This window comes from Rothia sp. HMSC036D11 (genome assembly GCF_001814205.1).
In the GTDB taxonomy this organism is placed as follows: domain Bacteria; phylum Actinomycetota; class Actinomycetes; order Actinomycetales; family Micrococcaceae; genus Rothia; species Rothia dentocariosa.
Genome location: NZ_KV815315.1, coordinates 236,488 through 294,158 on the forward strand (window position 1 = coordinate 236,488; position 57,671 = coordinate 294,158).

The window sequence follows — 57,671 nt, forward strand, 5'->3', positions numbered from 1 at the left end:
CGTCTCTATATACACATCTATTTTTATAGGCTCATATCAGCTTCGAAAGGCATGAGGAATTCGCTATGGGTGCATACCGTTTTCTCTTCACGGGTAAGTGGATAGGCTCTTTCGTGCTGTGCATTATTTTCTCGATAATCTGTGTTTATCTAGCTGGTTGGCAGATGAGCCGAAAAGAGGCTTTAGATTGGCGTAACTCACTAATCGTGCAGAATTATCACGCAACTCCCTATAGTTTCCAAGACCATCCTACAATTTTTCAAGACTTTGATTCGGGGTCGCAGTGGCACCCTGTATCCCTTCGTGGTCGGTATATCGCCGATCAACAGCTACTGGTACGCAACCGTCCTTATCAGGGACAAAATGGGTTCGAAGTATTGGTCCCTTTTCGTGCAGATACTGGTGAAATAGTCATTATCAATAGGGGTTGGATGTCGGCAAGTTCTTCAGATGCTTCACGTCCCAGCACCGAAGTCCCTGCGCCACCAGCAAATGATGTTATTGTTGTGGCGCGAGTCCACCAAGGAGAGAGCACTACAGGTAAGGATGCTCCCGAAGGCCAAGTCGCGTCTATCAACCTTCAGGAAATCGGCGAACGTACGCATTTACCTGTTGCCGCTGGGGCTTACGGTCTGCTGGACTCTGAAGAACCTACGCCTGTGCAACGGCCTGTACAGAAATCCGAACCTGAACTCGATAATGGACCTAATCTGTCCTATTCTATGCAATGGTATGCTTTTGCAGTTCTTATTTATGCTGTTTATGCCTGGAGTGCACGGCAAAAAGTTCGTAATGATGAATTAGATGCTCAGGTAGCCCAGGAGCTAGAACGCTATTATAGGCAGTTCTATGCCGAGGATGGCAGTTATATTGGGCATGAGGATGAAACCGTTGTGCTTCGCAAGATGGATATGATCGACGATATGCCTTCTCATATGAAATCTATTGTACGCCCCCGCCCTGCCAAGAAACACTCGCGTCTGACCGATGAAGAGGAAGAAGACGCTTTCCTGGACAGGTTAGAACGGCCGTAACCGCCAGGCTTTCCTGCAGGGATATGGAAGTAACCCACCATAAAAATCGAAACCTTTTTCGAATTTTCCCTGTATACTGGATCTAAGATCTCATATATAGTTTCGAAATAATACGAGGGGTTTCGTCACACATGATGGGTTATTCTCATACCGTCAGCGCTGCCGCTGGCTGGTTGGTTCTCTCAGAACTTGGTGTAATCCAAATCCCTAATACTCCTACCCTCATTGTTACAACCCTTGCCTGTGCTGGCGCAGGAGTATTACCAGATATCGACCACCATAATGGTTCTATCGCTCGTTCTATACCTCCTGTATCAGGTTGGATCGCCCGGATTGTAGGCCTTATCAGTGGAGGGCACCGAAAGGGAACGCACTCAATTTTAGGGATCATCGCGTTCTGGGCTATCGCATACTTTGGCAGTACACTCACTTACCAAAGTATTCCGTGGTTGTCCCTTGCTCTCGCCGCATTCTCAGGAGGTCTGGCTTTGCGGATTTTAGGAGCTCCAGGAGGTTGGATTGGGGCTTGCGCCCTAGGCTATGCTGCGTATACCACTCATTCTTTAGAGCTTCTTCCCTGGGCCATTTCAGTGGGCGCAACCTTACATGTTATAGGTGACGCACTGACCACCCGAGGTATTCTCCCGCTATATCCCATTACGGTTAAACCACTTGTTGCCTCTTCCCTCTGGAAGAAAAGCGGCTACATGGCACTCCCACTTTTAGGTGATGCAGGAAGCATCCGGGAAAAGGTCCTTATTCTCTGCCTAACCTGTTATATCGTTTGGTACACGGCAGCTCTTTTAGGTTTCTGCCCTTACCCACTCCATAACTTTATTATTTCTTGAGCATCAAACAAAGAATCTCCCGCTCCTAACCATATGGTTAGGAGCGGGAGATAAAACCTTTTTACCTCAGTCTTGCCAAGACTTAAGCGTCCTGGATGGGCCAGAAGACGTCAACCTCGACGTTCTCTTCACCGGAGGTGGGGTACTTTTCGTACTCAGTGTTATGCATAGGCTGTTCTCCTTTTACGATCAGATAGAATCTCTCTACCTGCGCTAATCCGGCTCGTCAGAGTCGAAAATCTGTGCTTTTGCATCCTCGCATTTGCGGGAACAACTCAAGTCTAACCCGCTCATGTATTGGTTTTCCAGCCAAAAACCCACAATGTAGGCAGATACACACTATATTTTTATAAAACCCACACAATATATCATTAAATCAAGTAAAGAGGGGGTCTCCTAGCCGGAAAATCCCACATAGCCAACATAATATGCGAAAGCTCTAAGGATATATTCAAAGTTTCATAGCACTTTCACTTATGCGCCAGTTTACATACACACCTATACCCACAAAGGTTAGGAGCATTCCCACGCGTTACATCACATACAGATGCCTAGGTAAACACCTTTTCCTTGTCCTAAGAGCAGATTGCGTCTAGGCAAGTGAGATAAGATCCTGATACTCCTTCGACCAGAGGTCTTCAACTGCGTCCGGAAGCAAAAGAACACGTTCGGGGTTTAGAGCCTCCACAGCTCCTTCGTCGTGGGATACCATAACGATAGCGCCTTTATAGGCTTTGAGCGCGTTCAGAATCTCTTTACGAGATGCAGGATCAAGGTTGTTAGTCGGTTCATCCAAGAGAAGTATATTGGCGCTCGAAGCGACCAAAGTTGCTAATGAAAGACGAGTTTTCTCCCCTCCGGAAAGTACACCTGCTGATTTCTCCACATCGTCACCAGAAAAAAGGAATGAACCGAGGATAGTGCGTACCCGCGTATCATCAAGATCCGGCGCGGCAGATTTCATATTTTCTAAAACAGTTCGCTCACCATCGAGAATCTCATGTTCCTGCGCGAAATACCCGATCTTAGCTCCATGCCCATAGACAACTTCGCCGGTGTCAGGAGCAGTGTTGCCAGCTAACATACGTAGCAAAGTAGTTTTACCAGCACCATTCAGCCCCAAGACGACAACACGAGAACCACGGTCAATAGCCAGATCAACATCGGTAAAAATTTCAAGTGAGCCGTAGGATTTTGAAAGACTTTGTGCAGACAGCGGGGTCTTACCGCACGGGGCAGGTTCAGGAAAGCGGATAGCAGCAACTTTATCTGTTTGGCGTTCGTCTTCCAGCCCCCGCATCATACGTTCAGCACGCTTTATCATCTGTTGAGCCGCCACGGCTTTAGTTGCCTTTGCCCGCATTTTATTAGCCTGTTCCATGAGTGCTTGAGCTTTCTTCTGAGCATTAGCACGCTCACGCTTACGACGATGTTCATCTTGCTCACGCTGGCTCAGATAGTTCTTCCACCCCATGTTGTACTGGTCAATCACGCAACGATTTGCATCAAGATAAAACACACGGTTAACTACCAGCTCCATGAGCTCAACATCGTGGCTAATAACCAGCAAACCACCCGAAAAATTTTTCAGGAACTCACGCAACCATAAAATGGAGTCCGCATCCAAATGGTTTGTTGGTTCATCAAGTAGCATCGTATCGGCAGCTGAAAACAAGATACGTGCTAACTCCACACGACGACGCTGCCCACCAGATAGAGTCTCAAGAGGTTGCGCGAGTACTCGTTCAGGCAGATCCAAGTTGGAGGTTATAACTGCGGCTTCAGATTCTGCGGCATAGCCACCGCCAGCAATAAACTCAGCCTCAAGACGATCATAGCGCCGCATACCCTTTGTACGTATGCTCTCATCTTCACTCGCCATATCTTCTTGAGCTTGGCGCATTTTCTTGGCTACTCCGTCAAGTCCGCGGGCTGAAAGAATACGATCACGCGCCAGTTGAGTCATATCATCGACTTTGGGGTCTTGAGGAAGGTATCCGATAGAGCCGGACCGGGTGACTGTACCTTCTGCTGGTAGAGCTAATCCCGCCAAGACTTTTGTCATAGTGGTTTTCCCGGCCCCATTACGCCCCACTAAACCGATCTTGTCCCCATTATCTACCCGAAAGGTTACATCTTCCATTAACAGACGGGCACCCGCGCGGAGCTCTAAATTCTGTACTGAAATCACAACATGTCCCTTCCGAGAATCAACAAAACAGTTAGTGAATGAGGAGTTTAACAACCCATCTATTCTACGTGAGTTACGCTAGAAGACGCTGACACCCGATAGTCTCCGTAAAACGTCATATATGTTACATATGCGTTTTCTATGGTAGGAAGGTATATAAGAATATATAAGACCCCAGCGGCGTCGAGGGCGGTACTACCCTCGATTTTGACACCGAACGTCATAATCAGCCACACACGACTTCATATTTTTAAGGATCAACTCTCGTGCCTAACTCTTATGCCCCAGATCAATCACCAGGGCGCAATATAGCTCTTATAGCAGTCTTCGCAGCATTTATCGCGGTTCTTAGTCCTCTGGCGCTACCAATCCCAGGTGTCCCGATTCCTTTAGCTCTTGGCCCTTTCGCTATCTACACCACCGCTCTAGTACTCGGTGGTTTTCGAGCTTTTATAGCAACTCTCCTCTACGTACTGTTAGGGTGTCTAGGGCTACCAATCTTTGCTAAAGGTGCTTCAGGGTTTGGTACGCTTGCGACGCCAACCGGTGGCTATCTTCTAGCCTATCCTCTGGGCGCGTTATTGGCTGGGACGCTAGCTTATACAGTAATCCGTAGAAAGCTCAATTCCTGGCTTACCGCTATCCTGTGCATCTTCTGCGCTATGGTAGGCTTCGTGGTAATTTCTGCAGGAGGTATCTTAGGGCTTATGACCAACGGACATATGGAATTTACCCATGCGTTTGTCATCGCGGCTTCATTTGCTCTTCCAGACCTTCTTAAATCTATCGTTGCGTCTATCGTGGCGTCTGCTGTGCATCGGGCATTTCCTGGGTTAGTGCGCTCAAAAGCTCGCAGGTAATTGAGGATGTTTTTTTCCAAGAAAAGTAGCGCCAAAATTGAGCGCGAAGCACCAACGATGCCGTCCGCTCCCCCGTCCCTTGAACTTGATGCAGTTACCGTGTCAGCTGAAAACGCTCACGGACAAACTCGAAATATTATCGACCATGTATCAGTCTCTTTAACCGCACCTAAAACTGCGGTTATTGGGCTTAACGGCATGGGAAAGTCAACCTTTTTAGGGCTTTTTAACGGTATTACTCGACCCTCCCAGGGAATCATAAAGGTATGTGGAGTAGATATCTCCGAATGTCCACAGATAACTCGTCGGTCTATAGGTATGCTCTTCGCTAACCCAGATGCGCAGCTTATCATGCCTACAGTTCTCGAAGATCTAGAGCTTAGCCTCCGTCGGCATAGCTCTCTCAACCGAACTCAACGCCTAGAGCAAGCACATAAGCTGCTTGCTCAACAAGGTCTCGACGACAAGGCTGATCAGAGCATTTTTTCTCTCTCCAGCGGAGAGAAACAACTTGTAGCCCTCACTGGGATTTTAGCGGTAGAACCACAAATCCTCTTACTTGATGAGCCTACGACTCTTCTTGATCTACGTAATCGAACACGGCTGATAAACCTTCTGAATAGTCTCAATCAGATGCTTATTATCAGTACCCACGACCTCGGCTTGGCGGAGACATGCGATGAAGCAGTCATTATCCATAATGGAGAGCTTATATACCATGGCGAAGCGCACGAAGCGGTTCAACAATACCGTTTATATTGTGAACAAGGCTTTCCCAACGAAAACCCCTCTGTATGATATACAACTCGGGTAGTCCAGGAAGGATATAACTGCGTGAATCGAACCGCTCATAGGTTGCATCATACGACGTTCCTCGGCAGTTTACTTATTGGAAGCTACGCTCCGGGGAATTCGCTGTTGCATCGCACGCCGCTTTGGGGCAAGAGCAGCCTCTGCGCTTGTTTACTGCTCGCGCTCGCGGTGACCGGTTGGGAAGTAGCACTATACGTTCTGTTCTTTTGTTTTATCTTGTCTTGGTCAGCTGGGATGCGCATCCGCACGCTCTTAAAAATCGTCTATACGCTGCGATGGCTTATAATTCTTTTAGGGCTTTATTATCTCTTTTGGGGTACGTGGCAAAATGCGGTAGACGTCATGTGCACTATGCTAGACGCCGTCCTAATCTCACGGATTCTTCTTACGACTACTCCGCTACCTCTTGTACTTGACGGAATCATCTGGTTACTCACACCACTTAAACTTCTAGGTATATCTCCTGAACGCGTGGGACTAATGCTTGCTCTGGTCATACGGTCTATCCCCGCCATTATGGATAGCTGGGGAGCTTTACAACATGCCGCTCACGCACGCGGTTTACCTAAGCGTTCCGCATGGAGGCTTCTTGTACCTCTTGTGGTACAAACAGTAGGGTATGCCCAAATAACTGGGGACGTTTTAACCGCACGGGGCTTGGAACTCTAAAAAGGAATTTTCTTTTACGGCACCAGAAACATCATTCCCGGCTAAGCAAAACTATTCCCACCATACGAACCACGAAGGCTTGTTATAAAGCCCTTTCACGACACATGAGAGATCCTCATAACTCGTGGGCTTTAGCGCTCGACTTATTATCCCCTGCTCTAAAGCAAGCACCTCGGCGTCGCGCAATGTTGTGATTGGCTCTGCAGTGTAAAACTCAAGATAGGTTGCTGCAATAACAGCTGGAATAGCATTATCCCGCTCATACCAATACTGCGCGAGTGCTAGCATGTCTTCCGCACTTGGGACGTCTTCCCACCCGCCAAACGGCAGATACGCAAAGACGTCTGATGGGGACGTTGTAGGGATTTCAAGCAAGATAATCTCAGCTGAATTATCCAGAGTCTCATCTTCGTTCATCAGGCTTGATACGAATGTCAGATGGGCAGGCGCACGTAGAGCAGGTGCAATGCCGCGAGGAACCGTTACCTGCGACGTTAAAAATCCTTCATAATAGTTCTCGAATAAAGTCGAGTCAGCCCGAGCCAATATTTTATGCACGAGAATTTCTAATGAATCCTTATCAAGGCGCTTTTGGTGTTCTGCCAATATATCTTGGGCGTAGGATGTAACGTACTCAGCACTAATATCCGCTGGCGGGTTTTTCGTGCGTGCCGATATATTGTTCTGAATAGTAGACAGAAGAAGATCGTCAAGTACGACCAGAACCGGGGTAAACCCGTAGGATCGCCCATCCGCCAAACGGTTAAGATACAAATGGTGAATATAACTGCTGGGAGCGCCAGGGGCTATCCGCAGATGCGGATAAGGATATAAAGAGGTGAACTTCTTATAGAGTTCCGCCATGGTGTCTCCGATGCTTGGTTCCCACCAGTTTACCTGAGTTTTCGGTTAGTTTCTGCCTCGTACAACAGATTTCTACGCTAGATTTGGGGCGAGTCCAAAGCATCCTAAGCAAGAGATATGATATACCCTCAAAGCATTTCAAAACTATCTGTTATTTGACATTCATATACTATGATTTTTATCTCTTTTAAAACAGAATAAGTTTCATAAATCGAATATAAGCATGTTACACATCACATGTGTTAGGGTGTCTCTATGCTTATCCTAGAAAACCTTCCCGCAGAACAAGCCCACGACTTTCTCTCTCGCTCTTGGGTCCCTCGGAATTTCCATATGTACTACTCTGCCAAAGAGATTTCACGGCAGTGTACAGAAGACTTCACGGCAGACATTACGGAACGTGCTTCCTCAGAGTTTGGTGCGGGGTATCGAGATCATATAAGTCCTCTTCTACAGAACCAATTCAACTACATACCTACGCAAGACACACAAGACTGGGCCAATAGATTCTTTTCGATAACGGATTCACATGCCACATACCAAGCGCTTACAGGAATTCGATACCGTGGGCAAGATCTGAATCGACCTTTTATAGATGTAATAGCTACGAATATTCCTTGTGCTACAGTCTATATCGCAGCTCTAAGCCAATCTTTGCTTCGCCACTATGAAAGCTTCCGTCCTATATGCACACGTTTCTTTGTGCCAGGTAAAGTAGATCGGCTTGTACGTGGCCTTGGTTCAGTCCCTGGTTCTCGTGCAACAACTATTGACATGCACATTGTCGCCGGGGCTCTAGGTGAGTTAGACAAACGCTTGTGGCCGAAGAATTATGATCGAGTAGAGCTCATCCCGCTTTCTCCTGCTGATGCTTCTGCTGCCAGTTACGAAACGCAGCGCATATATGAATCTATTGCAGTTAAGAACCCTCATTTTTTTGAGTGGGCCACTCCTCAGGGAGAAGAATCATTTGAAGATGCTATACGTCAAGGAACAGGTTGGCATATTACAGTGGATAACTCCTCGGCAGGATTTTTGACTCTAGATCGCAGAGGCGAACAAGGACTTAGAGGGTTTGGCGTCGAAGAGCTATGTCTAGATGCGCCTTTTCGCAGACGAGGGCTAGGGAATGCAGTTCTACGTCACGGTATTAAAAACCTCCTCAAATTACCTCAAGTAAATCCTCAAGATATACTATGGGGAACAATCCATGCCGACAACCTTCCCTCCTTGCGTAATGCTCAAGGGGTAGGGCGTACAGTAGTAGGAAGTTATATATGGGTTGGAGACCGGTCTTTTAACATGTGAAAATCTCACATGCATCCAGCTAGAAGCAAAGAAGCTCTGATGTATGACAAGCAGTAACGCAGCACAATGACGTACAGAGTACATTAGAAGTATCACGTTGATGAAGGAGACAACGATGAATTCATATTTCAAAGAAATGATCCGTCTCGCGGATAGTATCGCTGACAACGCCCACCTTGGACAGGTCGATAAAAACGGTTGGCCTTATATATCTCATCCGCGACGGGTTGCTTTTAAAGTGCGCGAAATTGCCCCTGAAGAGCTTCGCACAGAAGCACAGATCGTGGCGTTATTGCACGATACCGTAGAGGATACAGAAGTCACTCTCCCTTACCTTGCTCGGTACTTTTCAGCCCGCATTATTGATGCCGTTGATGCGCTCACCAAACGTCCGCATGAACCTCTGGAGTCATCTATGGCGAGAGTTCGCGCCAATGAAATTGCGCTGTGGGTCAAACGTGCTGACATTGCCGATAACACTGACCCGGAACGTGTTTCCCACCTTGACGAAGATACTCGCAAACGTCTGGCGAAGAAATACAGTAAATCACTCAGATTCTTAGGTGTAACCGAAAACATGTGAACGACTAGTTTTATATCAGGTGGAATTATAGGTAAAGGGTTGGGTGCCTGGAATGTTCCAGGCACCCAACCCTTTACAACATAAACAAACGTATGGCAACGCTAAATGTTGAAGCCGAGAGCGCGCATCATATCGCGGCCGTCCTCAGTAATGCGTTCGGGCCCCCACGGAGGCATCCATACCCAGTTCACGCGCCATTCAGCAACGACACTATCGAGATTTGCTTCCACCTGTTCCTCAATAACGTCCTGTAGCGGACATGCAGCTGTGGTAAGCGTTAGATCTAGGATCAGGACTCCATTATCATCCCAGCGCATGCCATAAAGCAGACCCAAATCAACGATATTTACCCCAAGTTCAGGGTCAATGACTTCCTTGAGGACTTCCTCAATTTCCTCTTGCGAGGGACGAGCTTGCACTGTCTCAGTCATGATGCACCTCTTACAAGTAGTTCGTACTGAGTAAGATTATTTCTTCCCAGTGTATGCTACATAGCCTTCTTCTTCTAGACGATCTGCAAGTTCAGGACCGCCCTGATCGACCATTTTGCCGTCTACAAAAACATGCACAAACTCGGGCTTAATATAACGCAGGATGCGGGTATAGTGCGTAATCAGCATAACACCCATATTATTTTCCTCGTGAGCACGGTTCACGCCGGAAGACACGACTTTAAGAGCATCAACGTCAAGGCCGGAGTCAGTTTCATCAAGAATACCGAACTTGGGCTTCAAAAGCTCCAGCTGCAGAATCTCATGACGTTTCTTCTCACCGCCGGAGAAACCTTCATTGACGTTACGAGCAACGAACGCAGGATCAATGTCCAGATGGTTCATAGCTTCTTTAACGTCTTTGGTCCAGGTTCGTAAGTTAGGTGCCTTACCGTCCACAGCAGTTTTAGCAGCACGCAGGAAGTTAGACATCGTGACACCGGGTATCTCGACTGGGTACTGCATGGCGAGGAACAGCCCAGCACGAGCACGCTCATCCACACTCATCTCGGTAATATCGTCACCATCAAGCAGTATCTGCCCGGAATCAATCTGGTATTTGGGGTGACCGGCAATAGTTGAGGCAAGAGTAGATTTACCGGAACCATTTGGACCCATAATAGCGTGGATTTCACCCGAGTTAATGGTTAAGTTCACGCCTTTGAGAATAGGCTTAGTTTTTTCATCATCAAGAATGACCGAGACGTGCAAATCCTTGATTTCAAGGGTAGACATTGTTTCTCCTAATAAGGCTTAGTTGTTGCTGAGAGCAAGCTCTGCTTCAAGGGCATCAGTAAGTTCTGTTTCAAGCTCTGGTACGCGAATCTGCTGGATAATCTCGTTTAAGAATCCGCGGACCACTAGACGACGTGCCTCAGCTTCCGGAATACCACGAGCCCGTAGGTACCATAGATGCTCATCATCTAGCTGACCGGTTGTTGATGCGTGACCGGCACCTTCAATACGTCCAGTCTCGATCTCCAAGTTCGGTACGGAATCAGCGCGCGGACCAATCTCCAAGAGGAGGTTACGGTTCAGCTCATAGGTGTCCGTACCTTCCGCATCTTTACCAATGAGGACGTCACCAACCCATACGGAGTGCGCTGCTTTGCCCTGCAATGCGCCTTTATAAGTCACTCGCGACTTGCAGTTGGGCACAGAATGATCCACAAACAAACGTGACTCGATGTGCTGGCCAGCATCCACAAAATAAAGACCGTACATCTCTGTCTCAGCGCCCGGTTCCGTGAATTTCGTTGAAGGGGTAACACGCACCATATCACCGCCCAATGAAACGCACACATGTTTGAAACGAGCATCGCGCCCTAGCTTGGCATACTGCGCAGAGGCGTGGATCGCATCATCATTCCATTGTTGAAGAGTAATAACGCTCAACTGTGCAGAATCTTGTATCAGGAATTCTATGTTCTGCGCCAGAACAGCCGATCCGGTATGCCGAATTACAACAACCGCTTTCGAGAATGGTTTAGCCTCGACCAGTATATGTTGAGCAGCAGCATCACAATGCTGTCCGTCAATATCTATTTCGATATGCTCAGTAAGCTCGGTTTCGGCGGGAATAGTCACCACAGTAGCTGTCTTAAAATGAGTCCATGCATTTGCAGCTACACGGTCTTCAGGAACACCTGCTGTACCAATGCGCTCATCTTCACGGGATACTTCTTCAAGGATAACTTCAGAAGGTGCTTGGATCTTCGGAGCTGGAGCTTGTGCCTGCAGAGTGTCAAGGTGAAGACCGCCCAAACGTTTCAGCGGGGTAAAACGCCAATCTTCCTCGCGTCCAGTAAGTGGCTCAAAGTCTGCAACGTTATATGAGGTTTTCCGTTCTGCGCGGGAAGCGTCAAGAACCTTCTGCACGTTATTAGGGTTTGAGCCTTGATGGTGTTCCTCGGTAGCACGCAGAATAGTATCATCATGGACATGCTCAGAGGCGAGCTTCTCGCCTTCCTGATCCATACCGGGAATAATTGGGCTGTGATATCCCAGGGTCTCTTCGTTAGTCGACATTAGCCCACAGATCCTTCCATCTGAAGTTCGATGAGGCGGTTAAGTTCAAGTGCGTATTCCATGGGCAGCTCACGAGCAATCGGTTCAACGAAGCCTCGCACAATCATAGCCATTGCTTCATCCTCGGCCAGCCCACGCTGCATGAGGTAAAAGAGCTGTTCTTCAGAAACGCGTGAAACCGTAGCTTCATGCCCCATCGTAACGTCATCTTCACGAACGTCGACATAGGGGTAGGTATCTGAACGCGACACAGTATCAACCAAGAGAGCATCACACACCACGGATGATTTCGAGTGCTTCGCACCTTCACGTACCTGCACTAGACCGCGGTATGCGCTACGTCCGCCGTTACGAGCCACGGACTTCGAAACAATCGTTGAAGAAGTATTCGGGGCAATATGCACCATCTTGGAACCAGTATCCTGATGCTGCCCTTCACCAGCAAACGCGATTGACAGAGTCTCGCCTTTGGCGTGTTCACCAACCATATATACTGCAGGATACTTCTGAGTAACCTTAGAGCCGATGTTACCATCAACCCATTCCATAGTGGCACCCTCATGCGCGACTGCTCGTTTAGTCACCAGGTTGTACACGTTGTTCGACCAGTTCTGAATGGTAGTGTAGCGAACACGGGCGTTCTTCTTAACAACGATCTCGACAACTGCTGAGTGCAGCGAGTCAGAGCGGTATACAGGCGCGGTGCAGCCCTCAATATAGTGAACATATGACCCTTCATCTGCGATGATCAAGGTACGCTCAAACTGCCCCATGTTCTCAGTATTAATGCGGAAATATGCCTGCAGGGGGATCTCAACATGTACCCCCGGCGGAACATACACAAATGATCCGCCAGACCACACCGCAGTATTAAGAGCGGAGAACTTGTTATCGCCGATAGGGATAATAGAGGCGAAGTATTCCTTAAATATTTCAGGATAATCGCGCAAACCGGTATCGGTATCAACAAAGATAACGCCTTGAGACTCCAAGTCTTCACGGATCTGGTGGTACACAACCTCAGACTCATACTGAGCGGCAACACCGGCGACCAATGAGTTACGTTCCGCTTCTGGAATACCCAAACGTTCATATGTCACGCGGATATCTTCAGGAAGCTCTTCCCAAGACTCAGCCTGACCTTCGGTAGAACGCACGAAGTATTTGATGTTATCGAAATCGATGTCAGAAAGATCTGCCCCCCAGGTTGGCATCGGCTTACGCTCGAAAAACTTCAATGCCTTCAGACGCATATCCAGCATCCACTGGGGTTCATTCTTCTTCGCAGAGATGTCACGCACTACGGCTTCGTCCAGACCACGCTTAGCGGACTGGCCCGCCTCGTCAGAGTCTGCCCAACCATACTCGTAATTGCCAATGCCCTCGAGTTCAGGGTTCAACTCCAGAATCTCTGAAATGACAGTGTCGTTGGCACTCTGCTCAACTTGCTCAGTCATTACGGCCTTTCTTAGATGGATTGAAATTTATCCGGCTCCGCAGATGCGGGCTCGGTAGTCTTTGGAATAACACACTCTAGGTTGGGGTAATTTCTACCGTGCCGAATTACCCCGCATGCTTTCTGATGTTTCCGGTTTTTCAGAATTCACACGTTCTGTTAAATGATTGAGCGGAACGTGAGTTGTGCATACGTGAGCCCCTCCAGCCATCGTTGATAGCCTACGTACGTCAACGCCCAGAAGATCAGAAATAATCCCAGTCTCTTGTTCGCAGAAAACCTGAAAATCTTCAGCCAGATCGCGTATTGGGCAATGCCCTTGGCAGAGCTGTATGCTAGCTAGCAATTTCCCCGGCGCGAGCCGACCGGCAGGTGGTTCTGTAATCTGCGCTGTTGTCACAAACCCATCACGACTCATGGCTTCAGCGAGAGCTTGGGCTCGCGCCGCAACATCCTCCCCTGCCGCTTCCACAACAGGGCGGTATCGTGCCTCCATTTCGGCTGCCCGTGCGGATGCAAAAGTTTCAAGTGCGCTCTCCCCAACGGTGTCACGCAACATTTCAAGAGCGTTGCGCGCAATCATCAAATAGTCATTTCCTAGACGTTCGTGACCTTGAGGTGCGATGACGTACCGTCGAGCTGGGCGCCCCGCACCTGCCCCATATTGTTTGAGAGAAGCAACTTCAATCATGTTTGCTTGTTCAAGCGCATCAAGGTGCCGACGCACAGCGGCGGGGGTCAAGCTTAAAAGTTCTCCCAAGCTTGCCGCAGACACGGGACCATGGTTCAGGACACCACGAAGAACCCGGTCACGGGTGCGTTCTTCAACTTCCGCTTTACGTGCGCCAGAGCTTGACTTCTTATGCGAGGAAGGCTGCTGTTGAAGCCCTCGATGAGATGTCTTGTTCACGGAATACACAACTAAAGTATGTCCTAATTACTTCAATCTTGGCTAGTAAGGTCTTCCTACTTGCACACACCACACCGTTTAGTCTCTTGCTTAGCTGCGGCAAGCCATAAGAACCGGTGAAAGATAATACGGCCTTTAGGCCTCTAGGTATTTTTGCTCTTCGGGCATTTCCATGAGGGTGCTAAGCGGTTCATATCCTCACTTTGACGTGATCTAACTCGCGTCATAAAGATGCTATCCCTAGAGGGAAACATAGAGATTACTCTCTGAGGGCTTAAGATAGAGAGGTGGCAGAAACTGAAGCTTATCAACACCAAGCAGCTACCGCATTAGACATTTCAGCAGCTCGCGGTACTAGCAGCGATCCTGCACTCAAGATTTCTCATCTCGTCAAAGAATTTAAGCCCTCTCGTTCTTTCCGCGAGAAACACCCTGAACGTCTTACCGCTCAGGGTATGCATCGCGCAGTTGCTGACATAAGTCTTCAAGTCTATCCCGGCGAGGTTGTTGTACTCTTGGGGGCTAACGGTGCAGGTAAGACTACAACTCTTGCATGTGCCCAGGGGCTTACTGAACCTACGTCCGGCACTATTCAGCTTCTTTCAGAAGACCCTCTTCTGGCATCCCCAGAGATGCGGGCCTCCGTCGGTATCATGCTTCAGGATGGGGGGCTTCCTAACGCCGTACGTCCCGTACCACTTCTTGAACATGTTGCTCAGATGTACGCCAATCCTTATCCTGTCGGTGAACTTGTTGATCGTTTAGGAATAGATACTTTTAACGGCACCAATATTCGACGCCTTTCTGGGGGACAAAAACAACGTGTCTCATTAGCAGCAGCCCTTCTTGGGCGTCCTTCAGTACTCTTTTTAGACGAACCATCAGCAGGACTTGATCCGCAGTCTCGCAATGTCGTCTTTGACATTATTCATGAGCAGCGTGAGGCTGGAGTCGCCATTATCTTAACAACCCATCTCATTGATGATGCGCAAAAGCTCGCGGATTATGTCTATATTATTGATGATGGTCAAACGGTGCGTGAAGGCACAGTCCCTGAACTTGTATCAGGAGACGGGATTGTACGTCTTCATTTCACGTTAGAAGCCCCTTCACCTACGCGTGACGACTTATTGCCTGTACATCTTCGTACGGATGTAGAGCTTATCGAGCATATGCCATACTCACTAGGCGGCTTAGGCGAATATGAGCTCCGTGGTCCCCTTACACCCGAACATCTTTCCGCTTTCACGACAGCCCTAGCACATCACTACCTTATGCCTAACTCTCTCACGATGGAGCCGAAGACTTTGGAAGACGTATTCTTGGACATTTCGGGACGTGATATTCGATGAACCCCACAAATGCAGAGCTGCCCACTGCCCCCGATAGTCAGCAGATGACAGAAGGTAACGAGTATCCGTATCCGCGCGCTGCTTCTAGTTTTCAGCGTATTCTAGCTCAAGGTAAATATGAGACTCTTGCCATGCTTAAAAATGGCGAACAGCTGATGCTCAATATTGCCTTCCCCGTGATGGCGCTTTTTGGACTTCGCTATACAAGCTTTCTGGATTCTTACGCTGATGCGTTGAATACGACCCGCATCAATGTTGCAGTGCCGGGGGTACTGGCTCTCTGTGTTGTCTCAACTGCACTTTCTGGTCAAGGGATTGCCACTGGTTTTGACCGCCGGTACGGTGTTCTTCGTTTTCTGTCTACCACTCCTCTAGGACGCAACGGGCTTATTATTGGCAAGGTGCTGGCAGTTATCACCGTTATCGCCATACAGTTCGTTATGGTCACCGTTGTTGGGGTCGGGCTTGGATGGCGTCCGGATATTTTTGCGATGTATCGCTCTTTTAGCACTTTATTACTCGGGGCAGCCGCGTTTACAGCCCTAGGCTTACTCGTTGCTGGGACGGTGAGGGCTGAGGCAACTTTGGCTATCGTGAATATCGCCTGGGTTGTTCTGGCCAGCGCTGGTGGGATCCTTATTCCAATGGATAATTTCCCTGAGCTGTACCGCATTATCATTCTGTGCCTGCCTTCAGGCGCTCTAGGTGAAGCGATTCGCGGTGATTATCTACAGGATATATTTTTACCCCTTCCCCATGCTGTGCTACTTGTCTGGACACTAGTGATTGGTTTTATTGCTTCACGTAAATTTAAATGGTCCGATTAGCGCTCTTAGGTTCAGGATTTCGGGACGAGCTCTGGAATCAATCAGCACCATCAACGATCATTCCTAACGCATACACGGTTTAAAAGGCTTTTCTTATGCTAGTTACCCTCAAAAATAAACTATCTCCCATCCAATACACCCCCTGGGTTTTGTATACAGCGGTGGGTACGGCTCTGAGCAATCTCTTACTCATCGTAACTGGTGCCGTTGTGCGCCTTACGGGATCAGGCCTTGGATGCGATACCTGGCCTCGGTGTACTGCAGAACAGTGGACAACTACCCCTGCCGACGGTATCCATGGGCTCGTTGAATTCGGTAACCGTATGCTCACTTTTGTACTCATGGTGATCACTATCCTTGCATTCTTAGCGATTCTCCGCATTGCGCTGCCTGATGTGCACCACGTCAAAGCAATCTTTCCAAAGCTTTTTACGGGATTACGAGCGCACGAATCAAAGTACAGTGATCTTTTCAATCTGACTTTACTGCTCCTGTGGGGTATTCCGCTACAGGCCGTTATTGGTGGCATTACTGTATGGCAGCGGCTTAATCCCTGGATGGTAACAGCCCATTACCTCGCCTCTGCCATCATGATTGGGCTAGCGGCAATCTTGGTAAACCGTGTGCGTCGCTATTTTAGGGCAGGTGTCTCTGAGCGCGAAGATATTACTAGGGAATTTCCTCCACAAAAAAGTGGTGTTATCCGCCTACTTGGTTGGATTGGTTTGGCGTTAGTTTCGTTCTTACTCTTTATGGGTACCGTAGTCACTGGGACTGGTCCGCATGCGGGTGATCCACGCACGCATCGCCACGAGTTCGACGCTATCGCAGTATCCCGTGCTCATGCATGGGCAGTGTGGGCGTTTCTTTTTCTGCTGGTTATCATGTTTGTGTTAGTGCGGAAGTACGACATGCCACGTGCTTTCTTATCATCTTTACTTGTACTGGCAGCAATCATGGTCTATCAGGGCGCGATTGGCTATATTCAGTACAACACGGGGCTTCCCCCTCTACTCGTTGAGGCACATATGCTGGGGTCGGGTATGTTTACCTGGGCATCACTATCGCTGATCGAAAGGCAGCTGACCCTATCTTCTCAGAAGGCCCGTGCCCTAGCTCAACAGCGGCTAGCAACTTCGTAGAGCTGAGTTATTCACACGGTAAACGCACAATGTCATATATGGGTTTATTGCTGGCATGCCTTGGTAGCTATTTAAGGTTAGGCGTACACTATTAAGGAGCATTCCTGCGCCTGCACGTCTTTGAGCCGAAGGTATGCCTATCTGTGAGTACCTCCTACCCCACAGATTGATACGCGCAGATTAGGCACACGCACACATGTCAAGGAGCCCATCATGAAGGGTTACACAATTCAGGAGGTTCCGTCCTCCACGCATGCGGCGTCAGAGGTGACTGTACCTACTCCGCGGGCAACAAGGGACATGACCTTGGGACGCAAAATAAAAGCGTATATTCACCTGACAAAGCCCCAAATCATTGAGCTTCTTCTAGTAACAACCGCTCCTACAATGATGTTTGCGGCACACGGTATGCCCAGTTTCTGGTTAGTCATAAATACGCTTCTTGGCGGAGCCATGGCGGCTGGCGCTTCCTGCGCTTTCAACTGTTATATCGATCGTGATATTGACCGAAAAATGAAGCGAACCGAAAAACGCCCCCTAGTTACCGGAGAGCTAACAGACCGAGAAGCACTCGTCTTCGCATGGGCACTTGCTGTTATCTCCGTCGTATATTTGTGGACTATGGTAAATCCCCTCTCTGGGCTTTTAGGGCTTGCCGCTATTTTGCTCTATGTAGTCTTCTACTCCATGTATTTAAAGAAGCGCACTACTCAGAATATTGTGTGGGGTGGGATTGCCGGGTGTATGCCTGTCCTAATTGCATGGGCAGCTGTTCGCAATACCATTGAATGGCCAGCTTTAATTCTCTTTACAGTAATTTTTCTCTGGACTCCTCCGCACTATTGGCCACTTTCTATGAAATACGCGGAGGATTATAAAGCAGCCGGTGTTCCTATGCTGGGTGCTATCGCTCCGGCTCAAGCGGTTTCCGTGCAAGTCGTACTCTACGGCTGGGCTATGGTTATCTGTTCGCTTCTACTGATCCCTATTGGAGGCGCGGGCTGGGTGTACGGCGTTAGCGCGGCTACCGCTGGTGCATGGTTCCTCTACCACTGCCACAAGCTCCATTATTTAGCTCTCCAGCAGGTAGCGACAAGCCGTACCGCTATGGTGGTATTTTTCGGGTCCATCACATACTTAACGATTCTTTTCATTGCATTGGCAATCGATCCTTTTGTTGGGCAGCCAATATTAGAATCTTTTATTTTCTAAGAGCATCCGTATCTTGAGGCGAGTAAAGCAGCTATCTCAAGATACGGGTGGTCTATTTTGAAGCTTATCTACGTGGAGCTTAGGCTACAGCATCCTATGTATGTAAGTTCAGCGTGAGGCATAAGTCGTCTAAATACCATGCGAACATACTATAAACGCTAGGATGGTGAACTATCCTTAAGAAGGTAGAATTTCACGATAGATTTATAGATGCTATATACATGATTGCTCGTTGAGAGTGCTCATGGAATACGCACCCTATCTTTTGAGTTATATCTGCTGCAGTCAGCGTTCACAGACTACTATTGTTTGTGTACTTCATGCATGACGTACCACCAAGCGAAGGGACAATACGTGACTAACCCTAACGAAAAGTTCGAATGGACTGAGGTAGACCAGCGTGCGGTTGATACTGCTCGTTTATTGGCAGCCGATGCGGTTGAGAAAGTAGGGTCAGGTCACCCCGGCACCGCCATGAGCCTTGCTCCTGTTGCCTATCTGCTCTTCCAAAAGGTCATGAACCAAGACCCCAACGATGACCGTTGGGAAGGTCGCGATCGTTTCATCCTCTCCCCCGGTCACACATCGCTGACTCTCTACACCCAATTATTTATGGGTGGGTATGGTCTTGAGATGGAGGATCTAGAATCTCTTCGCACATGGGATGCGCTCACTCCTGGACATCCCGAATATAAGCACACCAAGGGCGTAGAAATTACGACTGGTCCATTGGGTCAGGGGCTCGCTTCTGCCGTTGGTTTTGCATATGCTCAACGTTATATGCGTGGTCTTTTCGACCCCGAATCCCCGGTTGATGCTTCTCCCTTTGACCATTATGTGTACTGTATCGCCTCCGAAGGCGATGTTCAGGAAGGCGTAACGGCAGAAGCCAGTGCGCTTGCTGGGCACCAAGAATTGGGTAATCTCATCGTACTCTGGGATCGCAACCATATTTCTATTGAAGAAGACACTGACGTTGCATTCACCGAAGACGTGCCAGCTCGTTACCGGGCCTACGGCTGGGATGTTCAGCGCGTGGACTGGATCAAGACCGGAAACTACGTTGAAGATGTGCAGGAACTCTACAACGCTATTGAGCGCGCGAAAACGGTCACGGATAAGCCTTCATTCATTGAGGTGCGTACTATCATTGGTTACCCAGCACCCAACAAGCAAAATACTGGGTCCGTTCACGGCTCAAAGCTGGGGGCCGAAGAAATCGTTGAAACCAAAAAAGTTCTAGGATTTGACCCCGAAAAGAGCTTCTTCATTGAGGATGAGGTTCTGGCGCATACTCGTGAACTTCGTGAACGCGGGGCTGCTGCGCATAAGGTCTGGAATGAAAAATTTGAGGCATGGGCTCAGGCTAACCCCGAGCGGGCAAAGCTGTACAACCGCCTGGTGTCAGGCGAAATGCCAGTTGATTATAAGGCTGCTTTCCCTGTCTTTGAGCCGGGTACTTCACTAGCAACCCGCGCAGCATCCGGCAAAGTCATTAATGCTATTGCTGATACTTTCCCTGAGCTTTGGGGTGGATCTGCCGATCTAGCAGGTTCTAACCTCACCACTATCAACAACGCTGAATCATTCAACCCGGTTTCGCACAGTACGGAGGATTGGACCGGCAACCCCTACGGTCGTGTGTTGCACTTCGGTATTCGCGAGCAGGGGGCGGCCGCAATTGTGAACGGTATCGTACTATCTTCGCCAACCCGTGCTTTCTCTGGGACGTTCTTCGTATTCTCGGATTACCAGCGTCCTGCAGTCCGTCTTTCAGCTCTCATGGGTGTACCTGCACTGTATATCTGGACTCACGACTCCATTGGTGTTGGCGAAGACGGGCCCACCCACCAGCCGATCGAACATCTCAGCTCACTGCGCGCAATTCCTGGATTCGACGTTGTACGCCCAGCAGATGCGAACGAAACTGCAGTTGCTTGGCGCACCATTCTTGAGAAGAAAGACCGCCCTGCCGGTCTAGTACTTTCTCGCCAGAACCTACCGGTTTGGACTCGTGAGGATATTCATTCAGACACTGAAGGCGAAAAATTTGCTTCCGCAGAAGGTACTGCCCGCGGAGGTTACGTTATGGCTGACACCGAAGGAACTCCAGATGTCATCCTAATCGCAACTGGGTCCGAAGTTGAAATTGCCCTCGAAGCCCGCCACAAGCTCTCAGAAAAAGGCATTGCAGCCCGAGTCGTTTCAATGCCTTCCCGCGAATGGTTCAACGAGCAGTCAAACGAATACCGAGAATCAGTTCTGCCTTCCTCTGTTGCAGCACGCGTCTCAGTTGAAGCCGGTTTGGGCATGAGCTGGTACGATTTGCTCGGTTCTGCAGGACGTGCTGTCTCAATTGAGCACTTTGGGGCATCTGCCGATTCTAAGACTTTGTACCGTGAGTTTGGTATTACCCCTGAAGCCGTCGTAAATGCTGCTGAAGAATCTATCGCCGCAGCCAAATAGCCCCAGCTGGCAAGTTACAGTTTTTCGGTGAGTTTTGATGCGACTTGCATCTTGCATAGCTCACCCGTCCATATTGACTAATTTAGATTGAAGGTTTTATTTCATGAGTGATTCAACTCGAAAGCTCTCTGACGCTGGTGTCTCCATTTGGCTTGATGATCTTTCCCGCGACCGTCTTACCAGTGGCAGTCTTGCAGAGCTCATCAGCGCTAAGAACGTCGTGGGTGTCACTACCAACCCCACTATCTTTGCCGGTGCGCTTTCAAAAGGTGCTGCTTACGCTGAGCAGATGCGTCAGCTTGCCGCATCCGGCGCAGACGTTGAAGAAGCTGTCTTCGCAGCGACTACTGACGACGTACGTGCTGCTTGTGTCGTATTCGAACCCATATATTCTGCTTCTAAAGGTTACGACGGCAGGGTTTCTATTGAGGTTGATCCTCGCCTTGCCCGTGATGCCGAGGGAACCCAGAAAATGGCACGAGAACTCTACGAGCGTGTAGGCCGTGAGAATGTCATGATCAAGATTCCCGCAACCGTCGAAGGTTTGGAGCCTATTGCCAAGACTCTTGCAGCCGGAATCAGCGTTAATGTGACTCTCATTTTCTCACTAACACGTTATCGTGAAGTCATTAACGCTTACATGCTCGGCCTTGAAGAAGCACTCAAAAATGGTAAGGATCTCTCTAAGATCCATTCGGTCGCATCATTCTTCGTATCCCGCGTAGATAGCGAGGTAGATACCCGTCTGAATGAAATCGGTACTGAAGAGGCCTTAGCGCTTAAGGGTAAGGCCGGTCTGGCAAATGCTCGGCTGGCATATGAAGTTTTTGAAGAGATGTTCTCTTCTGAACGCTGGGCACGTTTGGCATCTCATGGTGCCAACGTTCAGCGCCCACTCTGGGCATCTACTGGAGTCAAAGATCCGGCGCTTCCAGATACTCTCTACGTTAGCGGTCTGGTCGCTAAACACACTGTCAACACCATGCCTGAAGCAACTCTGAATGCTGTCGCTGACCATGGTGAAATCACGGGAGATACTGTTACCGGTGAGTATACGAACTCCAACAAGATTCTGGACGATATCGAGCGTCTGGGTATCTCTTATGTAGAGGTTGTGGATAAGCTCGAAACCGAGGGCCTTGCAAAGTTTGACGTTTCGTGGGAAGAGCTTCTGGAGACCGTACGGAAAGCACTTAGTGAGTCACGTTAGTGACTAGTGAATAAATTTTTCGTTATACCCGTTCTCTAAAGTTCATAAGGCGAGTGCTGTCGCTATAAATAGCACAAAATTAGCTTCAGCACTCGCTGTCAGATATCTCTCGTTTGCCATTGAAACGGTAAGATGCAGGGATACGTGCCCCAGAGGTACATAAAGTATCGCAGGGTGAATGTGCACATTATCAGCAATCAAAGGAATCTATCTTGCATACCGGTCATGAGTCGAATCCGCTACGAGATTCGCGCGATCGACGTCTCACTCGTATTGCGGGTCCTTCCGCACTTGTGTTCTTCGGCGTCACGGGCGATCTTGCCCGCAAGAAACTACTCCCTGCGGTCTATGACCTAATGAATCGTGGTTTGTTGCCCCCAAGTTTTGGTCTTGTTGGGTATGGGCGCCGCGAGTGGGATAACGATGATTTTCGTAACTATGTGCGTAAGTCTGTGGAAGAAAATGCACGTACCCCTTTCCGTGAAGATGTCTGGAACCAATTTCAGAAGGGTATGCGGTTTGTTCGCGGTAATTTTGATGATGACGCAGCGTTCAAGCGTTTAAAGGAAACCTTGGAAGAGCTCGACAAACGTGGGGCTCAGGGCAACCATGCGTTCTATCTCTCTATTCCGCCAAAAGCTTTTGAGCAGGTACTTTCTAAACTTGCCGAGCACGGTTTAGCTTCTCGTGATGATGTGGCTGTTGACGACAGTCTCATGAATGGGTGGCGTCGTGTGGTGATCGAGAAACCATTTGGCCACGATTTGGAGTCGGCGCGCGAACTCAACGCAATCGTTGAGCGGGTTTTTCCGCCGGATTCGGTGTTCCGCATTGACCATTATCTGGGTAAAGAGACCGTTCAGAATATTCTAGCGATGCGTTTCTCAAACCAGATGTTTGAACCGGTTTGGAACGCAAATTATGTGGACCACGTGCAGATTACGATGGCTGAGGATATCGGCATTGGTTCTCGTGCTGGCTATTATGATGGTGTGGGTGCCGCACGCGATGTGATTCAAAACCATCTGCTTCAGCTGTTGGCTCTAACCGCCATGGAGGAACCCCTTAGTCTTGATTCTAAGCACCTTCGCGCTGAAAAGGCTAAGGTACTGGAAGCGGTACGTATTGATGATCTGGAAAATTCTTTCGCGCTCGGCCAGTATGCCCCCGGTTATCAAGGCGGCGAACATGTCAACGGGTTCTTTGATGAGAAAGATATTCCTGCGGACTCACGCACAGAAACTTTTGCGGCTCTTAAAGTCAATATTGACAACCGCCGCTGGGCAGGAACTCCGTTCTATCTGCGTGCGGGTAAACGGCTGGGTCGCCGAGTAACCGAGATTGCGCTTCTCTTCAAGAAATCTTCTGACCGTCTCTTTGGTAAGGAGAGTGAGGTTCCTGCGGGACAGAATGCGATCGTGATCCGTGTGCAACCTGATGAAGGTATGACGATCCGTCTTGCAGCTAAAGTTCCCGGTACTCAGATGGAGATCCGCGACGTCAATATGGATTTTGGGTATGGACACGCCTTCACCGAAGCATCTCCTGAGGCATATGAACGTTTGATTCTGGATGTGCTCTTAGGTGAGCCGCCGCTGTTCCCTCGCCACGAGGAGGTTGAACTTTCGTGGAAGATCTTGGATCCATTTGAGAAATATTGGGAAGAGAACAAGATTAAGCCTGAACCCTATGAATCCGGTTCGTGGGGTCCACGTTCGGCTCAGAAGATGCTTGAGCGTGATAACCGTGCCTGGAGGCGCCCGTGATTTCGCATCTGCAACACACGAATGTTTCTGCTATTTCAAAGGAACTTTCTGATCTTCTGGCTTCAAACGGCAGTCTTAGCAGCAGCCGTGTACTTACCTTGGTGGTACTAGCAGAAAAAGGACATTCTCGCGAGGCTATTAATGCGGCTATCCGCGCTTCGCACGAGCATCCGAGCCGGATCATTGTGCATATTGCGCATAATAGTGATGCGCCCGATCAGCTGGATGCTGAGATTCATGTGGGCGGTGAAGCTGGCGCTTCTGAACTTATTATTCTGCGCGGCTGGGGTAGTGCATCAACGCCGACAGAATCGTTGATTTCTGGCCTGCTTTTGCCGGATTCTCCTATTGTTGTGTGGTGGCCGCATTCCGTCCCTGAGAATCCGGGTGAGGATTCAATCGGTAGGATTGCACAGCGCCGTATTACAGATTCGGCACGCGCATATGATCCTATGGCTGTTCTTACGCATCTTTCTAAGGTTTATCAGGCTGGAGATAGCGATCTTGCCTGGACACGTTTGACGCTGTGGCGTACCCAACTGGCAGCTCTTTTGGAGCAGATGCCTGACTCCCCTGTTAAGCGTGTAGTGGTTTGGGGTTCTGAGAAGTCTCCTTCGGTTGTGCTCCTTGGCGCTTGGCTTGGCTGGAAACTCGAGGCTGAGGTTCATCTTGCAACTATCGGCGCAGCAGAACGGGGTCTTTACCGTGTAGCTATTGAGCGTGAAGATGGGCAAACGATAATGTTCCGCCCCGGCAAGAATATCGCTATTATTGAAACTCCCTATACACCTGATCAGCAGATTCCACTACCAGTTCGTACTCTGGCGGATTGTATTTCTGAGGAATTACGCCGACTTGACCCTGACACTATGTATGGGGAAGTTTTAAAGTCGGCATTTCCTACTCTGGAAATGCATCCTGCTCAGTGCGATGCTGAACCTTTCCTTGATACTTCTGAATTTCCCGAGGTTTTTGATGCCTAAGATCAACAATATTGGTGAGAGTACTCCAACTTTAATAACGCATCCTTCTCGGGAGGCGCTTGCCTCTGATGCCACTACGCGTATCTTAGATGTTATTGAGCATGTACTCACGGAACGTACCATGGCTCATGTCTCTCTTACAGGTGGCACGATGGGCATTGCTACCCTTCGTGCATGGGCTCAGTCTCCACGTGTTAAGGATATTGATTGGTCCCGCGTTCATTTCTGGTTCTCGGATGAACGCTTTGTTCCCGAGCGTGATCCGGATCGGAACGATGGACAAGCAATCGAGGCGCTTCTCGCAGATTTAGTAGATCTTGGTTTTCCGGTTGAAAACGCGCATCGTATGGGTCCTTCCGATGTCATGATTGATGTTGAAGCTGCTGCCGAGCACTATGCCTACGAAATGCGCAATTTTGCGGGCTCTGCCGAACCCGTGCGTGTTGAGATGCCTGAGGGGGCATCCGAGCTTCCATTAGCGGGAGGGCACGGGGGATCTGCTTCTCAGCAATCTGGAGGCGGCTGCGGATGCGGTGGTTGTGGATGCGGCGGCGGCTCGGATATATGGCCTGTCCCCATTTTTGATGTTACGCTCCTAGGGATGGGGCCTGATGGTCACATCGCTTCGCTGTTTCCCAATCGGCAGCAAGTCCTTCTGGGCACAGGTTTACCAGAGGATCCTGTGGACGGCGCTAAAGCTGTGACGGTAATGGTCAAGGATTCCCCTAAGCCACCTAGCGAACGTGTATCTGTCACGCTGCCGGTTATCAATAATTCGCGCCATATTTTCTTTTTGATTACCGGCGGTGATAAACAGGATGCGACAACCCGTCTTCTCAAGGGTGCACAGGTTCCTGCTGAGGGTATTACTGCCAATATGCTCCTAAAAACTCCAGCTATCGGGGCTCGCGGGCAGAAACAGACCCTGATTTTTGCGACGGAAGAATCGCTAGCTTAGGACTCACAAATTTTTCTAGTGGGGGTTACGGTCTTAGGATTATGACTCCCACTTTTATTTCGCGTCCTTAGTCATTCAGCATGTTGATAGTATTGAGGTGACTTGCTTCTTGCCGTGCCTTCTCCGCGAGCTCGGTCGGATACGGCTGCAGCTTTTCAAGCGCACGCAGATTTTTCGCCAGCACGGTTGAGCCTTTCATTTTAGGTCGCAGAACCTCAGGAATCTTGATACTCACCCCGTACTCCCCCGCTAATTGCGCTAAAAGCTGCACGAAGGAACCGCCACGATTAATATCGCTCACCGCTGGCAACATGTTCTCCAGCACCTGCACAATTCGCCACCCCGCCAACGGGCTAATGGATGCAGCGTCCTGTAAACAGCTAGCTGCCCGGGCCGGTTTAACCCATCCCCCTCGGAGCAGGTAGGTCAGTTCATCCGCAAGTAAAGAAGCATCGAGCATTCCGCGACCCGCAAGAGCAGCAATAGATTCGGCGGTGAGAGCCCTGTGCTCAGCTGCTGCTGCACCAGTTAGCCAGCCCAACACGGAATAGGCGGGTTCTTGCAGAACCTGATGTGTGTGGGTGATGGTATCCAGTATGGTCTCAAGCCCTTTCACATGTTTTTGGAACCCCGCTGTAGTGACGAACGGCATGCTCTGCGCCGCCAATGTATTGGGGTTATTCTGTAGAAGCCACGCATACCACTGCATGAGGGTGCGGTGGAAATCGTCGGTTGCCTGAGTACCACGGTGTATAAACTCTTCTGGAATGCCTGCTGTGTTCAGAGCTGCCTGTGCGAAAAGCATCTGTGCGGTCGGTAGTTCGTGATCTTCAATAAGCCACATCATCAGGCTGCCGTTGGGAGCCTCAGTATAGGCTTGGTCGTACATATTGTGAGGACGTGGGCGGTAAGTGAGAGGTTCAACATGGCGTGTCCAGGTGCTCTCTTCTGCGTAAGGTATAGGCACAAATACAAGGTTTTCTGGATGTTCTAAACAGTTAATCTGCTCTTGGCAGAGCCCCGCCGGTCCACGATAATTTGTGGTCGTTTTCTCTATACGAGGTTTTTGACGCCCCAGAGATCCAGTGTGTTCAACCTGGTAGGGCTGGATGGTTTCGCCAGTCTGGGGGTCAGTATGGAATTCATGCCGGTACCCGGTAAAACCTTGCGGCAGTTTTTTAAAAAGTTTTCGGTGCGGGGCAATTACCCGGTACGTCAGATAGTTGCCTAACGCATGAGTACCCGAGCGAATACCGGAATTCACGCATCGTTCAGCCAGAAAGTCCTGCTGGGCCGTATCAAGAGTAATGCGAGGATTATGCGCTAAATAATCAATGAGCTGCGGGAGCTGCGAACCGTCACCCGTGCCTTGGAGACAGGGAATAAGGTCATCCATAAACTCAGCATCATTTGTATAAATATGCATTCGTGGGGTTGAAACGTGCTGCTCTAAAAGTTGCGGCAGGTTCTCGGGAATCATGACGCTGCCCATTACTTGCTCCGCGTGAGACGGTGCGCTAGTTTTATCCGCCACGGCTTCAGCAGGGGACATGAGCGTTTGCGCTGCGGGCTGCAGATCAGGCGGGAGAGATTCTGCGGTTTCCCTCATCAAACCGCTTACATCTTGAGTATACTCTGGGTGCGTTTTAACAATAGCGCCAAGGAGTGTAATCTGCGCCCGGAGTATTTTCTTCTCGGTACGAAGCAGCACGGAATAAGAGGCATTAAGTAAATCATGAATCTGGGGTTCGGTCAGCTTTTCGACGCATGACATCAACATTTCTTGAGCCAATCCCACGGAGGTTGAGGGAACGGTGGTGAGCACTGAAGTGAGCAGATTGGTGTTACCAAGGTTCTCGTCTAGGGTGGGGTTCATCCCCCGATAGATGTAGTGGAAGATACTGGTATTCTTAGCGGAAAAGTCGCGGAGCATCGCCTTCAGACATTCAGTAAGCAGGCGGTCACGGAATCCGTCAAAATTCTCCTGCAGCGTGTGGAAGAGAGCGAGCGTGTCCGCGTTTTCACGCCCTGACCACTCTTTCCGAAGAAGCCCTTCATCTGTGAAACACGCCCACATTTCGTGTTCTAGCGTCTGAGGGTTGTTCTTGAAGAAAGAGATAACCTCTTCCCGGTTCTCGGATGAGCCAATGTACATGTCAGGAACGGTCGTCACGAACCCCCAGAGGTAGGAGCGCGTGGTATTGGTGAGTCCGCGTTCGTGAAGAAGCTGATGTATCTGCACCCAGAGCGTGGGCAAGTCGTAACCAAACCTGCCATAGCCACGCTCGTTAACGAACCCGGTTATCCAGGTGTTATCACGTTCGCTGAGTCCAAGCATCATGGCTTCTGTGCGTTGGCTAAGGTATTGTTCCGATTCAGCGGTTGAAAACTTCCAGTTCGCCTCACCGGGTAATCCCCGGCCGATGAGGTTTAAGAGCTCAACACCCACATGTTTGAAGGTTCCACCCAGTGCGGCCGCCGTGTAGACGCATATAAGCCGCTGCTCGGTCGTTCCTTCACGGCTGTAGCGGTCTATGAGCTTTTTAATGGAGAGTGTGCGTGCAAGGCTCTTACGTTCGTCCTCGGTGGCGCCGGTGAGAACTTCATGGTACTGCCAGAAGGTGGCGTCATCACGTTTCAGTAGCTCCCGCAGACGTGCGCGACGTTCCGTAAGACTAGGTTGCGGTATTTTTGGGGTCATAGCAGTCTCTCAGTTTCTGCACTTATGGTTGTGCGCAGCGGTGTTGGTCCAGCAGTTCTTGGGCTTGGTCTCGAGCCTGCTCCGCAAGCTCAGTCGGATGCGACTGCAGTTTACCGAGCGCCCGCAGGCTTTTGGCCAGCACGGTTGAGCCTTTCATTTTGGGCTGCAAAACCCCAGGAATCTCGATACTGACGCCGTACTCCCCCGCCAGATGTACCAAGAGTTGTACCAGCGCGCCGCCCCGGTTAACCTCGCCCACGACAGGCAGTATGCCCTCTAATACCTGCATAATCCGCCAGCCAGCCAAGGGGCTAATCGACGCAGCATCCCTAAATGTGTGCTCAATTCGTTGAGCCATCACGTGTTGCTGGTCCAACAGCCAATACAGTTCTTTGGCTAATAAAGTAGTATCGAACATGCCCCGATCCGCTAAGGAGGCGAGCGCCTCCGCAGCATTGGCGCGCACCTCGGTAGTTTTAGCGCTGGCACCAAGCCCGAGTGCGCTGTAGGAGGGGGCACCCAGTACTCGGTGCATATCACCTAGTATTCGTATGATGACATCAGCACCATAAGCATTATGGGCATGGATAGCTGCCACAAGAATAGGCATGGTCTGTGCGCTGAAAATATCTGGGTTGTTCTGCATGAGCCAGCCGTACCAGCCCATGATCGTGCGGTACGAAGGATAGTATTTTGATTCCACCATACGGTGCACGTACTCGATTTGCGTGCTGTTGGTGTTATACGCAGCAGCTTCAACGGAGAGCGCGGCAGCATCGGGCGTATCTGTTCCAACCCACAGCGGGAATTGCAGAGGGAAGCTGTGCTCCCGAGCAAGATATAGCGATTCCCAATACTGGGTGAGGACTGTACCCGTAGTGCGTTCAAGGGCTACTCGCTGGGGCGCAAAAGGCGCAGCCACTACGCTGGTTTCTGCGTCTTGACCCGCAAAAATCAGGGCGAACAACTGCTCCATCAGCAGCATGTGAGGCCCGCGCTCATTGAGACGAAGTTCTGTCCCTGTAGCTTTTACGTTAAAGGGACGAGGGTGATACTTCTTAGCCGTCTGTTCATCTACTATCACCGGGTCTCCGTGCTCATCGCTCAGGTAGAGACGTTCTTTATACCAGGTTGGGATGATCGGTATCCTAGCAATATCAGCATGTTGTATCTGTCCACTTTTGATGAGTGCCACAATGGCAAGGTATGGGATATTGGGACTGGAGAGAGTATAAATACCGAATGAGTCTTTTATGAGAAGGTTGCGAGCTTCCCAGAGAAGCTTCTGTTCTGCATCGTTTATTTCCAGATTCTCGGCATGTTCCAAGTACTCCAGGATGCGCGGAATATCGGTGCCATCGCCTCCATGGAAGGTTGCTGCCAAGCATTCCATTAGTTCCCGGTCCGTGGCGATAGATGGTCGAGGCGCCAAGCACCCTTGCAGTTCACGATCCTTCGGGGTGATATCCGGTACCGTAATGATCCCCGCTGCGTTCTGAGGTATGGGTGGCGGTGGCTCCTGCACCGAATCGTTGATGAGCTTCTGGGCCTTGTCTTGAAGGTCCAGGGGCATAGACTTGAAAGCATCCTGTACTGTCTGGCTTACTTGTTCAGTACATTCGGGGTGAACTTTAAGCAGTAGAGAAAGAAGCCGTATCTGAGCGCGCAGAATTTTCTTTTCGGTACGCGTCAGCACTGTTGCTGAAACCTCAATGAGCTCACGTGCTTGCGCATCGGAAAGCTCGTAAACTGTATGCTCCAGCAGATCTTGCGCCATGGCAATAGCTGGGCTATACGCCGTCCCCAGCACCGAAAGGTAGAGCGCAAAACGCTCCTTAATTTCTTGAGGTGTTGGCTGCAGAGCAACATGGGACCGATAAAAATGCCGCACGTGGTGGGCCGAGTAGTCGCGCAGGAGACCTTTGAGCGTTTCATCCAAGAACCTGGGGCGAATCTCTGGAAAAGTCTCGCACATGACCTGAGCAAGAGCCGAAAATGACGACGAACTTCGATATTCAGGCTGCAAGGTGGGATCCCACTTAGACTGTGCGAGTACCCCTTCAGCTGTGAAAGCATCCCAAAATTCTCGTTCCAGCAGCACAGGATCGTGACGGAAGAACTGCTCTATATTCTGATACTCTTCCGCAGACTTTTCCCTCACGTGTGGTACGGCATTCATCATCATGCAAAGATACCCTGGCGATAAGCTCGTCAGCGAATGTTCGCGCATAAGTTTATTGAGGTGTGTCCAGGAACGTATGGACCAATCGTCTGAACATTCTTTAACAAAATGCAGAACCCACTCATCGGATCGTTCTATTACCCCTTGAGTTAAGAATTCCCAGAGCTGCTCAGTAGCAGGCATAGGCGGCTCAGGAATAATATTAAAATTCTCATCTCGAAGAGGATGAAAAAGTTCACTTATGATCCTCATCGCACGCGGAGCCGAAGAGGTTAAAGCCCCTACTGCATATGCAGCCAGAGCTGCTTTCTCCCCTCGGGCTCTCGAAAGTTTCGTGGGTGATAGCGTCCTTGCCAACGACGCGCGTTCTTTCTCTGTCGCACCGCTAATCACTGTGTGATAGTCCTCAACGGTAGCATCGTTACGTTTCATGAGCTCCCGCAGGCGGGCGCGACGCTCTCCAAGGCTCGTGTGCTGCGAATAGTTCTTCTCGTCCATCATTACCTGTTTGTATATTTGGGTGTGTACGGAAAAATATGCTTCTTTACGGATGCAACCCGGTATCGGGCTAATTCAGCCCGCCGCGACGTTTAATACTTACCGCCAGTACATGTTTGCAGGGGCCTCGGGTGCCCCGGTATTTCACCCACCACGGGCAGGTACACCGGTATTCTTCGATTTTCTCGGCAGGGGTTACCGTGTAGAACGTATCCCGCGACTGTACGCGATAGGTGCCGTCTCCGTCATCCCACACCGCACCGGAGTCAATAAGTTTCTGGGCACTCACAAGCCGCGGATGCATAGCCTGCAGGGCATCCGCTTGCACGGGCAGCGGCCGGTGAAAGTACTCCCCCGCCTGCACATCAAAACCGACCTGCCCGGAGGATGCCAGTAACGCGAGGGCGTCGCGTACTTGCATCTCTTTCAGCCCGCTGCGTGCAGACATGACGGGCACTTCAATACGCGGTTCAAAGGAGAGAAGCACGCTGAGCATATCCGCATTTTCAGCAACTGACGGGTCAGAGAGTGCCTGCAGCACAGAGCCTTCCCCCGAGAATCCGCGTGATTTTTCGGGGCTCAACCCGATGCTCAGGCGCGCACCCGGCAAGTGGGCCACCCACACGCTCGCCACCGGGGCGTTACCTGAGGTGACCGGTTCGCTGTACGCTTCTAGGCGGGTTATGAAGTGGATGAGCGGCTCAAGCACCCGCAGCCGCTCCGGCCCAGCCACGCACACCGACCCGGCGGTGGCTCGGGTGGCCAGCCTCAGTGAACGCACCGCACGGGTTGCCCACATGACGCTTTTCGTGGCGGATTGGCGCGGCAGCCCCTGGATGAATGTGCGGGCTGCTGCCGCGTCCAGAGAATGGGTGGGTTTCATCAGGGATGAGAGCATCTGTGTTTCAGCGAACCCTTTGAGCCAGCGTACCGGCAGGGGTACTTTATCTTCCATAACTTCACCGTCTAGGGTGGTGGTCAGCAACCCTTCATTCCCCACATCCATGTGGAGAGGTTCGCCAGCCCGAAGAGAAACTAAAGCAGTGCGAAGCGGCGGATTCACGTCCACATTTGTCACGCCCACGGCACTGTGGGTGGCATCTAGGGCGGAGGAGTCTACGTCAAGTCGGGCATAGACACCGCAGCAGGCGCTAAAGGATTCAAACCGGAGTCCCTCGCGGGTGCTGGTCACTACCGGGTCGGCAGCCCGCAAAATGGCGGCGACCATGCCGGGTGGGGTGTAGTAGCGGGTGCGGGCCACACGCGCAACCACCAATAGCGACGCCGCGATCACATCGGGACGCTCCATGAATCCTGAGAAGAAGTAAGGGTGTGCCACCGCGCCTTCCGGTGTGCTGCCACCGCTAGTTGCTAAAGCAAGTCCAAGACTGCCGTCTTGTTCATGCAGTAAAGAAGGTTTTAGATATGTATAGGTTAGAGTCTGTGCCATGGCGATCCCTCCAGTGGTTGGATATGCTAGGTTTTCGCCTTATCACTACTATGCCTGAACCCCGAAAGTTTTGGCCTCTTTTCCGTCATCCTAGGGAAAATATTATCTACTTGTCTCTATATCAGACACTCGTCATGACTTGATCCTCCGTCATCTTATGCACCGACAATCTCCATAATTACTACAGTAGGACATGTAAGAAGCCCCGACGGATGTATCTGCCGGGGCTTCTTGGAAATATATAAAGTCTATATGACGAACTGTCCGTTAAAACGTAGTGCTAGGCCATAAAGCACCACGGCAATAACCCAAATAACGGTAACTGTAATGGTCAGACGGATTAGGTTCTTAGAAGCCATACCTGAAGAATTCAGTGAGCTGGTCATACCGCCACCAAACATATCGGACAAGCCACCACCCTGACCGCGGTTCAAGAGCACCAGAAGCACGGTGATAATGCTGGTAATCACGATGACTACCAAAAGCACATTCATAATGATGTCCACAGCGGGCCTTCCTAATAGGTCGATAATAAAGCCTGTCCCATGGCAGACTTTAATAACTATACGGTATAGAGACTCTGTGGTCATTCTCTAACACGTAATAACGCGTAGAGCGAAGGGCTAAATTACTGCCTAAACTGAGTGACACGCCGCTGATATTCGCTGGGGGTAAGCTGAAATGCATCCGGACGGTCTCGCAGTGCTCGCTCTGCATCCAATGGGTCTCCCTCGGTATCGTAGGCGTAAACATAACCGCCCTGAACAAGATAGTACGTAAATTGTTGGGCTATACCCCAGTAGTTGCCACCTTCGGCATAGAATCCCAGATCTACCCAATCGCGTAGTTTTACCTGAACGGGTACTTCTGGGGAGCTTGTGCGGTGATACAGCCAGTCCAGGAAGCTATCACGTTTATTTTCAAAATACACGATCTGCGGAGTCTCCGCGGTAGGTGCAGAGACTCGTCGGCTTCGAATAATGAGGACCACTATAGCCGCCAAAATACCTGCAACGGCAAGGGATACAATTGCAAACATAGTTAAAGTCTAACGGGTTGAATTTACAGGGTACAGGAACTTAGCTTATCGAGCAGCTACAGAGTCCGCTTACCCTATAGATAAAAGATCTTCCCAGAAGCCGGTTACCGGCTTCTGGGAAGATCTTTTATCTTATTACGATGCTAAAAATTTATGATTCTTTTTGGACCACTTTTGCCTCAGGTTTTTCTTCTGCTACCTGATCGTCTTCAGAGTCTTCAACCTCGTAAGGTTCATAAGACTTGAAGGGCTGTCCCTTTTCGGGATACCGTTTAGGCGAGATCGACAGACCCATCTGAACCTTCTCGTGATACACCTCAACTATTAGCGCCACCACGATTAACGCAACCACAACGGCGAAGGGTAACGCAATAATAATCAGCGTATTCCGCAGAGCGTCTAGCCCGCCAGCATACAGCAGCACGGTTGCAATACCCGCGACGATAACACCCCACACAACTTTCTTTCCGTTAGTGGGGATAAGACGCCCATCTTCGGAAAGCATTGAGAGCACATAAGTTGCTGAGTCTGCGGAGGTAATGAAGAAGGTAAAGATCAGGATGATTGCGATGATCGACATTAATATACCCAGCGGGTAGTGTTTGAACGTGCCGAACAGCAGTTGTTCATCCTCTAGTTTCGTCAGATTCTCTAGACCATTCTGCTGTACCGTATTAGCCATCGTACCGAAAGCGGAGAACCAGATGAAGCTTAAGACGGTAGGTATCAGAAGTACTACAGTAATAAACTCACGTATTGAACGGCCTTTGGAGATGCGGGCGATGAAGAGGCCAACGAAGGGCGACCAAGAGATCCACCATGACCAGTAGAAAATGGTCCAGGTATCAATCCAGGCGCGTTCGTCACCGTTAAATGCGGCGGTTCGGAAACTCATCTCGAAAAAGTTCTGCATGTATAGACCGATGGATTCCGACATATTGTCAAAAATTTTGACGGTAGGGCCAACCGCAATAGCAATCGCCAGAAGTGCGATAGCCAGAATCATATTAAGATTTGAAAGGATTTTAATACCTTTACCCAGCCCCGAAAGAGCTGAGAGCACAAAGAGAGCAGTGGTTACTACGATAATAACAGTGCGTACTTCCATGCTATTAGGAATGGCATTATCAGTGAGGTAGCTCAGCCCACCATTAATCTGAATAGCACCGAAACCAAGCGTGGTTGCCACACCAATAACGGTTGCCACCACAGTAACAATATCTATAATATATCCCAGCCAGCCATCGGTTTTTTTACCGAAAAGCGGCTTAAGTGTGACAGAAAGAAGATATTTCTCTTCCTTACGGAAACCGAAATATGCCAAAGCCAGAGCCACAATACCGTACACAGCCCAGGCGTGTATACCCCAGTGGAAGAACGTAAATTGGAAGGAATCCGCCATTGCTTGCTGTGACCCCGGCGCAGCATGCGGAGTTTTGTTAGCAAAGTGCGAAAGCGGCTCGGCAGCACCATAGAAAACTAGACCGATACCCATACCAGCCGAGAAAAGCATGGCAATCCACGAACCGGTGGAATACTCGGGCTTTGAGTCAGGCTCTCCAAGCTTAATTTGTCCCATGGGGCTTAAAACAAAAAACCCGCAGACCAATACTATAAGAGTTACAAGCAGGAGGTAAAACCAACCGAAGTCAGTTCCGACCAGCGCCCTCCAGTTTTTAGAAACTGTCTCGTAACCCGGAACAAAGCCCAGAGCCACTAATATTAATGAAATAATTAATGAACCAATAAAAACAGACGTATACTTGCGTGATTTCATATCTCACCCTCCTAAAACGCTTAGGCATAAGTGTAACAAATCTCGAAGACTTCACAAAACCACACATTTTAAATATATAAAAACCATTTGAATTATATTTAATTAAATTAGATTTAAATAAAATGCAACTAACTACATCAAACTAACTCAAATCCTTAATCATTTTGTTATATTTTAGATATTATTATAATAATTTTAGCCGCAAATATATGCCGAAAATCGCTATTTTCCACATTTTTACAGAAAAATTTTAGGTACCACATATTTTGTCCCAGGGCTGCGTTCTCTTACCCTAAGGCAACTTTATGAACATCTGGTAGCATCATCAGAACTTCCATCGTTAGGTCTTCTCCCGGAAATGTAGGGTCGATAACCTCATTCCAGAACCTTAAATGCTCCTTATCTACCCAGTGCTCTGACTCTTCAACGGGTTGTGCTCCCTGACCCTGTACGCTGTACCAGTACAAGTACATATGCCCATCACGAACCTCCGAAAAGATCGTTTCGACATACATTTTTTCGGGCACTAAGGTCTGCTCAACGGCATCCATATTCTGGCGAAGAAAACGCATCCATTCTACAGCTCGCTCTTCTTGACCTTTACGCACTCGGAATCTGGTGAGTTCAACCTGCATCAATATCAGCTTCTCTCTAAAGAAAGATGGAATGAGAATATTTCAGTACACATTTGTGACACTGTATAAAATAAGCAGGCGCCTAGCGCACGAATACACGTATGCTAGACGCCTTTAATACGAATTGCTGCTTAGCTAAGCATCAAAACGCGCAATTGCTGCAAACTCTTCAGCCTGAAGGGATGCACCGCCTACCAGCACACCATCCACGTCTTCCTTCCCCATAATAGAAGGGGCCGAAGAAGACTTAACCGATCCACCGTAGAGAATACGAACCTTCTGAGCAACGTCTGCGGAGTAGAGCTTTTCAAATTCAGCACGTATAGCCGCAGACATTTCCTGCGCATCATCGGCAGTTGCGACCTTACCAGTGCCAATTGCCCATACAGGTTCATACGCAACCACGAGAGTTTCTGCTTGCTTGGCGCTCACGCCTGCAATAGAACCGCGAAGCTGCTCAAGGGTAAAGTCCACATGAGTGCCAGCTTCACGAACTTCCAGGGCTTCACCAACGCATAGTACCGGAGTCAAATCATAGGTGTAAGCAGCCTGTACCTTAGCAGCACATAGTTCATTACTTTCGTGATGGTAAGTGCGACGCTCAGAGTGTCCTACGAGAACGTATTTCGCACCAAGTTTCTGCAAAAAAGCACCAGAGATCTCTCCGGTGTATGCACCGGATTCATGTACAGAAATATCCTGACCACCATATTCAATACTCAGTTTGTCGCCTTCAACGAGGGTCTGTACGGAGCGAATATCGGTAAAAGGAGGAAATACCGCTACTTCAGTCTTTGTAAAATCAAAATTCGAATCATCAAGAGTCCATGCTAGCTTCTGGACCAGCGTAACGGCTTCAGCATGGTTAAGATTCATCTTCCAGTTACCGGCGATCAGCGGTTTGCGCGACATATTTTCGCTCCAATCCCCCGAAAAATCAGGGTATAGATTCGGAAATTTCTATCTTCTATTTTAATGGTTTGATCACTCAAAAAACACTAAATACTCTAGGTTTTATCTGGATTTTTAGGCTAGTCAGGTCTACTCCGAAAAGCTACAGATCAAGTTTCCAGGCGTTTGCCATTTGTTCTGTCTCCTGCATGAAGAATTCCCGAGTATTTTCCGACATGTTCTGCAGTATTAGAGCATCAAGTTCTTCTTCGTCGTAATCTTGAAACATCTCACGATAGTCAGTGTACGCATAACGATGCGCCATCACGATCGCCTCATGAGCGCTGTGGGCGAGACTCCAAGCCTGTAGGGTATTTCCATTCTCAGCCAATGCTTCCTCATAACACATACGCGCATTGGTGTATATCGCATAGGTTGCCACCATAAGTGGAGCAAAATTGCCTAAAGCATAGATATCCCACTGAGTTAGTAGCATTGTGAGGTAGCGCCGGTACGGTTCAAGCAAATAGCGCAAAATTTCTGTAAAGACCTGTTCGGGAACATCCGAATGCACAAGATCCAGAAGGTAGAGTACAGTATCAGCATCGTCAGCAAGAGAGTAATCTTCCAATGCTCTTACCGATATAGACTCTAATCTAGCAAGATATTCGAGTATATGAACGTACTGTTCATCGTCTGAAGTTTCTCGCAAAATTCTCACCACTTGACGAAAAGCAGTAACAAAATCCACATGCAGCAGTTGGCTTTCCCTCACACAGTCTGCATAGTTTTCAAGGGCAAGTACAAGATCTGAGGCGCCTGATTCATACGCGAGTGCTAGGTTATAGAGACCCGTTTCAGGTTGTGACTCAGCCTTTTGTGCAAGGTGCTGGGCGCGTACTATCGCTTCTTGGGCGACACGCTGTCCTGTCTTCAGAATATTCTGGCGTTCTTCTACAGAAATAAGAAATGCGTCTGATGGAGCCATAACTACCGGGGAATCTATAACTGCTGGCATAATCTCTGGAATAATCTGCGCCGTATCTTGTGCACGTTCAGATAAGATACGTATCATCTTGTGTTTTTGCCTCAAGATATTAGTTGTAGTCCAGATATTATTCTGCAGACACCGGTAAGCAACCTTTACAATATCGCATGCAGCGTTATAACTCGGAAAATAATATTCGGCAAGTTCTGGATTTTGTGGGTTTATCTCCCACGCAGCGTTATAAGTGTAGTAGCTCAGGAGCGCTTGAGTGGTTTTTTGATGAAGCTCCGTCACGGTTTTCTCTAGATAACTAGGGAGCTCGTCCAAGTGATCTTCAAGGTCAGTTACTAGCGTCTGAATAAGATCCCTAGATTTTTGTGCTTGCAGCATGGTGATAGTCAGTTTGTGGTCCCGATCAGCTGCCGAGTTCTCCCAAAATTCTGACGGGTTATCAGCAGAGACACCATACAAATAATCCGGATGTTCTGAAGCTGATACGACTTTAGCTTCGCCCATCTTCCGAGGCTCTTTCAGATTTTGGGCGGATGCCTGTCTTTCTTGCCGCACTTCACGTTCATAGTCTGCGACTGTTGTAGCTTCGCGGGAACCAAAGTATTTAGAGAAAAATCCCATGGAATGCATCCTTGCGATGTGGGTTATGGCTATCTATCTATGAGCATATAGTAACGCACCCGGCACGTCCTTGAGGTTGAGAGCCGGGTGCGTTTTCCTAGCGGCAGCGCAATAAGAGTTATGCGCCTAGAGCGTCCAAACCGGGCAGGGTCTTACCCTCAATGTATTCGAGCGATGCACCGCCACCCGTAGAGATGTGTCCGAACTGTTCGTCAGCAAAGCCAAGGTTGCGCACAGCCGATGCAGAGTCGCCGCCACCGATGATGGAGAATGCATCAGACTCAACAATTGCCTCCGCAACGGCCTTCGTACCACCAGCAAAGGGAGCAATTTCAAAAACGCCTACCGGGCCGTTCCAGAAAATAGTCTTCGCATTCTTAATTTTTTCTGCGAAAAGCTCACGAGTCTTCGGTCCAATATCTAGACCTTCTGCTTCGGCACCAAGTTTACCGCCGGTGAGATCCTCGACGGGTCGAATCTCGGTGTTAGCCTCTGCCGAGAAGTCGTCTGCCCAGACAACATCAACAGCGGTCACGATTTCAGTTCCCTTCTTGGGGGCTTCTTCTAGGTACCGCTTTACAGTCTCAACCTGGTCTTTTTCAAGCAGAGAATTACCGACTTCGTAACCCTGCGCATAGGCGAAGGTATATCCCATGCCGCCACCGATAAGAATGGAGTCTGCTTTGCCAATCAGGTTGTCGATCACGGCGAGCTTATCAGAGACCTTCGCACCGCCCATGACGACAACAAAGGGGCGCTCAGGATTATTGAGAGCCTTTGAGAGAACATCGACTTCCTTCTTAACAAGGTCGCCAAGGTACGCGGGAAGACGCTTTGCCACATCGTAGACTGACGCATGCTTGCGGTGAACAGCACCGAATGCGTCATCCACATATGCGCCATTTTTACCGGTGAGAGCAACGAGCTCATCTGCAAATGCACCACGCTCTGCATCGTCCTTAGAAGTTTCACGAGCATCGTAACGCACGTTCTCAAGAACAAGGACTTCACCGTCTTTGAGATCCGCAGCCTTCGCCTTTGCGTCCTCGCCCACAAGATCTGTCGCTACCTTTACAGGAACGGATGCAAGCTCGGCAAGGCGTGCAGCTGCGGGAGCAATCGAATACTGGGGATCTACCTGACCCTTGGGGCGCCCAAGATGCGCGGTTACAATAACGCGAGCACCAGCTTTAGCCAATTTTTCAATAACAGGCAGGGATGCGCGCACACGACCGTCATCGGTTACCACGCCGTCTTTTAGGGGAACGTTAAGATCGGAACGAACCAGCACGTAACGCCCCGTTACGCCTTCATCAAGCAGCTCTGCAAGTGCCTTAGCCATGGGAAATTCCTCCTACATTAGTGGGGATGTGTGTATTTTCAATAATACAGAAGTCTGGTGGTCACACAGCCGTAAGTCTGCTGAAATGACCAAGTTTTAGCCTGGTGCGGCGCGGATGGTGGTTTAGGCAAGTTCTACCGATATTCCATACATACACGCCTCATTTTTTACTTCGTGGTACAAGAAAACCCCAACTCTACGGTAAAAACATGCTGTAGAATTGGGGTTCTCCTCGTCAGCTCGTAAAGTAGCTATCCTTGCGTAGATAGGCTTAGAGAGAAGCCACAACCTTGTTGGTGAACATTACCAAGCGGGATACATAACCATACTCGTTGTCGTACCAAGCGATAACCTTCACCTGGTCGCCAATAACCTTGGTTAGCGGCGCATCAAAGATAGTGGAGATTCCTTCACCTTCGATATCCTTCGAGACGATGGGATCCTCGCTGTACATGATGATACCCTTCATCGGACCCTCGGCTGCAGCCTTCAGAGCAGCATTAACTTCTTCCTTGGTCACCTCGCGGGATGCGGTGAAAGTAAGATCGGTAATGGAGCCGGTAATGGTGGGAACGCGAACTGCGAAACCGTCCAGTTTACCCTTGAGCTCGGGAAGTACGAGACCAACTGCTGCTGCTGCACCGGTGGAGGTGGGAACCATGTTCACTGCTGCTGCACGTGCACGGCGCAGGTCAGAGTGGGGAGCATCCTGCAGACGCTGGTCAGCGGTGTATGCGTGGATAGTGGTCATCAGACCCTTTTCAATGCCAAAGGAATCGTTGAGAACCTTTGCCAAAGGAGCCAGGCAGTTGGTGGTGCAGGATGCGTTGGAGACAATGTGATGGTTCTGCGGATCGTACTGATCGTCGTTCACACCCATCACGAAGGTACCGTCAATGTTCTTGCCGGGTGCAGAAATAATAACCTTCTTAGCGCCGGCATCAATGTGCGCCTGTGCTTTTGAACCTTCGGTGAAGAAACCGGTAGACTCAAGCACGACATCTACGCCGAGATCCTTCCAGGGAAGATCTGCAGGATTGCGCTCAGCAAGAATCTTAATCTCTTTGCCGTCAACAACCAATGCATCGTCCTTGACCTCTACGTCGGCCCCCAGGCGACCCATAATGGAGTCATACTTAAGCAGGTTGGCGAGAGTCTTCGGGTCGGTAAGATCGTTGATTGCTACGATCTCAAAGCCCTTAGCCTCGGCGCGTGCGGCGCGGAAGAAAGTGCGGCCGATACGACCAAAACCATTGATAGCTACGCGTACAGTCACTGGAGTATCTCCTTGTCAGTGCATTGAGTTTGACGGACTAGAGCCATTGTTCATGGGTCTCATGAGAGAGCCTCTAGAGTTTTTCGTCTCACGCTGGTTGCGTGTCCGCCGGTGTTGTTATAATCCTACCTTAGTTTATGTGTGTTTGGGTGTGTTTTTATCGGGTATTTTTGTGATTTACCTTACAAAAATGGCGAAAAACCCTTTGTTTTCTGTTGTTTTACGTTGAATTTAGCAGTTCTTTATGTTGGGATATGGTTCTGGCAACTCAAACGCAATCAATATCAAACTAATACAAAATACATATAAAGACTTTATAGTTAGAATCTTATCTTCCTTGAAAGAACACACGAGCCCACACGTCGCCACATCGAAGTAATGTTAGATTTTCCTTATTTAAAGATTTTTCACACAGCAGAGAGGCGGGGTTATCTCTACATCTCTACAGATAACCCTGCCTTTATACAGCAGCTACTTATGAAGATTTCGGGAGGTCGGTTCCAGGAATCCCCAATTCTTTCGCTCGTTTATCAGCCATGACCAGCAAACGACGAATACGTCCAGCGATCGCGTCCTTCGTCAGAGGAGGGTCTGCCATACGTCCCAGCTCGTCCAAAGAGGCTTGCTTATTCATGGCACGCAGTTCGCCCGCATAGCGCAGATGATCTGGAACATCGTCTCCCAGGATCTCCAAAGCACGTTCTACACGGGCACCCGCGGCCACAGCTGCCTGAGCAGAACGACGCAGGTTTGCATCATCAAAGTTTGCCAGACGGTTCGCAGTCGCCCGAACTTCCTTACGAGTACGTTGCTCGCGCCACGCCTTGAGGGCGTCCTGAGCCCCCATACGCTCCAAAAGCCGGGCTATAGTCTCGCCATCGCGGACCACAACACGATCCACTCCGCGAACCTCACGCGCTTTAGCAATAATTTCCAAACGCCGGGCCGCTCCCACAAGAGCAAGCGCTGCTTCCGGCCCTGGGCATGTAAATTCGATTGCTGATGAGCGACCAGGCTCTGTGAGCGATCCATGTGCCAAAAAAGCACCACGCATGACCGCTTCGGCGTCCTGAATGGAGCCATTGACAACAGCAGGCGGCAGCCCCCGCACCGGGCGCCCTCGCAAATCTAAAAGACCGGTTTGTCGAGCAAGTGCTTCTCCCCCGGCATCAACACGCACTATATAACGCCCGCCGCGGCGCAAACCGCCACCGCTGACGCTCGTTATCTCAGCCTCATGCCCGTATATTTCAGCAATAGTCTGCTGCATGCGTAACGCGGTCTGTTCGGAATCAACTTCTGCCTCAACAACAATCCGCCCAGAAACGATGTGCAAACCACCAGTAAAGCGCAGAATAGTCGAGATCTCCGCCTTACGTACTGATGCTTTGCTCGTTTCGTATCTGGCCAGCTCATCCTTAACGAGCGCGGTAAGAGCCATTGTTGTTCCTTCCCACCGTGAGGTTCGTATGATGTGATGTGCTGATAATGCACTCAGCTATGCTACATGCTCTACTTAGAGAAACGGTGTATCTTGAGGTGGCAGAAATAGAAAATAAATTCCACGCTTCTTACCTCTAAAACTTGAACGAAAATAGTTCGTGATACGCCGCTGCAAGTTTCAGAGGATTATGTACATTGTTTTCAGCTGATGCTCGTACGGGTGCCCACATCACACGCGCTCCCATAGACTCTGATTCTCGTTCCAGTTCGCTACGTACAGACTTGGGTGTTTCGTCATCAGCAATGACCGCGTCCAATCGAAGATCCGGGGCGTATCGTTTCAAGAGCGCTAAATGTGCGGCTGGAGTGAATCCAGCGGTTTCTTCGTCATCCGAAAGATTCATAACTACGCAGCGCATAGCTTCTGTACGGCAGATAGCATCGCGCTGTGCTTCTAGCAGCAAGTGCGGCAGAACGGAGGTGCGCCACGACCCGGGGCCTAAGATTACCCAATCGGATTCCTCAATAGCGGTTAGCGCTTCCGGACATGGGCGCGCGTCTTTGGGGGTAAGCCCAATATCGTGCACTTGCTTTTCTTTTGAGAGGTTAACCTGACCACTAATACGCACCCGTTCGATGCCACCGCCAGCATACTCCCGTAGCACCGTACCATAAATAACCATAGGATCCAATGCCATAGGAAGCACCCGACCACGAGCGTTGAGCAGAGCTCCCGCCCAGTCAAGCCCAGCAACGGGGTCTTCAAGAAGCTGCCAGAGCGTCGTAATAAGCAGGTTTCCAAGGGCGTGATATTCAAGAGGAAACTCGTCAGTATACCCCTCGGGCGCGCTAAAACGATGCTGCATAACGTCTCGCCACGTTCGCCCCCAATCGGTATCATCGCAAAGGGCCGAGAGAGCCATACGCAAATCTCCTGGAGGGAGTACGCCCATCTCTTTACGTAAGCGACCCGATGAACCCCCGTCATCGGCAACCGTTACTATAGCCGTTAGATCTGTTGTGACATGCCGAAGCGCGGACAGCGAACCGTAAAGTCCATGCCCACCCCCCAAGGCTGTTACTTTGGTAACGCGGTGAGTACTTTTAAGAAGCCGTAAAGCCTGAGTTGGTAACGCGGGCAGCTTCGGGATTCCCTGAGTATCAGAGCCGACAGGCAGGTCAGGTGAATGACCGATGCGTGCCATTACTCACGCCCCTTATCACGATGCAACACGTGCACATTAACTTCGGGAAATGCACTCAGGCGCCGAGCGATTTCTTCCGTGACAGCGACCGAGCGATGCTTCCCGCCGGTGCATCCTATAGCGATGGTGGCGTAGTATTTTCCTTCGCGACGGTACCCTTCCAGAACCGGACGCAGAGCTTCCAAGTAGTTGCTGATAAATTCCTCAGTCCCAGAGTTACTGAGCACGTAGTCACGTACTGGGGCATCCTGTCCGGTGAGTGGACGCAATTCGGGAATCCAGTGCGGGTTTGGAATAAAGCGCATATCTGCCATGAAATTTGCGTCTGTGGGTGATCCGTGTTTGAATCCAAAGCTCATGACAGTAAGGTTGAGTTTTTTATCCGGTCCGTCAGCAAACATCTCGCGTACTGTGCGTGCAAGCTCATGCACATTCATGCCCGTGGTATCAATCGTACGGTCGGAGGCGAGTCGAAGCCCCTCGAAGAGGGAACGTTCAGCACGTATACCGTCAAGTACGCGACCTTCTCCTTGAAGCGGATGGGGGCGACGCTGTGCCTCATAGCGAGCCACGATAGTTTCATCTTTGGCGTCTAGAAAGAGCATCGAGAAATCAACGTCGGATTTGCGAAGAGTTTCAATAGCCGCTGGTAAGTCGTCGAAAACCGCGCGGGCTCGTACGTCAATCCCCAGTGCAACCTTCGGAACTTTGGCGCCATCCTGCGTAACGAGTTCCGCGATCGATTCCAGCATTTGTGGCGGAATATTATCAATCACATACCAGCCCTCATCCTCAAGGACATTAGCAACAGTGCTACGACCTGCGCCTGAAATACCGGTAATTACCAATATCTGGGGTTTTTGCGATTTATTTAGCAATTCGTCACTCATTATGCAGTTTCTCCTTTGATACGAATTGTCTTTAGTTCTCCATCATACTAGACAACCCCTTATGGCGGACGGCTATCTGTGCATAAATACCCGGGGTGCTGCCTCAGGCAGTTTCCTTTTGGCTGAGGTGGTCATGCACTTTTTGCGCGAGCGCAGGCCCCACGCCTGAAACCTGTTGGAGTTCTTTAATCGAGGCATTCCGTACTTTAGCAACCGACCCAAAATGTTTAATAAGCGCTGCACGCTTGACACTGCCTAATCCGGGAACAGAGTCCAAAGCAGAAGCCACCATAGCTTTACCTCGTTTTGCGCGGTGGAACGTAATAGCAAAACGGTGTGCCTCATCGCGAATACGCTGCACAAGGTATAGCGCTTCAGAGGTACGGGGTAGAATCACTGGGAAATCATCGTCGGGTAACCACAGCTCTTCGAGGCGCTTTGCGATACCTACCACGTAGATATCCTCAATACCGAGGTCACTCAAGGCGGACTGAGCGGCTGCAACTTGAGGTGGGCCGCCATCAACTAAGACCAGATTCGGCGGATACGCAAATTTAGCTGGTTCTTGTACCGGCTCGTCAGCCGTAACTTCTCCCGAGGATAAAGGTGTTTCCGCACGTTGCTGCTGCTCGGTGAGATAACGTTTAAATCGCCTGGTGATGACGTCATACATGCTGGCGGTGTCGTCGCGAGCAGCATCCCCTGTGATCGAGAATTTACGGTAGGCACTTTTGGTGGGCATGCCGTCTTCAAAGACCACCATAGAGGCCACCACATTAGTACCTTGCACATGGGAAATATCGTAGCATTCGATGCGCATAAGCGGATCCGGAAGCTCTAAGGCTTCTTGGAGTTCCACGAGCGACGCTGAACGGGTGGTAATATCCCCAGCACGACGGCTCTTGTGCAGGGTCAGGGAATGTTGGGCGTTCTCGGCGACCGTTTTCATCAGTGCCGCTTTATCGCCGCGCTGCGGTACTGCAATATCGACTTTGGCACCACGCACACCTGAGAGCCATTCCTGAAGCTGCTGGGTATTCTCCGGCATAGTAGGAACTAAAATCTGTCGAGGGATCTCATGTTGTGTAGCGTCTAACCCGGAATCTTCGTCGAAAGCTGCAGCGCTAGCAATATTTGCCGCCATTTCACCATAAACCTGAACGAGAAGCTGCTCTATCAGCTCGGTTTCGCCACCATCGTTAACCTTCTCAACAATCCAGCCACGTTGTCCGCGAATACGCCCACCGCGCACGAAAAACACCTGTACCGATGCCTCTAGCTCGTCCTGAGCAAAGGCGAAAAGATCAGCATCAACAGAGTCCGATAAAACCACGGCGTTACGTTCAAATGCCTTTGTTAACGCGGTAATATCGTCACGTAATACAGCTGCACGTTCGAAGTCCATATCGGCTGCAGCTTCTTTCATACGTCGGGTAAGCTGGGTAATAAATTTTTCGGCACCCCCTGCCATGAAACGGCACAACCCATCCGCTAGTTCACGGTGTTCTTCGGGGCTCACACGCCCTACACACGGTGCTGCGCATTTATCGATATACCCTAAAAGACACGGGCGTCCCGATGCTTCGGCACGTTTAAAGACTCCCGCCGAGCAGGTACGCACCGGGAATACGCGCAGAAGCGCATCCAAAGTTTCACGAATAGCCCATACCTGCGAGTAAGGGCCAAAGTACCGCACACCTTTTTTACGATCACCACGCATGACCTGCGCTCGCGGGAATTTATCGCGCATTGTGACTGCAAGATAGGGATAGGATTTATCGTCTCGAAACGCTATGTTAAAGCGTGGTTTGTATTCCTTGATCCAGGTATATTCAAGCTGCAGAGATTCAAGTTCACTGCCGACTACCGTCCACTCCACACTGGCGGCAGTATGCACCATAGCGTAGGTTTTCGGGCTCAGACGTTCTGGGGCTACAAAGTAGCTGTTCAGTCGGTTGCGCAGGTTTTTCGCTTTACCTACGTATATAACTCTGCCGTGGGGATCACGAAAACGGTATACACCGGGATGCGTTGGAATATCGCCGGAGGCTGGGCGATAGCTTTGGGGGTCTGCCACGAACGCTCCTCACGGTGTAGTACTGAAAAATAACCACGCATCCATAATCAGGATGCGCGGTTAAGTGTACTCGTTTTTAGACTGGCAGGCGCTACCCTGCGTCACGCTCGGCGGAGGGCGAAACGTTGTATTCGTTCTTCCGGGCTTGGCCCGAGAGCTGAGCGATAGCATCCATGATGTGGTCGGTGGTCTGGCGGCGTTGTTTACCAGTCATTTTCTCGCCGGTCTTCTCAAAATGCATGGGTTCCCCCACGCGGATGGTAAACCGGTGAGGGTAAATCATATTTGAGCCGGGCTTCTGCAGACGTTCGGTTCCGATAAGACCCACAGGAACTACTGGTGCTCCAGTCATATGGGCTAGCCAGGCTACACCAATTTTGCCGCGGTATAAAAACCCGTCACGAGATCGTGTACCTTCAGGGTAGATACCGAAGACTTTACCCTCTTCAAGTTTTTCAAGAGCTAGATCGAGTGCCTTAAGGGATTCCGAACGGTCGGAGCGGTTCACGGGGATAATGTCTACGGCCTCAAAAAAAGCCTTCATGGCTTTGCCTCGAATACCCGGTGTATTTACGTACTCCGCCTTCGCGAGGAATGCTACTCGGCGGGGCATCATAGCGGAGATAATAATGGAGTCGAGGAAGGATAGATGGTTAGATGCCACAATTACGGGCCCCTTCTTTGGGAAATGCTCAAGCCCGGTCACCCGTGCCCTGAATACAGTGCGCAGTAGCCCCGTTACTACTTTTTGCCCTGCCTTGTACGCCAGCATGTCCGAACTCCTTATGGTTCTGGTGGTTTTCTCCGTTCTTTATTATTCCATACGGATTTTATAGGCTTGACGTTTGTAGTAACTTTCTCGGAATCAGCAGAGATATTATGAAAATCTATGGAGTGTTTTCTTTACTTTCTTATTATTTCAAGCAGATGCATATTCTTACGGAACCCCACCAGAATTAGAGTACAAAAATCTTGCTCAATTCTTAGGTAAGTCTCACCTAAACATAAAACTGAGGCACTAAATTATATCAAAATAATACACAACATGAGAACTATTCTTACTTTACCTGTGTAATTTCTTTCATAATAATGACACCGTGTCTGTAAACTTTCTAAATTCGTATTCGTAATGCAAGAATAAAACTAAGTGCCCCTGTGGGTTTCCTAATTATGGGGATGCTTACCGCGAGCACTAACAAAAATCAATCCACGCACACTGGAGACACATCAAAATGGCTAAGAAAACCGTAACGCGCGGGGAGATCGCCAAGATCACCCGCCGCACGGATACAGTCGGTGCCTACGCCGGAAAAGGCTGGGTACAGGCTGTAGCGTTTGTGATGCTCCTGGGCTTTACCATCATGGCCGTCTTGGCGATGCGCACCTACGCGCTCTCCATGCCGCTCCCCGATAAGATCGTCGGCAATGACGGTAAAGTTATCGCAACTGCTGAACAGATTCAGCATGGTCAGGAGCTCTATCAGAGCCGCGGTTTGCAGCAGTACGGCTCCGTTCTGGGTCACGGTGCATACATCGGTCCGGACTTCACCGCAGAGTACCTGCGCAAGACCACCGATGCCGCCGTTGATAAATACCGCTCAGAAGGCAAGCAAGAACCGCGCGAAATCGTTAAAAACGAGTGGCGTCACGAGAATAAATACGACGAATCCAACAAAACCCTTACCTGGACCGAAGGACAGACCAAGGGTTTCAGCTTGATGACAGACCACTACAAGGACACCCTTACCCGTGGTAATACTTCCTTAGGTCTTTTCCCTAACGCTATTAAGAGCGACGAAGAACTGCACGATTTGACGGCATTCTTTGGGTGGACGGCATGGGCGTCGGCTGCCGAGCGTCCTAACCAGGATTACACCTACACCAATAACTGGCCCGCAGAGCCGAACGTTGATAATAAACCTACTGCAGACCTCATGGTTTGGTCGGCTCTATCGCTCATCGCCCTCATTGGCGGTACCGGCTTGTTGTTTGCCATATATGGTCGTTGGTCGCGCACCATCGGTTGGCACGGCGAAGAAGCCCCAGTCCTTGACTTCCGGCAGCCGGATGAAGTTAAGCTCACCCCCTCCCAGAAGGCAGCTGGACTCTTCTTCATCACGATTATTGTTCTATTCCTCCTGCAAGCCTTGGTGGGCGCTCTCACCGAGCACTATCGCGTTGAAATAGACGGGTTCTTCGGTATCAATATGGGTGAGCTACTGCCCTACACCGTGTCTCGAACGTGGCACGTACAGCTCTCCCTCTTCTGGACGGCTGCGGCGTTCCTAGCTGGTGGTATCTTCATTGCCCCGCTTATTACCCGCAAAGAGCCGAAGAAGCAAGGTCTGCTCACCGTCGTCCTCTTCGTGGCCGTGGTTATTGTGGTGCTCGGTTCGCTCCTCAACGAATGGTTCTCGCAAAAGGGTTGGATACCCGAGAACACTATCTTTGCACAGCAGTGGGAGTACCTTGATCTGCCGCGTTTCTTCCAGATTCTGCTCACCGCTGGTATGTTCATCTGGATTGTCATTGTTTGGCGTACCCTTAGCTCACGCCTCAAGAGCGGGAAGAAAACCTCCATGCCTTGGTTGTTCCTCTTCTCAGGTCTGGCAATTCCGATGTTCTACGCCGTAGGTATGCTCGCTGGTCAGCGCACCCATTTCTCAGTCGCCGAGTTCTGGCGCTTCTGGGTGGTACACCTGTGGGTTGAAGACTTCCTCGAACTCTTCACCACTGTGATGGTCGCCTACGTCTTCGTACTCTTGGGTGTGGTGCGCGAGCGCATCGCTATCTCCATTATCATGATGGATGCAGTACTCTACTCCGCCGGTGGTGTGGTTGGTACTATGCACCACACCTACTTCGCTGGTACTCCTTCGGAACAGATGGCATTCGGTGCGTTCTTCTCGGCAGCAGAGGTTATTCCGTTGACCTTCCTGACTGTTGAGGCGTGGGGCTTCATGCAGTTGGGGGCTCGCCAGTACTCCAACCGCACCAAGCCGTTCCCGCATCGTTGGGCTGTGATGTTCCTTATTGCTGTAGGCTTCTGGAACTTCTTGGGTGCAGGTGTCTTCGGCTTCCTGATCAACCTGCCGGTTGTTTCGTACTACGAAATCGGCACTGCGCTCACCGCAAACCACGCGCACGGCTCTATGATGGGTGTGTACGGTATGTTGGCACTGGCCTTCGCGGTGTTTGCGTTGCGTTACCTGATTCCTGAGAATAAATGGCCTGAGAAGGGGCTGAAGTTCTCATTCTGGGCCTTGAACATCGGCTTGATCTGGATGGTCTTCATTTCACTTCTGCCGCTGGGTGTCGCTCAGTTGTATAAGTCCGTGGGTGAAGGCTACTACGAGGCCCGTTCCTTCGCGTTTATTCACGATGGTTCAACTGTGATTATGGACTGGCTACGCTTACCGGGCGACGTGATCTTCTTGGCTGGTATCATGCCGCTGCTCAAACTCGCATGGTTGGGTATAACTTCGTACTTCTCACAGAAGAACAAGGAAACCGTTCTGGAGCTCCCCGAGCCGCCGCTATACGAGTTGGTGGATGACGAGCGCATCGCCGAGTTTGCGGGTGCTAAGGCTGCCGACGAGCTTCCCGAACAGACAAGTCCGTACCGTAGCGATCGTCGAGGCTGACTATCATGCCTGAGCAAATTGCCGGAGTATCCCTGATGGTGTGGCTATCCAGCGTTTATGCGCTGGGGCTAGTCGCCGTCGGGTGGGGCTTCGATATTCTTGCTAAGCGTACAAGCCAACGTTTCGTGGCATCCCGGACTTTCGGGTTCACCTACCACGAGAGTAACGATGCGTGGCTCTGCCCCGAGGATCAGTGGCTGTGGCCGGTAGCGTTTGATACGGATAATCGTGTGATGCGCTACCGTGCCAAGCCGAGCGTGTGCAATACCTGCCCTATTAAGGACACTTGCACCGTCTCGTCTAATGGGCGTGAACTTACGCGTGAGGTTGATGAGTGGCCTTACTCGGAGTCGGGTAAGTTCCATCGCGGTCTTGCCGTGACGGTTGCGCTTTTCGGTCCTATTATTGTGGGTGCTACGGCTCTGGCCTGGCATGCTCCCTTGGAGCTGCTGGTGGAAGCCGCCGTTATTGTGGCTTGTTTGTCACTCACCTATCCCTTGGCTATCAAGCTCATTAAGTCACCTGAGAACTTTGTGGCAGACCCTAAACATATTCCTGGGTCTACTGCGGATGAATCGGTGGCGGTTAAGATGGATAGGTTTGCCGCTAAGTGGGGCGGTATTGGCAATGAGCGTAAGCGCCGCACCGACGATGCTCGTAAGCAGATAATCTCTGCTGCAACTTTGCCTGTGCGTTCTTCGCAGATTGATCCTGATCGGCCGGCGTGGAGCGGCGAGGGGACTTCTACCCCGCGTCTGCATAAAACTACCGCAGAGGTTATTCAGGAGCAGAATCTCGAAGAAGTCTCTCGTTAGTGTGAGGATGCGCGCCCCGGTTTCTAAGGTACCGTCGTTGATGAATTGGTAACCTTAGAGATCGGGGTGCGTATTGTCACCGCATCTAGATTTTTTCTCAGCACCGCATCTACACAGGTCATTCCTACTGACCGTTACCAACATATTTTTTAGAGGACATGATGGATTCTCTTACCGTTCTTTCGATTGTTATTCCGATTCTTGTAATCGTTGCTTTTCTGATCATTCGTACCCTTCGGGTCATCCCTGAATATCAGCGCGGTATTTCTTTCCGCTTCGGTCATCTGCGTTCCGAGCTGAAACCTGGTATTAACCTGGTGGTTCCGCTCATCGATTCGCTGCAGCGCGTGGACATGCGTGTGATTACGCTGACCATTCCCCCGCAGGAAGTTATCACAAAAGATAACGTTCCTGCGCGCGTGAACGCGGTAGTACTTTTCCGTGTGATTAGTGCAAAAGACGCCGTACTTGAGGTCGAAAACTACCCGATCGCTACTTCTCAGATCGCTCAGACTACGCTACGTTCGCTGTTGGGGCGTGTGGATCTTGATACTTTGCTGGCGCATCGTGATGATTTGAATGCGGATTTGCAAAGCATTATTGATTCACGCACCCGCCCGTGGGGTATTAAAGTTGAGCTGGTTGAGATCAAGGATATTGAGATTCCTGAGGCCATGCAGCGCGCAATGGCTCGTGAGGCTGAGGCTGAGCGTGAACGCCGCGCCAAGATCATTTCGGCACGTGGTGAGCTTGAGGCTTCATCTCAACTTAAGGAGGCTTCTGACATTCTCAGTGATTCACCGGCTTCGTTACAGTTGCGGTATTTGCAGACTCTCTTGGAGTTGGGCGCTGATCAGAATTCGACGGTTGTTTTCCCGCTTCCGCTGGATATTGTGGGACCGCTTATGGGGGCTTTGAAGGGTGCTTCTCACGAGGAAAAGTAACAGCAGCCTTCGATAAATATCACAGAATTATCCGGAACAGTTCTTTCCCACAGACTCGGGGAATATAGCTTGTTCCGGATATTTCTTTAACCTATTCACCTCAGGGCGTAGAAATCGTGAAAATAAGCAAGGAACCTAGCAGCTCTACTTGAGGCTCGATATATTAGATTCCTAACTTTCCTGTTTATCGCACACAGATTGGATTTATCATGTCAAAGATTCTTGTTATTTCAGGTCACCCGAACCTGCCAGATTCCACCGCAAATAAGACGGTTCTTGATGCCGTAAAAAACCATTTTGGCGATGCGATAAACATGCGTGAACTCGACAAACTGTACGTGAATGGTAAATTCGATGTTCCAGCCGAGCAGAAGGCACTCGCGGAAGCAGATATCGTGGTGCTTCAGTTCCCTGTGTACTGGTATTCGGTGCCGGGATTATTGAAACAGTGGATTGACGACGTCTTCGAGTACGGCTTCGCATACGGTTCGCAAGGCACGGCGCTGCGCGGTAAGAAGCTCTTGATTTCTGCGACTGCGGGGGCTCCCGAGAATATGTACCGGGATGCCTTGCCGTATGAGCTCACAACTACATACGCCGACTTTGGGAATACTGCCGCTTTCACGGGTATGGAGTTAGAAGAACCTATTTTCAGCTACGGCACATCAAGCGATCCGGGGAATGCCGCAGCGGTACGGACTATTGGTGAGAATCATGGCACCAAGCTCATCGCCAGGTTAGAATCCTTGCGGGCTTAGTATATTGGGGTTGCTATTTTCTTTTTCGGCGCCATCGCATTAGGTATTTGTCATGCATTTTATGGGTAATGTTGTGCATCGTACACCTTCTGGAAAACTAAAAGCTTGTTAGCAGTATGTATTAGATTCGGCATAATGTTCACAGGCAGACATAGGGAATAGCGTGCTAATATACGAAGGTGGCAAACTTGAGCTTATACTTGAATCAGCACTCACAAGCTCATGATTCTGATGTTTAATAGATTGGATGACTATGTCTAATATCCTGATTATTTCGGGGCACCCTGACCTTACGACTTCTAACGCTAACAAGGCTATTCTTGATGCCGTGCGGGCACGGTTCGGCGATAACGTCAAGATTCGTGAGCTCGACAAGCTGCGTGTAAACGGTAAGTTTGACGTACCTGCTGAGCAGAAGGCACTTGTGGAAGCAGACGTCATCGTTCTGCAGTTCCCGGTGATGTGGTATTCAATTTCTTCTCTGCTGAAGCAGTGGATTGACGACGTTTTCGAGTACGGCTTCGCGTATGGAGAAAACGGCACCGCTTTGCAGGGTAAGAAGCTTCTGATCTCTGCAACCGCTGGCGCCATTGAAGATGTCTACCGCACTATGCTGCCACGCGACGTATCCGCCACGTTGACCGAGTTTGAGAACACCGCAGCGTTCACCGGTATGCCTCTTGAGGAGCCACTGTACAGCTACGGCACCACTGGCGACCCCGATAACCCCGCTGTTGCTCGCGCCATCGGTGAGGATCACGGCAAGCGCCTGATTGAGCGTCTGGAGGCTCTGGGGGCATAGTCCCTTCTACCTACCTGCTAAAAAGGCTCTTTATCCAAATCAAGCCGCTTGATTTGGATAAAGAGCCTTTTTACGTTGTCGTATGCGGGCTGGCCAGTGGGATGTTTTACCGCAACGCTCTATGAGCCTGGTCGAAGAAGTCACGTTCATATAGGCATGCACTCATATATGCCTGCGCGGCGGCAACACGCTGACTGGGGGAAGCCTGCTCAAATGCCTCCTCAACAACCGCCACGCAGCGGCGCACATCCGCAGCAAAATCTTCGCCGCCATACACCGAAATCCAAGCATTATACGGATGTTCCTCGTGGGTTTTCTCCAAGAGCCGGTAACCGATCTCAAGGTACAGCCAGTAGCATGGAAGCGCCGCAGCTGCGCCCACAACATAATCCTCGCCAGCAGCAGTAGCACGTAAAAAGTTCGTGTACCCCATTGTCACTGCTGAAGGTGCGCCACGCCGAATACCACCCTGCTCCACAGGAATAGGGGAATGCGCCGCCAACCATTCATGGTGCAAAAGCGATTCCTCAACAATTGCCGTCTGGGCACCCGCAGCCCAATGCACCTGACCTTGTGATGAGGTGGCACGTGCCGAAAGAGTAGCTAAGGCACGAGAATACTGGGCAAGGTACTGCGCATCTTGGTCTAAATAGAAGCCGAATAAATCCTCGTCAAGCGTACCGTCGCCCAGCCCACGAATAAAGGGCAAATCGAGAATGTCACGCCAAATATCACCGGTAGCTTGCCACAGGGCGGCAGTCCACGGACCCGCCGGGACTACCTTCGACTCTGGGGATTTCCGCTGCGCAGGTTTCACCAAATTCTTGGGGCTCTCGCCCGTAAGATTTTTATCAGCGTATAAGTGCTCCCACGGCTTCGTATCGGCTGCATGCTCCAAACGGCGAGCACGTGCCTGATGATCAACCGGTCCGTGACCCTGCCCGCTGCCCACGTGCAGTTCCTCACCAGCGATAATAGCTTCGTTGAGCCACCGGGTGCTCCATGCCAGCGCGTTCGTGAGTACTCGTACACTCAGCTCATTATTGCCATTCACAAGAGCAAGTCCAAGGCGCGTAGCAAGACTGGATGAGAGCGAGCACCCGGTACCGTGGGTATTCTTCGTTTGGACGCGAGTGACAGCTACATGTGTATGAGTTCCATCAGGGAAAACAGCCGAATTTCCGGCGTCCTCCCCCGTCAGGTGACCGCCCTTAACAATCACGATCGTGCCAGTGCTCCTCGCAAGCTGAGCCGCCTGGTTGTGCGCCTCCTTCAAAGTCTGGGCAGGGTTGCTCTCACAGAGCACCGCGAGTTCGGCGATATTCGGAGTGATAACATCTGCCTGCGCCACCAATTCGCGCAGTGCCTGCTCGGCGTCTTGACTAATCAGGCGATCGCCGCTGGAGGCAACCATCACCGGATCAAGTACCACCACTGGTACCGGATGTTCTGCAAGCCAGGTTTTGACGGTAGTGATAGTTTCAACATCGCCGAGCATACCAATTTTAACGGCATCCACAGTCACATCGTCGAAAACTGCCGCAAGCTGTTCTTGTAAAAACTCAGTAGGTGGAGCAAAAATGCTGCGAACCCCTTGTGTATTCTGTGCGACAAGCGCGGTTGTGGCGCACATACCGTAACCACCGCTTGCGGCAATAGACTTGAGATCAGCTTGGATTCCAGCACCGCCTGTAGGATCGGTTCCGGCAATGGAAAGCACACGAGGCGTAGATGTGTTTAATAGCGTCATAGCTATAAGTCTCCTTGGGATGGGCGTGGTATCGCTGCAAACGCACCACGCTATCTAGATAATGATGAATCGGGTGTTTCAGAAAGAAGGTTAAGGCTGCTCTGCCACAGTTCGATATCCCTTCGCTAGTTCTAACTAGAGCAGGTTCAATGGGTATATCTCAGCTCCAGACAACAGCGCCGTGCTGTGTATCCATTACAAAATGGAGCACCCCATATCGCGTTTTCACTGTAGCATATACCGTTGGGCTCAATAGGTTCACGGACTTTATGTGTCATTGCCGTGCACATATCTCTAAGTTTTGGTAATTTTCAAACTCTTATAAAGTAATATTTCTTATTCTTGACATGTAACAGTACTGTTGAAAAGGGTCGCACTCCCCTGCGGCCTGCTGTATATTCACCCAACCACGAAAGTTCACTGATGAGCATTCCTGCCCTTAGGCACAACAGTGCACCTCAAAGAATCCTCAACCGTCGTGCCTTGATAGCCTTCGCATCGGGGATCTGCGTTACTGAGTTCCTGACCGCTTGCGGAGAGCAAACACATGATACGGCACCTGCTCGTGCCGAAACATCCAACACCACAGACGGTAGCTCCAGCCCACATGGTACCGAATCTGCCTCACCTGAGGCCCAGGCGCATCCGACCTTCACTAAGGGTTATTCTGGTGGCTCTGAAGCGCCCAAAGGTGAGTACCGTCCCGCAGACGAAAAAGGACCCGCGCAGAACGTCCCCAAGCCCAAAAAGCCCGAAGATATTGGGATTGAGACACCGGAGGCGCTTATGCACTTCATCGATTATTGGAATGCTTTAGGAAACTACGCTACCCAAACCGGAGATGTACAGACTTACGCAGATTACACTGCCGCAGGGTACAAAGAAGTTGAAAAATTCTGTAACCATATGCAGCGTCTGTACGATAAGGGAGGCTGGGTCGTAGGAGGCACTCGCAAGATTGTCGCCGATCCCTCAACTTTACGTTCTCCCAGCGATCATGTGTACCTCATTGTTGGCAGAATAATTTCGAATGATTACGTTATCTTAGATAACGAGCAGTACAAAACGTTCTCATTCCCTGCTTCTCAAGAAAACGACAATGTTCTTGAGTTTGGTGTTGTATTCCAGACAAGTAATGGCCATTGGTCATTTGCTGGTACAGAGAAACTTGATGTCAATGTCAAATAAGAAATACATCTTCTGTGTCACAACGTTGCTCTTTCTCTGTCCAACACTATCTATGTCTGCCTTCGCTACTGATTATTCTGGCGATGCTAAAGGAGGAAAAATAACAGTCATTGGGCGGTCTTCTTCATCCAATAAACCTGACCAGCAAGGACCTAATGAATATGAGCAATCTGAATTTAACAGATATCAGAGCCAAGAAGCACCCATAGTTACACCTGATACAGGCTCTAACGCTCCCGCAACCGTAAGTAGTGTAGGAAATACCTTCGATGTCTACAATGGCAATGCTTCTAAAGATGCGCCCTGTCTCTACCAAGGGAAACCCGGTAAAGTAGCCCGTGTTCCCCTCCCCATTGACGATTCAGACAACTATAAACAATACGGTGTCGTTCAGTCAGGAAACGGCGGTATAACGTGCGTTCCCAACGATCCTGCAGACCAAAACACACCTGAAAACGAACCTACTGCCGATAACGCCCAAGCTCGCACCCAAAAGATAGAGCACCAGGTTCGTGAGCAGCTTGCCGAACTTACCACCACAAAACCCGCACTACATTTCGACGGGCATGAGCCCCACGTCAATACTGGTATCAACACAAACTTCTATGTGACCGGTGTTAAAACCGCAGCACGTGATACTACTATCCTCGATGAAGAAGTCACGATAGAAGCTGTTCCCGTTGCCTATACCTATGAGTACGGTGCCGGCGATCCTGTGTACACAACACGGGATTCAGGAACCGCGCAAGGCGCTGTCTGGGACAAGAGCAAA

General features: G+C 50.1%; 47 protein-coding genes and 1 riboswitch (1 of these 48 running past the window's edge). Of the genes, 23 read left to right on the plus strand and 24 right to left on the minus strand.

The annotated features are described in order from the left end of the window. Nucleotides 1-65: 65 nt before the first annotated feature. Entirely contained in the window at nucleotides 66-1,034 is a 969-nt protein-coding gene (locus tag HMPREF2958_RS09200) for an SURF1 family cytochrome oxidase biogenesis protein (RefSeq protein WP_070697785.1), read from the plus strand. Between the two features lie 134 nt (nucleotides 1,035-1,168). Further along, a complete protein-coding gene (locus HMPREF2958_RS10800; RefSeq protein WP_246828118.1) occupies nucleotides 1,169-1,882 on the plus strand; it encodes a metal-dependent hydrolase in 714 nt (237 codons plus the stop codon). A 592-nt stretch (nucleotides 1,883-2,474) separates the two neighbouring features. On the opposite strand, the gene abc-f is transcribed toward HMPREF2958_RS10800, so the two are convergent. Then, nucleotides 2,475-4,073, minus strand: coding sequence for a ribosomal protection-like ABC-F family protein (abc-f, locus tag HMPREF2958_RS09205; protein ID WP_070697786.1), 1,599 nt, complete (start codon nucleotides 4,071-4,073; stop codon nucleotides 2,475-2,477). 266 nt (nucleotides 4,074-4,339) lie between these two features. On the opposite strand from abc-f, the gene HMPREF2958_RS09210 reads away from it, so the two are divergent. From HMPREF2958_RS09210 to HMPREF2958_RS11265, 3 genes are all read left to right on the plus strand, one after another. After that, a complete protein-coding gene (locus tag HMPREF2958_RS09210; protein ID WP_070523867.1) occupies nucleotides 4,340-4,933 on the plus strand; it encodes a biotin transporter BioY in 594 nt (197 codons plus the stop codon). A 57-nt stretch (nucleotides 4,934-4,990) separates the two neighbouring features. Next, nucleotides 4,991-5,731, plus strand: coding sequence for an energy-coupling factor ABC transporter ATP-binding protein (locus HMPREF2958_RS09215; RefSeq protein ID WP_246828102.1), 741 nt, complete (start codon nucleotides 4,991-4,993; stop codon nucleotides 5,729-5,731). A 366-nt stretch (nucleotides 5,732-6,097) separates the two neighbouring features. Continuing rightward, nucleotides 6,098-6,415 carry a CbiQ family ECF transporter T component gene (locus tag HMPREF2958_RS11265; RefSeq protein WP_371441429.1) on the plus strand — a complete coding sequence of 106 codons (318 nt, stop codon included), beginning with the start codon at nucleotides 6,098-6,100 and terminating at the stop codon, nucleotides 6,413-6,415. Nucleotides 6,416-6,466: 51 nt separating this feature from the next. Here the strand turns inward: HMPREF2958_RS11265 and HMPREF2958_RS09225 are convergent, their stop codons facing one another. Further along, the gene (locus HMPREF2958_RS09225) at nucleotides 6,467-7,279 is read right to left on the minus strand and encodes a DUF4253 domain-containing protein (RefSeq protein WP_070697789.1); all 813 of its coding nucleotides are present in this window, start codon (nucleotides 7,277-7,279) and stop codon (nucleotides 6,467-6,469) included. Between the two features lie 333 nt (nucleotides 7,280-7,612). Between HMPREF2958_RS09225 and HMPREF2958_RS10805 the strand changes: the two genes are divergently transcribed. Together HMPREF2958_RS10805 and HMPREF2958_RS09230 are read left to right on the plus strand one after the other, a co-directional pair. Next, the gene (locus HMPREF2958_RS10805) at nucleotides 7,613-8,587 is read left to right on the plus strand and encodes a GNAT family N-acetyltransferase (protein WP_246828103.1); all 975 of its coding nucleotides are present in this window, start codon (nucleotides 7,613-7,615) and stop codon (nucleotides 8,585-8,587) included. A gap of 115 nt (nucleotides 8,588-8,702) precedes the next feature. Next, entirely contained in the window at nucleotides 8,703-9,170 is a 468-nt protein-coding gene (locus HMPREF2958_RS09230) for an HD domain-containing protein (RefSeq protein WP_246828104.1), read from the plus strand. 101 nt (nucleotides 9,171-9,271) lie between these two features. Here the strand turns inward: HMPREF2958_RS09230 and HMPREF2958_RS09235 are convergent, their stop codons facing one another. From HMPREF2958_RS09235 to HMPREF2958_RS09255, 5 genes are all read right to left on the minus strand, one after another. Further along, nucleotides 9,272-9,601: a metal-sulfur cluster assembly factor gene (locus HMPREF2958_RS09235; RefSeq protein WP_004004628.1), complete on the minus strand. Its 330-nt coding sequence runs from the start codon at nucleotides 9,599-9,601 to the stop codon at nucleotides 9,272-9,274. A 36-nt stretch (nucleotides 9,602-9,637) separates the two neighbouring features. Continuing rightward, on the minus strand, nucleotides 9,638-10,396 hold the full coding sequence (gene sufC / locus HMPREF2958_RS09240) for a Fe-S cluster assembly ATPase SufC (protein WP_004004627.1): 759 nt from the start codon (nucleotides 10,394-10,396) through the stop codon (nucleotides 9,638-9,640). Between the two features lie 18 nt (nucleotides 10,397-10,414). Next, a complete protein-coding gene (gene sufD, locus HMPREF2958_RS09245; RefSeq protein ID WP_070697790.1) occupies nucleotides 10,415-11,689 on the minus strand; it encodes a Fe-S cluster assembly protein SufD in 1,275 nt (424 codons plus the stop codon). Then, on the minus strand, nucleotides 11,689-13,146 hold the full coding sequence (gene sufB, locus HMPREF2958_RS09250) for a Fe-S cluster assembly protein SufB (protein WP_004004625.1): 1,458 nt from the start codon (nucleotides 13,144-13,146) through the stop codon (nucleotides 11,689-11,691). Before sufB ends, sufD begins: the two co-directional genes overlap by 1 nt. Nucleotides 13,147-13,239: 93 nt before the next feature. Continuing rightward, on the minus strand, nucleotides 13,240-14,064 hold the full coding sequence (locus tag HMPREF2958_RS09255) for a helix-turn-helix transcriptional regulator (protein WP_013399036.1): 825 nt from the start codon (nucleotides 14,062-14,064) through the stop codon (nucleotides 13,240-13,242). A gap of 278 nt (nucleotides 14,065-14,342) precedes the next feature. On the opposite strand from HMPREF2958_RS09255, the gene HMPREF2958_RS09260 reads away from it, so the two are divergent. From HMPREF2958_RS09260 to HMPREF2958_RS09300, 9 genes are all read left to right on the plus strand, one after another. Then, the gene (locus HMPREF2958_RS09260; RefSeq protein ID WP_070697791.1) at nucleotides 14,343-15,407 is read left to right on the plus strand and encodes an ABC transporter ATP-binding protein; all 1,065 of its coding nucleotides are present in this window, start codon (nucleotides 14,343-14,345) and stop codon (nucleotides 15,405-15,407) included. Beyond that, entirely contained in the window at nucleotides 15,404-16,234 is an 831-nt protein-coding gene (locus HMPREF2958_RS09265) for an ABC transporter permease (RefSeq protein ID WP_083313739.1), read from the plus strand. Before HMPREF2958_RS09260 ends, HMPREF2958_RS09265 begins: the two co-directional genes overlap by 4 nt. 95 nt (nucleotides 16,235-16,329) lie before the next feature. Beyond that, on the plus strand, nucleotides 16,330-17,376 hold the full coding sequence (locus HMPREF2958_RS09270; protein ID WP_070523844.1) for a COX15/CtaA family protein: 1,047 nt from the start codon (nucleotides 16,330-16,332) through the stop codon (nucleotides 17,374-17,376). A gap of 300 nt (nucleotides 17,377-17,676) precedes the next feature. Then, a complete protein-coding gene (locus tag HMPREF2958_RS09275; RefSeq protein ID WP_048754087.1) occupies nucleotides 17,677-18,588 on the plus strand; it encodes a heme o synthase in 912 nt (303 codons plus the stop codon). A 324-nt stretch (nucleotides 18,589-18,912) separates the two neighbouring features. Continuing rightward, entirely contained in the window at nucleotides 18,913-21,054 is a 2,142-nt protein-coding gene (tkt, locus tag HMPREF2958_RS09280; protein WP_083313740.1) for a transketolase, read from the plus strand. Between the two features lie 103 nt (nucleotides 21,055-21,157). Then, entirely contained in the window at nucleotides 21,158-22,264 is a 1,107-nt protein-coding gene (gene tal, locus HMPREF2958_RS09285) for a transaldolase (RefSeq protein WP_048754062.1), read from the plus strand. Between the two features lie 212 nt (nucleotides 22,265-22,476). Further along, entirely contained in the window at nucleotides 22,477-24,030 is a 1,554-nt protein-coding gene (zwf, locus tag HMPREF2958_RS09290) for a glucose-6-phosphate dehydrogenase (RefSeq protein ID WP_070697793.1), read from the plus strand. Further along, nucleotides 24,027-25,013: a glucose-6-phosphate dehydrogenase assembly protein OpcA gene (locus tag HMPREF2958_RS09295; protein ID WP_013399028.1), complete on the plus strand. Its 987-nt coding sequence runs from the start codon at nucleotides 24,027-24,029 to the stop codon at nucleotides 25,011-25,013. Before zwf ends, HMPREF2958_RS09295 begins: the two co-directional genes overlap by 4 nt. Next, nucleotides 25,006-25,971 (plus strand): 6-phosphogluconolactonase, encoded by a 966-nt coding sequence (locus HMPREF2958_RS09300; protein ID WP_070697794.1) that lies wholly within the window; start codon nucleotides 25,006-25,008, stop codon nucleotides 25,969-25,971. Before HMPREF2958_RS09295 ends, HMPREF2958_RS09300 begins: the two co-directional genes overlap by 8 nt. A 67-nt stretch (nucleotides 25,972-26,038) precedes the next feature. On the opposite strand, the gene HMPREF2958_RS09305 is transcribed toward HMPREF2958_RS09300, so the two are convergent. The 16 genes from HMPREF2958_RS09305 to HMPREF2958_RS09380 form a co-directional block, all read right to left on the minus strand. Further along, nucleotides 26,039-28,672, minus strand: coding sequence for a DUF6493 family protein (locus HMPREF2958_RS09305; protein WP_070697795.1), 2,634 nt, complete (start codon nucleotides 28,670-28,672; stop codon nucleotides 26,039-26,041). Nucleotides 28,673-28,694: 22 nt separating this feature from the next. Beyond that, nucleotides 28,695-31,352 (minus strand): DUF6493 family protein, encoded by a 2,658-nt coding sequence (locus tag HMPREF2958_RS09310; RefSeq protein ID WP_246828105.1) that lies wholly within the window; start codon nucleotides 31,350-31,352, stop codon nucleotides 28,695-28,697. 70 nt (nucleotides 31,353-31,422) lie between these two features. Next, the gene (locus HMPREF2958_RS09315; protein WP_070697797.1) at nucleotides 31,423-32,802 is read right to left on the minus strand and encodes an SWIM zinc finger family protein; all 1,380 of its coding nucleotides are present in this window, start codon (nucleotides 32,800-32,802) and stop codon (nucleotides 31,423-31,425) included. A 248-nt stretch (nucleotides 32,803-33,050) separates the two neighbouring features. Then, nucleotides 33,051-33,308, minus strand: coding sequence for a preprotein translocase subunit SecG (secG, locus tag HMPREF2958_RS09320; protein WP_172461380.1), 258 nt, complete (start codon nucleotides 33,306-33,308; stop codon nucleotides 33,051-33,053). A gap of 122 nt (nucleotides 33,309-33,430) precedes the next feature. Then, nucleotides 33,431-33,841 carry a hypothetical protein gene (locus HMPREF2958_RS09325; protein ID WP_070523818.1) on the minus strand — a complete coding sequence of 137 codons (411 nt, stop codon included), beginning with the start codon at nucleotides 33,839-33,841 and terminating at the stop codon, nucleotides 33,431-33,433. 151 nt (nucleotides 33,842-33,992) lie between these two features. Beyond that, complete coding sequence (locus HMPREF2958_RS09330; protein ID WP_070697798.1) at nucleotides 33,993-35,618, minus strand: BCCT family transporter; 1,626 nt, start codon at nucleotides 35,616-35,618, stop codon at nucleotides 33,993-33,995. Nucleotides 35,619-35,905: 287 nt separating this feature from the next. After that, on the minus strand, nucleotides 35,906-36,253 hold the full coding sequence (locus tag HMPREF2958_RS09335; protein ID WP_070697799.1) for a DUF6176 family protein: 348 nt from the start codon (nucleotides 36,251-36,253) through the stop codon (nucleotides 35,906-35,908). 135 nt (nucleotides 36,254-36,388) lie between these two features. Then, nucleotides 36,389-37,165: a triose-phosphate isomerase gene (gene tpiA, locus HMPREF2958_RS09340; protein ID WP_070697800.1), complete on the minus strand. Its 777-nt coding sequence runs from the start codon at nucleotides 37,163-37,165 to the stop codon at nucleotides 36,389-36,391. 142 nt (nucleotides 37,166-37,307) lie between these two features. Beyond that, complete coding sequence (locus HMPREF2958_RS09345; protein ID WP_070697801.1) at nucleotides 37,308-38,765, minus strand: hypothetical protein; 1,458 nt, start codon at nucleotides 38,763-38,765, stop codon at nucleotides 37,308-37,310. A 118-nt stretch (nucleotides 38,766-38,883) separates the two neighbouring features. Further along, on the minus strand, nucleotides 38,884-40,107 hold the full coding sequence (gene pgk / locus HMPREF2958_RS09350) for a phosphoglycerate kinase (RefSeq protein WP_004004604.1): 1,224 nt from the start codon (nucleotides 40,105-40,107) through the stop codon (nucleotides 38,884-38,886). Between the two features lie 271 nt (nucleotides 40,108-40,378). Then, nucleotides 40,379-41,383, minus strand: a complete 1,005-nt coding sequence (gene gap, locus HMPREF2958_RS09355; protein ID WP_070523801.1) for a type I glyceraldehyde-3-phosphate dehydrogenase — start codon at nucleotides 41,381-41,383, stop codon at nucleotides 40,379-40,381. Between the two features lie 475 nt (nucleotides 41,384-41,858). Then, a complete protein-coding gene (whiA, locus tag HMPREF2958_RS09360; protein WP_070523797.1) occupies nucleotides 41,859-42,824 on the minus strand; it encodes a DNA-binding protein WhiA in 966 nt (321 codons plus the stop codon). Nucleotides 42,825-42,960: 136 nt separating this feature from the next. Then, nucleotides 42,961-44,031, minus strand: a complete 1,071-nt coding sequence (yvcK, locus tag HMPREF2958_RS09365; protein WP_070697802.1) for a gluconeogenesis factor YvcK family protein — start codon at nucleotides 44,029-44,031, stop codon at nucleotides 42,961-42,963. Continuing rightward, entirely contained in the window at nucleotides 44,031-44,921 is an 891-nt protein-coding gene (gene rapZ / locus HMPREF2958_RS09370; protein ID WP_013399016.1) for an RNase adapter RapZ, read from the minus strand. The genes yvcK and rapZ overlap by 1 nt, the downstream gene beginning before the upstream one ends. 103 nt (nucleotides 44,922-45,024) lie before the next feature. Beyond that, entirely contained in the window at nucleotides 45,025-46,998 is a 1,974-nt protein-coding gene (uvrC, locus tag HMPREF2958_RS09375) for an excinuclease ABC subunit UvrC (protein ID WP_070697803.1), read from the minus strand. 91 nt (nucleotides 46,999-47,089) lie between these two features. Beyond that, nucleotides 47,090-47,770, minus strand: coding sequence for a lysophospholipid acyltransferase family protein (locus HMPREF2958_RS09380; RefSeq protein ID WP_048752248.1), 681 nt, complete (start codon nucleotides 47,768-47,770; stop codon nucleotides 47,090-47,092). Nucleotides 47,771-48,230: 460 nt separating this feature from the next. Here HMPREF2958_RS09380 and HMPREF2958_RS09385 point away from each other — a divergent pair, with 460 nt between their 5' ends. The 5 genes from HMPREF2958_RS09385 (at nucleotide 48,231) to HMPREF2958_RS09405 (ending at nucleotide 53,961) form a co-directional block, all read left to right on the plus strand. Further along, entirely contained in the window at nucleotides 48,231-50,642 is a 2,412-nt protein-coding gene (locus HMPREF2958_RS09385) for a nitric-oxide reductase large subunit (RefSeq protein WP_070697804.1), read from the plus strand. A 5-nt stretch (nucleotides 50,643-50,647) separates the two neighbouring features. Then, nucleotides 50,648-51,457, plus strand: coding sequence for a transposase (locus HMPREF2958_RS09390; protein WP_037230884.1), 810 nt, complete (start codon nucleotides 50,648-50,650; stop codon nucleotides 51,455-51,457). A gap of 161 nt (nucleotides 51,458-51,618) precedes the next feature. Then, nucleotides 51,619-52,401, plus strand: a complete 783-nt coding sequence (locus HMPREF2958_RS09395; RefSeq protein ID WP_004004593.1) for a slipin family protein — start codon at nucleotides 51,619-51,621, stop codon at nucleotides 52,399-52,401. A gap of 209 nt (nucleotides 52,402-52,610) precedes the next feature. Then, nucleotides 52,611-53,159 carry an NAD(P)H-dependent oxidoreductase gene (locus HMPREF2958_RS09400; RefSeq protein WP_070697805.1) on the plus strand — a complete coding sequence of 183 codons (549 nt, stop codon included), beginning with the start codon at nucleotides 52,611-52,613 and terminating at the stop codon, nucleotides 53,157-53,159. A 247-nt stretch (nucleotides 53,160-53,406) separates the two neighbouring features. Further along, a complete protein-coding gene (locus HMPREF2958_RS09405; protein WP_246822570.1) occupies nucleotides 53,407-53,961 on the plus strand; it encodes an NAD(P)H-dependent oxidoreductase in 555 nt (184 codons plus the stop codon). A gap of 106 nt (nucleotides 53,962-54,067) precedes the next feature. Here the strand turns inward: HMPREF2958_RS09405 and HMPREF2958_RS09410 are convergent, their stop codons facing one another. Beyond that, nucleotides 54,068-55,711, minus strand: a complete 1,644-nt coding sequence (locus tag HMPREF2958_RS09410; protein WP_070697806.1) for a bifunctional hydroxymethylpyrimidine kinase/phosphomethylpyrimidine kinase — start codon at nucleotides 55,709-55,711, stop codon at nucleotides 54,068-54,070. Nucleotides 55,712-55,811: 100 nt separating this feature from the next. Beyond that, a riboswitch (TPP riboswitch) is annotated at nucleotides 55,812-55,936 on the minus strand. A gap of 198 nt (nucleotides 55,937-56,134) precedes the next feature. On the opposite strand from HMPREF2958_RS09410, the gene HMPREF2958_RS09415 reads away from it, so the two are divergent. Further along, on the plus strand, nucleotides 56,135-56,899 hold the full coding sequence (locus tag HMPREF2958_RS09415; RefSeq protein WP_070697807.1) for a DUF6318 family protein: 765 nt from the start codon (nucleotides 56,135-56,137) through the stop codon (nucleotides 56,897-56,899). A gap of 52 nt (nucleotides 56,900-56,951) precedes the next feature. Then, nucleotides 56,952-57,671, plus strand: the 5' portion of a protein-coding gene (locus HMPREF2958_RS09420) for a hypothetical protein (protein WP_246828106.1). Its footprint extends 363 nt past the window's final position; 720 of the gene's 1,083 nt are visible here — the first part of the coding sequence; it begins with the start codon at nucleotides 56,952-56,954; its stop codon lies beyond the right edge, outside the window.

Bases quoted from the DNA above. Each gene is read 5' to 3' on its own strand.
- HMPREF2958_RS09200 (WP_070697785.1), top strand. From the start codon at position 66: ATGGGTGCATACCGTTTTCTCTTCACGGGTAAGTGGATAGGCTCTTTC.
- HMPREF2958_RS10800 (WP_246828118.1), top strand. From the start codon at position 1,169: ATGGGTTATTCTCATACCGTCAGCGCTGCCGCTGGCTGGTTGGTTCTC.
- HMPREF2958_RS09215 (WP_246828102.1), top strand. From the start codon at position 4,991: ATGCCGTCCGCTCCCCCGTCCCTTGAACTTGATGCAGTTACCGTGTCA.
- HMPREF2958_RS11265 (WP_371441429.1), top strand. From the start codon at position 6,098: ATGCTAGACGCCGTCCTAATCTCACGGATTCTTCTTACGACTACTCCG.
- HMPREF2958_RS09225 (WP_070697789.1), bottom strand. From the start codon at position 7,279: ATGGCGGAACTCTATAAGAAGTTCACCTCTTTATATCCTTATCCGCAT.
- HMPREF2958_RS10805 (WP_246828103.1), top strand. From the start codon at position 7,613: ATGTACTACTCTGCCAAAGAGATTTCACGGCAGTGTACAGAAGACTTC.
- HMPREF2958_RS09230 (WP_246828104.1), top strand. From the start codon at position 8,703: ATGAATTCATATTTCAAAGAAATGATCCGTCTCGCGGATAGTATCGCT.
- HMPREF2958_RS09235 (WP_004004628.1), bottom strand. From the start codon at position 9,601: ATGACTGAGACAGTGCAAGCTCGTCCCTCGCAAGAGGAAATTGAGGAA.
- sufC (WP_004004627.1), bottom strand. From the start codon at position 10,396: ATGTCTACCCTTGAAATCAAGGATTTGCACGTCTCGGTCATTCTTGAT.
- sufD (WP_070697790.1), bottom strand. From the start codon at position 11,689: ATGTCGACTAACGAAGAGACCCTGGGATATCACAGCCCAATTATTCCC.
- sufB (WP_004004625.1), bottom strand. From the start codon at position 13,146: ATGACTGAGCAAGTTGAGCAGAGTGCCAACGACACTGTCATTTCAGAG.
- HMPREF2958_RS09265 (WP_083313739.1), top strand. From the start codon at position 15,404: ATGAACCCCACAAATGCAGAGCTGCCCACTGCCCCCGATAGTCAGCAG.
- HMPREF2958_RS09270 (WP_070523844.1), top strand. From the start codon at position 16,330: ATGCTAGTTACCCTCAAAAATAAACTATCTCCCATCCAATACACCCCC.
- HMPREF2958_RS09275 (WP_048754087.1), top strand. From the start codon at position 17,677: ATGACCTTGGGACGCAAAATAAAAGCGTATATTCACCTGACAAAGCCC.
- tkt (WP_083313740.1), top strand. From the start codon at position 18,913: ATGACGTACCACCAAGCGAAGGGACAATACGTGACTAACCCTAACGAA.
- tal (WP_048754062.1), top strand. From the start codon at position 21,158: ATGAGTGATTCAACTCGAAAGCTCTCTGACGCTGGTGTCTCCATTTGG.
- HMPREF2958_RS09300 (WP_070697794.1), top strand. From the start codon at position 25,006: ATGCCTAAGATCAACAATATTGGTGAGAGTACTCCAACTTTAATAACG.
- HMPREF2958_RS09305 (WP_070697795.1), bottom strand. From the start codon at position 28,672: ATGACCCCAAAAATACCGCAACCTAGTCTTACGGAACGTCGCGCACGT.
- HMPREF2958_RS09310 (WP_246828105.1), bottom strand. From the start codon at position 31,352: ATGGACGAGAAGAACTATTCGCAGCACACGAGCCTTGGAGAGCGTCGC.
- HMPREF2958_RS09315 (WP_070697797.1), bottom strand. From the start codon at position 32,802: ATGGCACAGACTCTAACCTATACATATCTAAAACCTTCTTTACTGCAT.
- HMPREF2958_RS09325 (WP_070523818.1), bottom strand. From the start codon at position 33,841: ATGTTTGCAATTGTATCCCTTGCCGTTGCAGGTATTTTGGCGGCTATA.
- HMPREF2958_RS09330 (WP_070697798.1), bottom strand. From the start codon at position 35,618: ATGAAATCACGCAAGTATACGTCTGTTTTTATTGGTTCATTAATTATT.
- HMPREF2958_RS09335 (WP_070697799.1), bottom strand. From the start codon at position 36,253: ATGCAGGTTGAACTCACCAGATTCCGAGTGCGTAAAGGTCAAGAAGAG.
- tpiA (WP_070697800.1), bottom strand. From the start codon at position 37,165: ATGTCGCGCAAACCGCTGATCGCCGGTAACTGGAAGATGAATCTTAAC.
- HMPREF2958_RS09345 (WP_070697801.1), bottom strand. From the start codon at position 38,765: ATGGGATTTTTCTCTAAATACTTTGGTTCCCGCGAAGCTACAACAGTC.
- pgk (WP_004004604.1), bottom strand. From the start codon at position 40,107: ATGGCTAAGGCACTTGCAGAGCTGCTTGATGAAGGCGTAACGGGGCGT.
- whiA (WP_070523797.1), bottom strand. From the start codon at position 42,824: ATGGCTCTTACCGCGCTCGTTAAGGATGAGCTGGCCAGATACGAAACG.
- yvcK (WP_070697802.1), bottom strand. From the start codon at position 44,031: ATGGCACGCATCGGTCATTCACCTGACCTGCCTGTCGGCTCTGATACT.
- rapZ (WP_013399016.1), bottom strand. From the start codon at position 44,921: ATGAGTGACGAATTGCTAAATAAATCGCAAAAACCCCAGATATTGGTA.
- HMPREF2958_RS09380 (WP_048752248.1), bottom strand. From the start codon at position 47,770: ATGCTGGCGTACAAGGCAGGGCAAAAAGTAGTAACGGGGCTACTGCGC.
- HMPREF2958_RS09385 (WP_070697804.1), top strand. From the start codon at position 48,231: ATGGCTAAGAAAACCGTAACGCGCGGGGAGATCGCCAAGATCACCCGC.
- HMPREF2958_RS09390 (WP_037230884.1), top strand. From the start codon at position 50,648: ATGCCTGAGCAAATTGCCGGAGTATCCCTGATGGTGTGGCTATCCAGC.
- HMPREF2958_RS09395 (WP_004004593.1), top strand. From the start codon at position 51,619: ATGGATTCTCTTACCGTTCTTTCGATTGTTATTCCGATTCTTGTAATC.
- HMPREF2958_RS09400 (WP_070697805.1), top strand. From the start codon at position 52,611: ATGTCAAAGATTCTTGTTATTTCAGGTCACCCGAACCTGCCAGATTCC.
- HMPREF2958_RS09405 (WP_246822570.1), top strand. From the start codon at position 53,407: ATGACTATGTCTAATATCCTGATTATTTCGGGGCACCCTGACCTTACG.
- HMPREF2958_RS09410 (WP_070697806.1), bottom strand. From the start codon at position 55,711: ATGACGCTATTAAACACATCTACGCCTCGTGTGCTTTCCATTGCCGGA.
- HMPREF2958_RS09415 (WP_070697807.1), top strand. From the start codon at position 56,135: ATGAGCATTCCTGCCCTTAGGCACAACAGTGCACCTCAAAGAATCCTC.